The sequence below is a fragment of the Chlorobiota bacterium genome, assembly GCA_016700335.1.
Lineage (GTDB): Bacteria > Bacteroidota > Ignavibacteria > OLB7 > OLB7.
Genome location: CP065014.1, coordinates 1,092,403 through 1,150,073, shown reverse-complemented (window position 1 = coordinate 1,150,073; position 57,671 = coordinate 1,092,403). Strand labels below are relative to the sequence as shown.

Below are 57,671 nucleotides of genomic sequence, written 5' to 3'. Positions count from 1 at the left end.
TTGGAACCCAATTTGGATTAGATTTAATTATGCCATTTTCAAGAATGTTAAGTGGTGGATTATCAATTGGATTGGATAATAGAGCTACTGGTATATTTGAAAATAGTGATAACAATAACACTATTAACAATCAACTTAATTATATTTCTATTTTCCCTTTTCTTAAAATTAGCACTTTAATTATTGGTGTTAATTTTGGCTTACCAAAAAGTGGGAAATTTACTGTAAATAGAACCTCAGCTTCAGAGATTTCAACTGATTATTCAGATGAAGATGTTAAAAGCGTTGATATGATGATTGAACCAAGATTAGGTGCAGTTGCACCACTTTTAGATGAAGAAATTGGTTGGTTAGGATTAACTTTTTCCTTAGGATATTGTATAAATAAAATTTACAAAGAGAACCAAACAGGTGCATTAGTAGCATTAACAAACTTAGATAAAAAATTTGATGGGAATTTAGCCTCTGCTCACTTAGGTCTTACATGGCAATTTAGAATTCCAGGGGTAGAAAGGAGTAGAAAATATTAAACTGATATTATTGGTTACAATTTTAAAAATTAACTTTATATTATTTACTAACAAATTTTTGTAAGTTTATATTGTAAAGTTTTTTTTATGAAGTTAACTTCTATTTTAATTTTATTATTTCTAATATTAAGTAATAAATCATTTTGTCAATTAACATTTCCAAAGTTAAACACTACTAATTATTCAGTTTTAATTGGTATGGATTTTTATGCTAATTTATCTATCTCCTTAGATTTAAAAGATAGTTTGCTAACAGGAGATTTTGGAATTGGAGGATATAAACTTGGATTTTTTACAGCAATACCTTTATCTAAATATAGTAAAGTAAATTCAACAATTTATTTTGGCTTTGAAAATTTAAAAGGTAAATGTTATAGGATATTCTTTCCAGATTCATCAATTGAATTTCAAATCAAATACCTATATATTTACCCTCAAATTAATATTGATAGGTTGATATTAGGAGTTAATTTTAGTTTTCCAATTGAAACATCTTTTAGTTCTAATTTATATAATTTAAATAATATACATTTGGAAAAAATGGCTATTAGAATTGAACCGATTATAGGATCAACTTTATGGAGGATAATCGATAATAATTTGGTTCAAACAAAGTTGAATTTTAACTTTGGATTTCCAATTAACAACTTGTTTTTAAATGATATTAACCTTTCAAATTTTAAATTCAATAGTAAGATATTTAATGCGAACATATCTTTACAAATTGGATTTAAGTTCTGAAGTTTTTGTATTAAATACTATCTTAAAGTAATTTATTAAATCATAAAATTGTTTAACAAATTTAATTTGGTTTTTGTGTTATCTTTGATTACATTTACAAGTACTTTTTCTCAAAGAAGAACTACTCCAGACATGCTTGGTACCTATTATCCTACAATTGGAGTGGATATTTCTGGAGGTGCGTTTATGTCTATGAATAATCCTGATTCATTTTATTTTAATGATGGGTATATAGGTAAATTAAGAATTGGTTTAATTAGCCGATTTCCACTTTATAAAACTAAGAAATTAGCTTTAGGTTTTGGAATTTATTATGATGAAAGAGCAATAGCTTCAATTAAATTTAATAACTTTGATACAATAGCTCAAATAAACCCAAAATACATAACTTTATTCCCTTACATTTCATTAGAAAGATTATTTGTTGGAATTAATATTGGAATCCCAGTTTCATCCAAAATTCATACCTCCTTTACAGATAAAATTCTTGATGTTGATGTAAAAAATATGAACCTTATGATTGAACCAAGGATTGGATCAATAATATCATCAATAATTAATAATAAATTTGGTTGGTTAAACTTGAATTTTTCAATTGGTTGTAGTATAAATGAAGTGTTTAGTCATGATATCCAAATTTGTAATAGTGTTTTTAATGGACAAACTGCATCTGTTCATTTAGGTTTATCTTGGCAATTTGCTATCATTCCTTCTGATTCAACTTCAGATAGTACAAAAATTATTCAATCGGGATCAGGATTAAATGTCAAATAAATTTTCATTAGTAACTGTTTAATTTATTAAATTATTATTTAAAGTAATTTTTCAAAATTCATTTTTATATGTTGGGTTATATTTTTTCTTTTTTATGATCTTGTAAAATTCCCTCTCTTTGATATAAACTTAAACCTTAAATTTGTGAATTAAAATTTAATATTTAATTCCTCTCTAATTTTATTCCCAACTTTTAATTTTATGAATAAATTTTGTTTACTTATTGCACTTGTTGCAGTAACTATTACTTCCTGTACAAAATCTGGAGGTGATTCTCCAACAGAATCTAAGACTATTAAGATAGGTCATTATGCATCATTAACTGGAAAAGAAGCAACTTTTGGAACTGAAGTAGATGCTGGAGTTAAAATGGCAGTTGATGAAATAAATAAATCTGGGGGATTAGTAGGAAAACAAATTGAATTAATTACTGAAGACACTCAATCAAATCCTCAAGGAGCTGGTAATGCGGTTGAGAAATTAATTGGCAATGATAAAGTAATTGCTATAATAGGTGAAGTGGCTTCTGGAAGATCCTTAATTGGTGGTCCAATTTGTCAAAGAAATAAGATTCCAATGGTTTCTCCTGCTTCAACAAATGAAAAAGTAACTCAAACAGGTGATTATGTATTTAGGATTTGTTATATCGATCCTTTCCAAGGAAGTGTTTTAGCAAAATTTGCATTTGATAATCTTCATAAGAAAACAGCAGCTGTATTAAAAGATAATGCAAATGCATATTCTGTTGGTTTAACTGCTAACTTTACAAAGCAATTTAGTTCAATGGGTGGAAATATTGTTGAAGAACAATCTTATCAAGGTGGTGAAAGCGATTTTAAGGCTCAATTAACTGCAATTAAAGCAAAAAATCCAGATGTAATTTTTGTTCCAGGGTATTATACTGAGACAAGCTTGATAGCTGTTCAAGCTAGAGAGTTAGGAATTAAAGCACCTTTATTAGGAGGTGATGGTTGGGATTCTCCTGTACTAACTCAAGGTGCTGCAAAGCAAGCATTAGAAGGTTCTTTCTTTACAAATCATTATTCAGAAGAAGATACATCTACTATAGTTAAGAATTTTATTTCTAAATTTACATCTACTTATAGTGGCAAAACTCCAGGTGCCATGTCCGCATTGGGTTATGATGCAATGATGATTATTGCTAAAACAATTAAAGATGGTGGTTCTGCTACATCTGAGGTGATTAAAAACGGGATCACGAACCTTAAAAATTATCCTGGAATTACTGGAAACATAACAATTGATGCTAACAGGAACGCAAATAAATCTGCTGTAGTTTTAGAGATTAAAAATGGGAAATTCACTTATAGTACAACAGTTGCTCCATAATACTACCAGTTTTTTTAGATTTATAAATCAACTATTTACATAATTTTTTTAATTGTTGATATTAATTACCAATTAGTAATTTATGAATGAATTTTTACAACAGATAATAAATGGAATTTCTTTAGGTGCTATTTATGCACTTATAGCTTTAGGCTATACTTTAGTGTTTGGGGTATTGCGTTTTATTAATTTCGCCCATTCTGATGTTTTTATGGTTGGTGCTTACATAGGTTATTATAGCATTCCAAGAATTACTAATACATTCGGAGAAGGGTCAGTTACATCTATTATAGTTCTAATTATTACAATGATTGCTTGTGGGCTATTAGGGATGTTAATTGAGTATCTTGTATATAGACCATTAAGAGACAGACCTAAATTAACAGTATTAATTACTGCAATTGGGGTTTCACTTTTCTTAGAATATACTGGTCAGTTACCACAAGTATTTGGTGCAGATTATAAAACTTTCCCTACATTGATTCCAAATACTGTACTTTTTAACTTAGGATCAATTCCAATTTCATTACAACAAACAGTTGTAGTATTTGTGTCTGTTGGTTTGATGTATGTGTTAAGAATTATAGTTATGAAAACCAAAGTTGGTACTGCTATGAGAGCCGTTTCTATGAATTTGAATGCTGCATCATTAATGGGTATTAATACTAATAGAATTATAACTTTTACTTTTTTTATTGGATCTTCATTGGCAGGTGCTGGAGCTATTTTATTTGCTTCAACTTATCCAAAAATTAACCCTTTAATGGGTGTTCTTCCAGGTTTAAAAGCCTTTGTAGCAGCTGTTGTGGGTGGCATTGGTAATATTCCAGGAGCAGCATTAGGTGGGTTTTTAATTGGAATTGTTGAAACACTAACTGCTGGTTATATTTCACCTACATTTAAAGACGCTATTGTTTTTTCATTACTTATTATAATATTATTATTTAAACCATCTGGGTTATTAGGAAAAGCAGCATCTGAAAAAGTATAATTTTAGTTCTAATTTTTGTTTGAAATGGATTTTAATCTAATTCAATTTTCTAATTTTTTATATGCGGTACATTTTTTTAATTTTTTCTATTATTGGAATTATAGTTTTATCATTTGGTTTTGATATGCTTGGATCTTATAATGGTAGAATTGTAATATATATAGGTATTTCAATGATATTGGCTGTTTCTTTAAATGTAGTTAATGGATTTACAGGACAGTTTTCCTTGGGACACGCCGGATTTATGTCAATAGGTGCTTATACTTCGGTAGTTTTTTCAACTATGTTATTACCTAAAGTTTTGGGAACTTCACTCGAAGGAGGTTCACAACATTTTGTCTTGCTAATTTCTTTACTTGCAGGTGGAATTGCTGCTGCTATTGCTGGGCTTTTAGTAGGTATTCCATCTTTAAGATTAAAAGGAGATTATCTTGCAATAGTCACCTTAGGGTTTGGAGAAATTATAAGGGTTGTTATACAAAATATTGATTATCTAGGAGGTGCTTTAGGACTTGCAGGATTACCTCGATATACTAATTTTTTATGGATTTTTATCACACTTGCAATTGTTGTTTTTATTATACAAAACTTAATGCGTTCTACTTATGGTAAAGGTTTTTTAGCAGTACGTGATGATGAAATTGCTGCAGAAGCAATGGGAATAAATACTACAAGGTACAAAGTAATAGCTTTTGTTATTGGTGCATTTTTTGCTGGAATTGCTGGTGGATTGTATGGTAATTATAATGGATTAATTTCTCCTGAAGATTTTGGATTTGTTAGAAGTGTAGAAATTGTTGTAATGGTTATAATGGGTGGTATGGGCTCCACTTATGGTGTTATGGCTGCGGCTGCATTGCTTACTTATTTACCTGAATGGCTTAGAGGAATTAAATTTGGTAGTGTAAATTTAGGTGATTTTAGAATGTCTATTTATTCTTTAGCTCTTATTATTTTGATGTTAACCAGACCTCAAGGTATATTTGGAAGTTTTAATTTAATGAAAATATTTTCTAAGAAAAAATCAGATTTTAAAAAAGCATAATAAATGAACCAACAAGATTTAATAATTTCCTTACCTATATTAATTGTTAGCACTTTTGCTGTTATAGTAATGGTATTAGATGCTTTAGTAAAAAATAGTACTAAATTATGTACTTCAGTTTCGGTTATTGGATTATTGTTAACATTAGCATCAGCTTTTATGAATATTAACCTTACTGGAATTGCAATGAATGGTATGGTTAAGACTAGTAGTTATAGTATAATTTTTGATTTTGTTTTTTGTATTGCTGGAATTATTACTATTCTTTCTGCAAAAAACTATTTTGAAAAATTCAATGGTATTCTCGATGAATTCTATACAATTGTTTTAATGTCAATATCTGGTATGCTTATTATATCTCATTCAAACGACTTGATAATGATTTTTATAGGTATTGAAATAATGTCAATTTGTTTTTATGTATTAACAGGAATAATTAAAAAGGACCTTAAGGGAAATGAATCGTCTGTTAAATATTTTTTGTTAGGTGCGTTTGCTACAGGATTTTTAATGTATGGAATTGCATTGTTATATGGCTCTTTTGGTTCTACAAATTTTACCCAAATAAGTGCTAATTTTTTTGAAAAATATTCACTTCTTACAATTTGTGGATTTTCATTAATTATAATAGGTTTTAGTTTTAAAGTAGGTATTTTTCCTTTTCATCAATGGGTACCAGATGTATATGAAGGAGCACCAACAATTGTTACAGGTTTTATGAGTACTGCAGGTAAAGCAGCCGCTTTTAGTGGGTTTGTTGGTGTTATGTCTGTAATTTATCCAAAATTAAATTCAACAGATTTAACTTTAGTAATTGCAATTTTATCTGCCATTACAATGTTATCTGGAAATATTTTAGCTTTAAGTCAAACAAATATTAAAAGAATGTTAGCTTATAGTTCAATTTCCCATGCTGGTTATGCTTTAATGGGAATTGCATCTGGAAATAAAATGGGATATATTGGGGTTCTGTATTATATGTGTTCTTATTTGTTTATGCAACTTGGAGCTTTTGTTTTAATAGGAAATTTAGAAAATATTAAAGGTGAATATATTCAAGTAAAAGACTACATAGGTCTTGGAAAGACTAACCCAGTAATAGCCCTAATCTTATCATTGTTTATGCTTTCTTTATTGGGAATACCACCATTTGCAGGATTTTTCGGTAAGTATTACTTATTCCTTTCAGCAATTGATTCAGGTAGAACGTGGTTAGCTATTGTTAGTGTAATCTCATCTATTATTTCAGCTTGGTTCTATTTAGGTATAATTGTAAATATGTTCTTTAAATCAAATGAATCAAGTTTAGAGCAGGCTAGAGTAATTAATTATTCCAAATTAGTTTTAGGTGTATTAGTTTCTGGTTCATTGGTAATAGGATTTATTCCTGAGTTAATTCTAAGTTGGACTAAATAAATTTTTAATAAAAAGTATTTATACAATTAAAATTCTTAATAAATCTAATATAGTTCGAATTTATTTTACAATACTAATAGTAAATGATTTTTACAAATAATTATAAACTGGAAAGTTAAATATATAACAACTAATAATCAATTTAAAATTCAAAATGGCAACAGTAGCAAAAGTAACAGAAGTAATTTCATCTTCAACTATAAGTTTTGATGATGCAATAAGCGGAGGAATTGAAAGAGCTAACAAAACTCTACATAATATAAGAGGTGCATGGGTTAAAGACCAGAAATTAACTGTTAATGAAGGTAAAATAACAGAATATAGAGTAACACTTAAGATAACCTTTGTTTTAAATTAAACATTTGTAATGTACTAAAATTAATTAAGCGAATAAGTAAAAATCCCTACAATTTTAAATAATTTGTAGGGATTTTTATTAATAAATAATTCTTACAATTTGGAGAGCACTTATTTTTACATTAAGTATATAAAAGTGATCAAATTATTTGCATCATTTGTAAGTTTACTAATTTCTATATTAAAAATTACTTTAACTAAAAATCAATTTTTAACAAGTATATTAAACATTTAATAACTTTAATTAGAATAAATCAACTCTAAAAAAAACAGAGTGCAAACAATAATGCACTCTGCTATATATAAAAACAAGAAAGTTTTAATTTGGTACGTTTGGAGTATCGTTTTTATCTAAATCAATTCCCAATGTAAATCTTAAAGTATTTGCCAAAGGATGTGCAGTTTCTATTGTGTTAATATAACTAAAATCAATGCCATATATATCATACCTTAATCCAGCTCCAAATGTTAAAAATTTTCTGTTTCCACCAGCAGCACTCTCAGTAAAGTAACCAGCACGTAACGCAACTAATTTCTCATACCAATATTCAGCACCTAAAGATAATTCAACACCCTTTCCATTCCCCCAAGAAGTCCATAATGATTTAGGTACAGGATCTACCAAGTCTTTAGAAGGACGATTAACTAAAAGTTTGGTTATATCTGCACCTATGGTCATATCATTAAATTCATCTTGTAATAGATGGAATGCTATTCCTGTTCTCAAAGTCGTTGGTAATGGATCTGCTTGAGCAATATCAATATAGAAAATCTTTGGTCCTATATTTGTAAATGTTGCACCAACTTTCAAAGGTTTTTCTGGAAAACCATCGATTTTTAAATTTGGATTCCAAAGCACACCTAAATCAAAACCAACACTGGCACCACTACCGCTTTGTTTTTCTTGACCAACTCCAATGCTTGATAACATAGAGTTAATAAATCTACCTTGAATTCCTGCTCCAAATTCATCAGAAAGTTTTGTAGCAAAACCAACAGCGAGTGCATATTCAACGGATCTAAATTTTTCTCCTAAAGCACCATTTTCAAAAGTTCTTTGAAATTCACCTAAATCTAAGTATGTAAATTCACCAGACAATGTACCACCTAAACTTGGCATATAAGTACAACCAGTTAAATAACCGTAATGCAAATCTGCATTAAATTGAGGCAACCATTTTGAATAAGAAAGACCAACTTTAGTATGATTTTGGTATGCTAAACCAGCAATATTATAATGTGTAGAATGCTCATCATCGGCTATTGCTGTACCCATTTCGCCCATACCTCCATATCGGGCACTTGGTGCAATTAATAAAAATGGAACTGCTGATCCGCCAGTTGTTTGAGCTTTAATTTCTATATTTGATAAACTAAAAAAAATTAAAGGGATTGTTAAATAATTAACAAACAAATTAAGCTTAAAATTAATATTTTTCATTTTTGATTGAAAAAAAATAGATTTGTAGAAAACTTTAAATTTCCTACAAAAAGTCTAATTAAATGATAAATGTTAGGACAGTGTAAAAATGTAAAATTTAAAGCTATAGTTTATTAAAAATTTAAGTATTAAGAATAATTAATTTTATACTAGCAAATATATAACATTGTAATAAAAAAATAAGTAAAAAATAGTAACTATAAAAAAAATATAAATATTAGTTTTAATTTCAATCTAAAGCCAACCTTCCTTAGTATACCAATTTATAGTTCTTTCAACTCCTTCTTCTACTGTAATTTGTTGTTCATACCCAAAATCGTTCTTTGAGTCTATAACACTACAAATCCAAAAAGGTTGCGTAATATCTTTTCCTTTTTCAAAATCAAAAATTGGTGGTTTCTTTTGGAACCTTCCAATAAAATCACTAATTGCAGCAGCTACATAAACGACTGCATGAGGGGCATGAATGTAACGAGCTCTTTTCCTTCCTAAAACTTTTGCAGTAACTTCTCCTATTTCCTCCCAAGTATAAAACTTATTGGATGATATAAAATAACTTTTACCATTGGTATTATGAGATTCACCAGCTAGAATAATTCCTCTAACTAAATCATCTTGATGAACTAAACTAATTAATTTCTTACCAAATCCAATTATTGGTGCAAAACCCGATTTCTTCATTGTTTGAAAAAACGATAGAACTCCTATGTCTCGTTCTCCATAAACTGCTGGGGGTCTAACTATAGTACATGGAATCAAATTCATAACGTTTAATACTTCTACTTCAGCAGCAAGTTTACTTTCACCGTAAGTTGTAATTGGGTGTGGTTTTGTATTACTATCAACTGGGTGTTTTGAATCAAGTGCAGGACCAATAGCAGCTAAACTTGAAACATGAATAAATTTTTTAATATTTATATTATGTTTTATTACTGCAGATAACATATTTCTAGTTGATACTTGATTGCCGTCAAAAAATTCTTTCCGATTTTTTGCAGCTACAACACCCGCAACATGATAAATATAATCGACATCTTTTACCGCTGCTTCTAAAGAATTAAGATCCATGAAATCACCATAAACATATTCTATTGGCAGATGGTTTATATATTTTAGATTTGAAGTTGAACGACAAAAAACTCTAATATCGTACCCTTTTTTATAAAGTTGTTCAGTTAAATGACTACCTATAAATCCAGTTGCTCCTGTAATTAAAACTTTCATTAATACTTATATTATTTACTAAAATATACTTGGGAAATTAATTTCTTTATGATTTTACTTATAACATTTACGTAATAATTCTCCTAACAAGTCCTTAGAAATATCATTTGGAATTTCTGTTGGAATTAAAGCTAATGTTATAATATCAGTTTCAAATAAATCACCAACAGGTATAAAATCTTTATCATTTGGTGTTCTTACTATTGGATTATTAAAAGGATTTCTTAACCTACCATTATCCTTAAATCCAGTGAATGGATCCTTCCTTTTAATTGGAATATCTGAAAAATCCCCACTGTTTCTGTCTTTTATAACCCCATCTCTACCATTAATTTTTAAAGGTTTGTACAAAAACCACCAAATCTCACTTTCTCCAAGTAAAGTTCTCCCATTAAATGCAGAAATTTTCCAAGCATAATTTGTATTTGGAACTAATTGACGTGCACTTATAGGAAATTGAAAAAATGTTGGAAAAATGTTAGATTGTTCAAGAATTGATGGGTTTGATACCATTGCATCAAGTGGGGTTTGACCTCTAAATAATGTAACTAATTTAAATTTGTATGTAACACTAAATCCAGATGTTATTGGTCTTGGCGCTAACCATGTAAAAATTGGTAATATTTCATTTATTTCAGATCCTTCATTTGGAGTAATTAATATTGGTGGAGAAATATTTTTTACAACTTGATCAAAACAATCAGTTCCTATAATAGTATTTCTATCGGCTAAAATTACTTCTACACAAACCCTATATATTCCATCTGGTACTTTGCCAGTTCTTAGAAAAGGTATCTTATATTTATCTTGGACAGAATTAACTTTAACTGGTTCTACTTCACTTCCTCTGTAAATTTTTAATCCAGGTGGAAGAGTAAATACTTTTGAGTTTGCATCTACAACCAATCCATCAACTGATTCTACAACAGTACCATGTAAAAATACTTGTAAATTGGATCTTGATGGATTATTTATTGTAATCTCCCATAAGTCAGCTAACTTTAACTGATTTGGAGGTGGTCTCTTTAAAGTTATTGTTACATTTTGAGCAAGTAAATTATTTAACGATAAAATTATCGATAATAAAAATACCAAAGTGAAAAAGTAAAAAACATTTAATTTTGATTTCATAATTTCCAAAGGTTTATTTTTGTTAAAAAATATTACTATAACCTAAGCAATGAATTTATATTATGCAATATTAAAATTCAAAATTAAAATAATGGAAATCTGTTAATTATTTTAAAAAATTTATAATTACTTTATATTTTTTATTCAGAGAAGAAATTTCTCTTAATTTTATTAAATATTCCAAATGTAAATCAATAAATTTCAAATTATATTTTTTAATGAGTTTAGAAATTTTCACATCAATTAATGAACAACAAACTATAAAACTTGGAGAGAAGTTTGCAAGTACTTTAGTTAATGGTGATATTGTTTCTTTTTATGGTGAACTAGGTTTTGGCAAAACCAAATTTATACAAGGGATATGCAAAAAATTAAAAGTTAAAGAAATTGTATCAAGCCCTACATACACTCTAATAAACGAGTATAATGGTTTAAATAATCATAAAGATAAAGTGTTAATTTCACACATTGATTTGTATAGAATAAATAATCAGAATGAATTATCTGAAATTGGATTTGAGGATATAATTAACGATTTACAATCTATTAAATTAATTGAATGGGCAGAAAAATCAAGTAATTTATTAGAATTTTCAAATTACATAATAGAGTTTCAAATTGCCGAAGATAAAGAAACAAGAAATATTAAAATTATTAAATTGTAATTGTTATTCTTTAAAATATAGTAATTTTAATTAACTAGTATTCATTAAATAAATTATTCACAATAAATTTTATTAATATAAAAACAAAGCAGGCATGGAGATAGCCCCACGCCTGCTTTTATAATAATGTTCTGCGATCCTTTATTTTACAACCGTTACTGATTTAGTTACGCTTTTTCCCATTGCGTTTAAACTGTAACGATAAACTCCACTTGATAAATCTTGTAAGTTCATTACCACTTCGTGGCTTCCTTCACTTACTTGACCTTCTTCAATTACTTTTACTATCTTTCCTGTTCCATCATATATGTTTATTGTAACTTTTGTTGCTACTGGTACTGTATATGTGAACTTTGCTTTTGTGTTTGCTGGGTTTGGTGTTGCATTGCTTAAATTTAATCTTAAGCCTGCTGTTACCTCTTCCTTCAACTCGATTGTTACTCGTTGTTTTGCATACTCAAATCTTCCATCTATATCTTTTATCTTCAAGCGATATACTAACTTCTCTGCATCTCCTATTAACCAATTTACATCATCGCTGTGATTATATTTATATCCACTTGCTGATGTGCCTCCTTGTGATTGACTCTTTGCATATGTTACAAATTCAAACGGTCCTTCTACTCCGTTTCTTACTATGCTGCGTTCTAAGTCAAACCCTGCATTATTTGTTTCTGATGCTGTTCTCCAATCTAGTTTTGCAATTCCATTGTCTATCAACTCTCCTGTAAATTCTGCTAACTCTACTGGTAATACTACCTCTATTGGACAATCCTCTTTTCCTACCTTCAATACATATTTCTTAGATAAGTCTGCACTTGTACCTATGAATGTGTATGTTAAGATAAATGGTTGTGTTCCGTTTGTTATCATCTGTACTCCTTGTAATGGGGTTGATACTCCATTTACTACTACACAGAATTGATAATTAAACGTTGGATCTATTCCTGTTACTATTCCTGTTAGCGTTATCTCAAGTTCGTTTGCATCTCCACGTGATGTAATACTTGGCACTACTGTTGGTGCATGGCATACTACCCCTGCATCTACATCTAGTTTTGTTTCTCCTCCTACTACACAGAATGTACTTGTCATTCCTGTCATTAAATCTACATCACTATCTATTGCATCATTACTTCCTTGATCCTTGGATGTGAAGTCATATCCTGTTGGTAAGCCAAACTTAACGTAATAACATCCTGGATCTACTTCTGTGAACAAGTAATTTCCATTTGAGTCTGTTGTATCGCATCTTACTATTGTTCCATCTGCTTTATACAAACATACTTTCACATTTGGTACTCCTGGTTCGCCTGGATCTTGTACTCCGTTTTTGTTTTTATCTAACCACAATCTATCTCCTATTACTGCTTTTAGTGGTTGATCTTTTACTATCAAGCCTCCATCCCATGTCATGTCGTTTTCTCCTGCAACTAGTGTTGTTACTATCATATTTCCTGTTAATGGATCCACATCACTATCTTTTGCATCGTTTCCTCCTTGATCTCTTACTGTGTATTCAAACTCATCTGGTTTGCATACTGTTACATAGTAATCTCCTGGTGTTAATCCTGTAAATTGATAGAATCCATTTGCTACTGTATGTGTTACTGATACTATTGAACCATCTGCATTATGTAACACTACTTTTACATCAAATGCTCCTGGTTCTCCTACATCTTGTACTCCATCTTTATTTAAGTCTACCCACACTCTGTCCCCTATTGACGCCACTTCTGGTGTTGATACTAATCCTGCATCTACATCGCGTTTTGCATCTCCTGCATTCAATGTAAATGTTGCTGTTGTTCCTGTTGTGATATTTGGATCACTATCGGTTGCTTCATTCCCTCCTTGATCTTGAATTGTAAATGTAAAGTTATCTGGTAAACAGAATGTTACATAATAATCTCCTGCTTGAAGTCCATCGAACAAGTAATATCCTGTTCCATCTGTATATGTTAGAGCTACAAAATCTCCATTCGATTTGTATAGTCTTACACATACTCCACTTGCTCCTGGTTCTCCTGGATCTTGTATGCCATTCTTATTTGTATCTACCCATACTCTATCTCCTACACTTGCTAAGATCTCTTTTGTTACCAATCCTGCATCCCATGTTGGATCGTTTTCTCCTCCTACCAATGTTGTTACTATCGTTCTGCGTGTTATTGGATCTACATCACTATCCAAGCTGTCATTTGTTCCTTGGTCTTTATTTGTAAATGTAAATTCATTTGGTAAACAGAATTCTACATAATAATCTCCTGGTATTAATCCTGTGAATTCATAATGTCCAGTGCCATCTGTATTCATTGTTCCTACCCATGACCCGTCTGATTTGTACAATTTTACACATACTCCACTTGCTCCTGGTTCTCCTGAATCTTGGATTCCATCTTTATCTGTATCTACCCATATTCTATCTCCTATTGATGCTAGTAGTACTACTTGTTTCGGATGTAATCCTGCGTCCCATGTTGGATCATTTTCTCCCGATGTTAATGTTGTTACTTCTGTACAGCCTGTATTTGGATTTACATCATTATCTAAGCTATCATTTGTTCCTTGATTGCTTGGTGCCCATTCAAAGTTATCTGGTAATCTGAAACATACATAATAGTCGCCTGGCATTAAGTCACAGAAACTATAATATCCAAATGCATCTGTGTACATTGTATCTACTGGTGTACCGTCTGCTTGCTTCAATATTACTTCTACTCCTGATGCACTTGCTTCTCCATATTCTTGGATTCCATTATTGTTTTGATCTACCCATACTCTATCTCCTATACATGCTGGTTTAACATCTTCTACTATCAATCCTGCATCCCATGTTGAATCATACTCACCTGATACTAAATTTGTGACTACTGTTTTTCCTAATGGATCTACGTCACTATCTTTATCTTCATTGCTTCCTTGATCTTTTATTGTAAATCCATCAAAGAATGCTGGTTTGTTAAATACTACATAGTAATCTCCTGGACGTAAGCCTCCAAACTTATACATTCCTCCTGCTACTGAATTCTGTGTTGATACCAAGCTTCCATCTGATTTGTATAATGTTACTCCTACATCAAATGCTCCTGGCTCTCCATTATCCTGTATGCCATCTTTATTTAAATCAACCCATATTCTGTTTCCTATACATGCTGGCTTCCAGATGCCCGCATCCCATGTGCTATCCTTTTCACCTGCTGTTAGTACTGTACTTACTGTTGATCCTGTTATATCTGCATCACTATCTGTACTATCATTTGTTCCTTGATCTTTGTCTGTGAATATATATCCACTTGGTAGATCTTTGAACTTAACTGAATATGTGCCTGGTGATAGTTTCTCGAATAAGTAATTTCCATTTGCATCTGTTGTATCTTGTTTTAATAATGTTGATCCATTATATAAACATACTATTACATCTTTTACTCCTGGTTCGCTTGGATCTTGAATGCCATTTAGGTTGTTGTCATACCATACCTTATCTCCTAATTGTGCATCTAATACCACCTTGATTGTTTCTGGATCTGAATCATCTTCATCCTTTGTTCCATCAAGTTTTCTATCCTCATTTGTTACATCATTCTTTGCTGTTCCATCATTATTTGGATTGTTATCTGGCCATGAATCGATATCTACAAACGGTCCGTATGGTGTGTTTGTTGAATCTATCTCCGATACATTTGTTATATCTCCTCCTGTATAATTTGGATCTATTCTAAATCTGATATTCATCTGATATGATGATCCTGGTGGCAATGTTGCAAAAAACGGTCTTGTTGTTGTGTTGCCTACTGGGATTGTCCATTGATTATCTATTAAAATAAGTCCACTTGGAATATAATCTGTTACCTCTATATAGTTTGCAGGTATTGTTCCTTGGTTTGTTACTTCTATTACATAATTTACTGTATCCCCAGGACTATATGAACTTGGTGATGGTTGTTGAATCTTCTTGGTTAATGCCAAGTCAAATCTATCTACTCTTACAGGTTCAATATCATGATCATCCTCATCATCATTTGGATTGTTCTTTCCATCCTCATCTATCATATCGTTCTTTGCTACTCCATCATTGTTGATGTCGTTGTCTGGATCTGAATCGATATCTACATACGCATTTGGTGTTGCTGGATTATCATCATTATCCGCTTTGCTTATCTCCGAGGTATTTACTATTAAATCTCCTCTGAAGTTCGGATCTATCTTCAATGTTATACTTAACATTTGACTTGTATTTGGCATTATTGGTCCCGCTAATGTCTTCGTTACCTTTCCTCCTCCTACTGATGTCCAACTTCCATCATTTAATGTGAAATTTGATGGTATATAATCTGTTACTTCTACATTATATGCAGCTATATCTCCTTGATTAAATACCTCTATTTGGAATGTTACATCACTTCCTGGTACAAATGGTGATGGTGTTGCTGTGAAGTCTATCTTCTTGCGTAACGCCAAATCAAATCTACAGAACTTTGTTCTAAATGGTCCGTAGTTTAATGAATATACTCCATTTGGACATGTGCTGTTCCATACTTTTATTACGATATTCTTTCCACTTAAGTTTGTTGTTGCAATTATACTCTCATCTATTGTCTCTGTTCCTGTGCCACTAACTATTGTTACTGGTGGTTCTAGTGCTGTATAGTTGCCCCCTTGCTCACAATATATTTGATAACTTACTGGATACAATGCTGTTTGTATTGTTGCATTTACTTCAAATGTTTCTCCTATACATACCGGTTGTGGTGTGATTGAATCTATATTGATTTTTGGACAACAATTGTTTCTTACTGTTAATGGTCCTGCATTTATTGCAAATACTCCAGCTGGACATATTCCATTTGTCCATGCTTTAACTGTGAAGTTCTTTCCGTTAAATGCTGTTGTTGCTACTACATCCCAATTTACTGTTGCTGGGGATGTACCACTTAATACCGTCATTGCTGGGCTTACTGGTGTATAAGTTCCTCCTGTTTCACAGTAGAATTGATAATGTAATGGAAACTCAGGCGTAAATATTGTTGATGCCAAATGTATTGTATCTCCATAACACACGTTGTTTGGTTCTAATGTTATGCTTGGATTTGGACAACAATTATTTCTTACTGTTAATGGTCCTGCATTTACCGCATAAACTCCATTTGGACATTGTGATGTTCTTGCTTGCAATGTGAAGTTCTTTCCATTATGAGATGTTGTTGCTATAAATGAATCTACTACTGATATTGGTGTATTAGTTATACCTGATAACAATGTTCTTGCTGGAGTTACTGCTGTATAAACACCACCTACTTCACAGAAGTATTGATATGTAACTGGGAACTCTTTACTGCTGATTGTTCCATTCAACATTACTTTGTCACCCCAACATACATTTGTTGGATCTATTGTTAATGCTGGTTTTGGACAACATGGACTTGTTACTACTAATGGCTCACTTGTTACTGCCAATGTGCCTGGATAAGGACAAGTTGCTGTTGTTACTCTTAGAGTATATTGTTTTGCATTTATTGCATTTGTTGCTTGAATTACATCACTTGTTATACTTACTGGTGATGTACCACTTAACACTGTTTTAGCTAATCCAACTGGTGTATAAGTTGTTCCATCATAACATAAGAATTGATATGTAAATGGAAACTCTGGTGTAAATACTGTGCCACTAATTCTAAATGTATCATTTACACACTGTGGTAATGGATCTATTACCTCTTCTCTTGGACAACATTTATTACGAATTGATATTGGTCCTTCACCTACAGCGTATACTCCTGTTGGACATGCCAAAGGACTCCATGCTTTTATTGTGAAGTTCTTTCCATTATATGCAGTTGTTGCTATTATTGAATCTGCAATTACTATTGGGAATGTTCCACTCAATGCAGTTTTTGGTAGTGATATTGGTGTATAAACTCCACCTTGTTCACAGAAGAACTGATATGTGATTGGGAAAACTCCACTTGTAATTTCAGCATTCAAATGTATGAAGTCTCCTGGACATCCTCCAACTACTGGCTTCATCTCTGGGGTTGGACAACAGCTGTTACGAACATTCAATGGTCCAACATAATTTGAGAAAACTCCCGCTTGTCCAGTATAGATATTTGTTATCTTCGCTACAAAATTCTTATTATGATAAGCTGATGTGATTAGAATTGTTTGTGAAAGTGCCCATGGAGATGTACCAGTTGTTACTGTCATTGGTACACCTAATGGTGTTAACACTCCTCCTTTTTCACAGAAGAATTGATATGTGAATGGTAATGAATTATCAGAACCTTCAACATGTCCGTTCAAGGTAACATAATCTCCAGGGCAGGCTGATGTTACTTCTAATGGATCTAATATAAAATTAGGTATACAACTTTCTACTATAATTGGATCAGTATTATCACTAATTAAATCTTCACAGTGTGCTTTTGTTACTTTCAAAATGAATGTTTTTCCATTATCAAGTGCTGTTGCTGTGAATGTAACTGACACATTAACTGGTGATGTTCCACTTGTTACTGTTCCAATTGCTCCTACTGGTGTATAACTTCCATTTGTATTTACTCTACAGAATTGATATTGAAATGGTAATGCTCCATTCTCAAATGTTACTGTCCCGTTTAGTGTTACTTCTGAATTTATACATATTGGACCGTTGATATTTGCTATTAATGCACTTGTTGGGCAAGATATAATATAACCAGCATCTAATGTTAAGTTTGTCTCTTTTGGTCCTAAAAATACTGGTGTTGTAGATCCTGTTGTTCCATCTGCATCACTATCTAAACTGTCTGCAACTCCAACTTGATTTGGACTTGTTAGTCTGCATCCATCTGGTAATACTGTTGGGAACTTTACAATATATGTTTTGTTTGGTTCTAGACTATCAAACAAATACTGACCAGATCCATCTGTTACTTCTGTTCCAAGTACATTATTTGCACTGTCACATAATGTTACTGTAACTCCTGGTATTCCTGGTTCTAATGCATCTTGTCTTCCGTTTCTATCATAATCTTTCCAAACAAAATTTCCTAATGCTGCCTTTGGTATTATACAAGTTTTTGTTGGTAACAATACTGTTGTGTCTTTATAACATGTATCATTATATGACCAAATTCTTACTGTATAAGATTGACCAGCAGGAGTGCCAGGATTAGATAAACCTGTGAAACTAACTGCTCCGCCTGTTACTGTTTTGTTTGTTCCTGCTCCATATACCGGACCTCCTAAATAGCTTATTCCTTGTTTGATATCAGCTTTATCTCCATTTGTGATTCCGCTTAAATCTATCATTCCATCACTATTTGGTGCTCCTAATGGATCGCAAGTTACTTGTATAATACTTACTTGACCAACTGTTGGCAATACACAGCAATTTACTTGTGGCAATGTTACTGTTGTATCCTTGTAACATGTTGAATCTAATCCATTATATATACGTATTGTATATTGTAGCCCTGCACTTGTTGTTGGATTTGGCAATGAACCTTTTGTGAATGTTCCACCTGTTATTGCTGTGCTTCCTGCAAATGTACCAGTATATGTTGCTCCAGTATTACAAGAATACTTTGTTCCGTTTACCACAACTACTATACTTGCATCTCCATTATCAATTCCTCTGGTACATGTTGCTGGATTGATTGTTATTGAAGTAAATACTGGTAAAACACAACATGCTACTTGAGGCAATGTTACTGTTGTATCCTGGTAACATGTGCTATCACCATTATACACTCTGAATGTATATTGTTGACCTGCTCCTGTTGTTGGATTTGGTAGTGATCCTTTTGTAAATGTTCCGCCTGTTATTACTGTGCTTCCTGCAAAATCTCCAGTAAATACTGAGCCTGTGTTACATCCATATTTAGTTCCTAATACTGTTACTACTAAGTTTCCATCTGAATTTGCTACTCCGTTTGTACATGTTGCAGGGTTTATTGCGATTCCACTATATACTGGTAATGCACAACATACAACTTGTGGTAATGTTACTGTGGTATCCTTGTAACATGTTGAATCAAGCCCATTATATATACGTATTGTATATTGTTGTCCACCACTTGTTGTTGGATTTGGCAATGAACCTTTTGTGAATGTTCCGCCTGTTATTGCTGTGCTTCCTGCGAATGTACCAGTAAATGTTGCTCCAGTATTGCAATTATATGCTGTTCCTGTTGCTACTACTACTATATTTCCATCACTGTTTGCTACTCCTCCATTACATGTTGCTCTGTTTATTGTAACTGAAGAAATTACTGATATAACACAACAATTTACTTGAGGCAATGTTACTGTTGTATCCTGGTAACATGTGCTATCTCCATTATACACTCTGAATGTATATTGTTGACCTGCTCCTGTTGTTGGATTTGGTAGTGATCCTTTTGTAAATGTTCCGCCTGTTATTACTGTGCTTCCTGCAAAATCTCCAGTAAATACTGAGCCTGTGTTACATCCATATTTAGTTCCTAATACTGTTACTACTAAGTTTCCATCTGAATTTGCTACTCCGTTTGTACATGTTGCAGGGTTTATTACTATTCCACTATATACTGGTAATGCACAACATACAACTTGTGGTAATGTTACTGTGGTATCCTTGTAACATGTTGAATCAAGCCCATTATATATACGTATTGTATATTGTTGCCCTGCACTTGTTGTTGGATTTGGCAATGAACCTTTTGTGAATGTTCCGCCTGTTATTGCTGTGCTTCCTGCGAATGTTCCAGTATATGTTGCTCCAGTATTGCAATTATATGCTGTTCCTGTTGCTACTACTACTATATTTCCATCACTGTTTGCTACTCCATTTGTACATGTAACTTGATTAATTGTTAAACTACTTATTTGGGGAGAAGTACATGTTTGAATTGTAAAGCCTATATCAAATGTGTGATTAGTCTCACCATTTACTCCTGTCGTTAAATTAATTACTCCATTATTCCCTATTAAAGAGGCATCATTATCTCTAACATCAGGTTGACCAGGTCCACCAACATCGGTTGAAGTTAAAACTTTGACTAATAAAATTGATTGTTTATTTGCACCTATAATATCTGGTACTACTAATTTAAAATTCAAACCTGGTTTTAACAAATCTATTCCATAATGAGCAAATAAAGAATTTGTTTTAATTTCATTAGAAAACAAATAATTTCCATTTGTATTAGTAATTACAGTATCTATAGAAGTTCCATCACCTTTTTGAAGAATTACTTTTACACCTGAAATTGGCAATTCATTTGGATCTTGGATACCATTAGAATTAACATCAAACCAAATTCTATTTCCTAGTTCGATTGGTGTATTATTACACAAAATCTCAATGTCACCCATTTGATTACTTTTCATTGCTCTGCTAGTACCAGACAAATTATACCTCGCATGTGCTGTATTACCTGCCAAAACCATTGCTCAAGATACAAAATTTATAGCAGCCAAACCATGCTGAGATCTATGACCAATAGCATCAACTTGGGTTGTCAGAAAAACATCAGAACCCGGGAAAAGTGCTAAAGAGCCTTGTGCCATTTCACCCTCAAAACCATTATCACCCCAAAAATACTCATAACCACCTGGACCACGACTAGTAGATCTTGCCGAGATATTTGCATTCCAAGGATCAATTATAGGTGGAGGTAAAATGGTACTATCTCCATTACATTTTCCATTATTTTCAATTTGCCAAGTAGTAACTGCACCATTAACTGTTCCACATGCATGTAAGATTTCACCACCTATAGTCCATTCAGCATTTACAATTTGGTCAGATAACCTAGAACGAAAACCAAGTTCCATATTGTCTTTATGGAAAATGATATCTGTTAACATTGGAGCAAACCTTGCTCTATCAGTTGCAGTTGCTGAAGTGGTATTATCGTATGATGCAACTGGAGGTGAATCTTCCCAAATTATTGCTTTATGATTTATCTCATTTGCACTATTATTTGTATTATTATTGTCTGGATCATCTGTTCTTGTATAATTCATAGGAATATCAAGCTCTAAGTTAAAACTAATTCCATCATAAGAATACACATAAGCTCTTAATGCACTTGTTGTTGGTCCCCCACAGACCATACCAATATAAACTTTATTTTTATAAGTTTCAATTCCAAAAGGATGAAGTTCTGTTCCAGAACAACTTGTTGGTGAAGGTAGAGTTACTTCAACTTGAGTTCCAGCACTTATTGGGTTATCATTTATTGGTATTAAAATCAGTTTTTTTGAGAACATATTTACTGCAAACAGAGTATTTTGATTTGAAGAAATTGCAATTCCTCCAATTCCTACTTTACCAACTTCAGATACTGATCCTGTGAATGTTCCAACATTAGAAATAGTTGTAAATGTACTAACTACTCCATTTGTAATTTGGTAAATAGCACCTAAACCACTTGGTCCTATTCCATCGCCTGCTCCAAATGAACCATCATTTGCCCTTGCATAAGCAGATGCAAAAATTGTTTTAGTATTACTTCTCCATTTCAAACCGTTAACGTTCCCTACTTGAGCCCTTGTAGCAACTTCAGTACTAGGCATTATTACAGCTGTTGTTGGAAATTCATTTGTTGAGGTAGTTAATCCTGATAAACTATAAAGACGAATACCACTTGGAGATGATAATCCTGATATGAAATTTGAAGTACCTGGTGTAAAAGAAACTGCAATAGGTGGATTCTCTTGGCAATAAAATTCTGTATTTATTATACCAAAATTAGCTACAGTTGTATTACTTGAATAAAATTGGACGCTCGATGCAGAATTCGTAGTTTGAGGTCCAGAAAAATATCCATTTCCAAATGTTGTAAACTCTAACCTTACAGGTAATGTTAAGCCAGTAAATGAATAAGCTCCACTTACAGATGAATTTGCAACTTGGGTTGAACCTGAAATTGGAAATGCTGTAATTGTAATTCCTTGTAAATATGGTTCAACAATTATTATTGAACTATCCCTCACCCCATTTCCATTGTTATCCCTAAATACTTTCCCCGAAATTTGTGCATTCATTGATGTTGTAATTGTTAAAAACAATACAATACTCATTAGTATCAAATTGGAAAATTTTTTAGTAATAATGGAGTTTTAATATCTACTATTCTTAATTGATTAAGTAAGTAGAAAATAGTACCTAATACAGTACTCAATAGAAACGGAATCGTGAGTTTACCGAAATTTATTAGTTGAGTATAATATACCCCAACTAACTTTTTTGTAAAAGTTGTAAATGTGTTGCCCATAATTTAAAATTGTTATGATTAAATACTAATTCTCTCGAAGTATTTTGAAATTCAATTGTGAAGCTATAGGGCTTTTTATAAAAAATTTTGAGAGTTTATTGTAACAAATTGCAACTTTGATTAATTTTTGAATATTATTAACAATTTTTTTAATAATATTTAAATTAAAATGATGCTATTTTTTTGTTTAAAAAACAAGTGAAATTTGATTCATATTCTATTAAAAAAACGTATTATTTTTATAAGATAGTAATTTTTTTATTTCATTATATTCTTCATTTTTAAACCAATTAATATTTTTATTAGATTTAAAAAAAGTAATCTGCCTTTTAGCATATCTCCTAGTTGATTGCTTTGTAAACTCAATCATTTGCTCATGATTTAAATTACTATTTAAGTACATTATTGCCTCTTTATACCCAACTGTTCGCATACCATAATCATTTGGTTTTACACCACTTTTAAGTAAAGTTTCTACTTCATTTAAAAGCCCTTGTTCATACATCAAATCAACTCTATTATTTATCAAATTATAAAGTTTAATTCTATCCAAATCAAGTCCAATATAATTTGGTGTAAATTCATTATTTACATTATTTTTATTCAAAAAAGAGCTATATTTTTCTCCATTTGTATAAAAACAAGATAACCCTCTAATTGTTTTAACATAATTATTTTTATCATGTCTTTTTGCTGAATCTGGATCTATTTTTAGATACTCATTATAAACATTTTCATATCCCTCGTTTTCTATTCTTAACTCAATTTCTTTTACAATATTTGGATCAGATTTAGGGGCATTTAATCCATCAAAAAAAGCATTAATATAAAATCCAGTACCTCCAACTAATAATGGTTTTTTATTTTTTAATAAAATTTCTTTAATAACTTTATTACAATCATTAATAAATTTGCCAGCTGAATACATTTCTTGAGGATGCAAAATATCTATCAAATGGTGCTTTACTTTTTTTAATTCTTCTAAATTTGGTTTTGCTGTTCCAATATCCATACCTATATAAATTTGCCTAGAATCAACATTTATTATCTCAATGTCATTTATTTCTTCAGCAAGTTTTAATGCTAAAGCTGTTTTCCCAACTGCTGTGGGACCAAGTATAACTGGTATTGTTTTGATTAAAATATATTTATTTGTTTCGGTTTACATTACAACTAGAAATTTAAAATTAAAATCTTTTGTTATAAATTTATTGAATGTTTTTTAGTATTAGATATTGATCTATTTTTGTTAAATGAAAAAGTTTGATTTAATATCTCTTGGTGAAGTTCTTGTTGAATTTACTAATACAAATTTAAAGGATTTTCATTTCTCTGTTTCTGGTGATGTATTTAATACTTTATATTATGCAAGCAGATTTGGCTTAAATACAGGAATAATTACTTGCTTTGGTAAAGATTTATTTACCGACAAAATAATTTCCAATCTAAAAAGTGAAAATATCGATTATGATTTAACTTCGATTATTAATGATAAAAATAACGGAATTTATTTTATAGATGAAGACAAAATAAACATAAGAAATTTTCACTATTGGAGGAATTCAAGTGCAGCAAAACAGACTTTAACAGAAATAAACTTTGATGATATTGTTGAATACATTTCAAACTCGAATTACTTTTTAATAACTGGAATCACACTTTCTATAATAAATGATAAATTGTTACTAATTGAACTTTTATCTAAAATTCAAGGAAAAACTATAATTGTATTTGATTCAAATTATAGAAAATCATTATGGAATTGTAACGTTGATTATTTAAATGTTTTTAATCAAATAGTAAAATTTATTGACATTTTTTTACCCTCAGATTCTGATTTATTTGAAATATATAATATTTCGGATTTAAATCAAATTTTACCATTTTTAATTGATTACCACATTGATAAAATTATAATTAAAGAAGGGGCAAAAGGCTGTTGTTATCTAGATCAAAACAAACTTATTCATCTTAATAAAATTGAAACAGAAGTAGTTGATACTACTGGCTCTGGAGATGCATTTAATGCAGGATTAATTACTGGTTTAATTCGGGGTTATACTCTAGAACCTGCTTTATGTTTAGCTCAAATGACTTCTGTTCAAGCTTTAATTGTTAGAGGTGCAATTAATCAAAATTTTCACCCAATGAATTCAAATTTATAAATAAAACTTTAATTTTACATGATAAATTAAAGAATTCTATTTTCAGTTATAATGTAATTTAATGGAATATCAAATTTTTGAATAGGAATATTATCAACAAATTGTTCCTCAAAAGCAACGCCAATTTTTAAGCAATTTTTGTTATTTTTATTTACTAATTCAAAGAATCTATCATAAAATCCTCCTCCATAACCAATCCTGTTTTTATTAATATCAAAAGCTACTAACGGAACAATTATTAATTCTAAAATATCTATATCGAATGGTATCTTTTCTTTTGGTTCATAAATTCCATAATGTGTTTTAAAGAATATTGTATTTTTTGAAATTTCATAATTCTTGATTTCTTTATTAGTATTAATTGACATTATAGCTAATTTTATATTTATATTTATACAAAAATCTATAAATGGTAAAATATCTACTTCAGATTTTATTGGGTAATAAATATGTATAATTTTAATATTTTTTTCGTGAACTATTTGTTTTAAAACATTACAAATTAATTCACTTTTATTGATTCTAATTTGATTTGGTATATCATTACGTTTTTTTAAAACTTCTTTTCTAATTTCTGATTTTGTCAGCATTTTTTTCTAATACATTTTAAATGATAAGATTTTACAATTCACTAACTTTTTTTATTATATTAATATTTTCAAAAGGAATATTATTATCTCAAATTTCTCTAGGAATTGATGTACTTGAACAAGAAAATTTTGCTCCTCTAAAAGGTAAAAACATTGGATTAGTTATTAATCAAGCATCAGTATCAAAAAATTTTACAAGATCAACTTTAGATGTTTTACTATCTACAAAGGAATGTAAAATTGTTGCTTTGTTTGCACCTGAGCATGGTATTGATGCTTCAGCAAATGCTGGAGAAAAAGTCAAAGATAATTCATTTGCTGGAATTAAAGTTTTTTCATTGTACGGAGCAACCAGAAAGCCAACTAAAGAAATGTTTAAAGGCTTGGATATTATAGTTTACGATATTCAAGATATTGGAGTAAGGAGTTATACTTTTATTTCAACTATGATTAACGTTATGGAAGCTTGCTCTGATGAAGGAATAGAATTAATGATTCTTGACAGACCTAACCCAATTGGGGGTGATATAATTGATGGGAATGTGCTCGATATTAATTTCAAATCATTTGTAGGCATTTTACCCATTCCATATATTTATGGATTAACTCCTGGTGAATTAGCTGAAATGGCAAATGATGAAGGATGGTTAAATTCAAAGAGCAAAAAATGTAATTTGAAAATAATTAAAATGAAAAATTGGAATAGAACTATGCAATGGAAAGATACTGGATTGAAATGGATTCCTACTTCACCGCATATCCCTACAATAGATGCAACTTTTGGTTATGCTACAACAGGTACATTGGGTGAAATTGGCATTTGCAACATAGGAGTTGGCTATACACTCCCGTTTGAATTAATTGGTGCCCCATGGATTGATAAAAATCTTCTAATCAAAAAACTTGATTCACTTGATTTAATTGGTTTGTATTTAAGACCTGTTAAATACAAACCATTTTATGCTGCTTACAAAGAAAAAGAATGTTATGGAATACATATAATGCGAAAGGGGGATGATGTACTCCCTTTTACAACAACTATTGCTTTGTTAACCACATTACGAGATATTAAGCCAGGTTTACTAGATAGTATAGATAAATTAAAATGGAATATGTTCGATAAAATTTGCGGAACTGATCAAATTAGAATAGATTTATTGTCAGGAAAATCTTTTGATTATATAACTAAAAAATGGTTAACTAATTTGATAAGTTACTCAATTAAAAGGGAAAAATATCTTCTGTATGATTAAATTCATTTTGAAAAAATAACAAACTTGAACTTGTAATTTTCAGATATAGTACAATTCTGAGTTAAGGTTTTACATAAAAAAAGGTTGAAATAGTTTGAACATTATTGCTATGATCTGAAGCTGAACATTCTAAATTTAAACTTGTTATAGTTGTTATTCCATTAAGTTTAAATTTCTTATCATAAGAAAAATATGAGGTATCAACATGTATCTCATCACTTAAAACTGTTTCGCCTTTAGCATTTGTAATTTTAAACCCAATTTCATGCAATTCAGCGTTATCTCTTGCTGTAAACTTAATGTTTATGCTATCTGAAGTAGTTTTTAAAGTATCATTTGCAAATGGCTTAAGGATTGTTATTGTTGGTTTAAGTGAATCAACATCTTCCGTTGTAGATTCTTTACATGAATTAAGTATTACACTAAAAATTAGAACTGATAGAACAACTGAAAAGTAAAATTTCATGATTAAATTTACTAAAATTTGTAATAAATATTTGTATTAAATCTTGTGATTAATTTAGAAAGACTATTATCAGAAAATTGAGAAAAAGGATATTGAAAGTTGAAACCTATCGTTAATGAATTAAAATACAAATCAAACCCTAAATTTGTTAGAAAAGTATTGCCACCAGAGTTCAAATTCACATTTCCATTTTTAGTAGATTTTCCATAATGTTCATAAACGCAACCAATGATAGGTAATATTGTATTTTCCTCAAATCTAAATAAATAAAATAAATTAATACCTGATGAAAATGAATTTCCAACCGATAACCCGTTTGAGCTTTCATTTGAAAATTTAACATCTGAATTTAAGTTCAATCCATATTTATCATATCGACAATTATATGATGCATTTAAAAGCAAATCAGTACACCCATTTCCAACTTGTAAATTACTATTTAACTCATTATCTAAATTAGAAACATTAAATTTTCCTGTTGGTAATTTTAAACCAGTTGAAATCTTTAAAACTTGTACAAAGTCTTTTATATTTTCTTTACTATTTTGAAGATCATTAATATCATCAAATAAAGTATAACTTCCAATTAATGTTACATCCCCTAAACCAATTAATTTTTCATCATCATGTCCAACCTGAATATTTTTGTTATAAGGGATAAGAAATAAAAAGCTTAATTTATTAGACGCATTCAACTTTCCTCTTAACTCAATAGTCTGCAAGGTTTCTTCTGAAAATTGTGTTGTATTAAATATTGAAGTATGTGTTGAATGAAAAAATCTGTAATAATAATTTATTCCAATATAATTTTTATCAAACTGAGGAAGAATTCCTAAATATGCACCTCCAAAATAACAACTGCATACATCACAAGCATAAGTTGGAATTGCAAGTATAAATAAAAAAATTGTAAATAACTTTAGTTTCAAAATAAAATGAATTAATTAGTTGGCAATTTAAAAAATAAATCACTTAGATTATATGATTAGAATCATAAAATTTGAAATCTGAAAATAATTTTTACAAAAATAAATCAATTTCCTATATTTGCAGTTCCTTTTACAATAGATTTTTAATTAACAAAAAATATAGTACTTAACAATGGCAAAAAGATGTGAATTATCAGGGGTTGGTCCAGTTTATGGAGGAAGTATTTCTCATGCTCACAACCGTACAAACCGCCGATTCATGCCTAACCTTCAATCAAAAAAGATTTGGGATGATGTGAATCATAAATGGATTAGAGTAAAAGCAACTGCAAAAGCATTAAGAACTCTTGACAAAAAAGGTTACGGTGCAATGATGAAAGATTTAAATAAATAATATTTTCTAGTTATTTTTAAAGCCTATGATTACAAAATCATAGGCTTTTTTTATTTCTTTTCTATTCTTTGCTTTGCATTTATTAAATTTTAAATTATGAAGATTATAGCATTCTTTTTTACATTTTGTTTTTTAACTAATTTAATTTATTCTCAAATACCAAACACCTCTACATTATGGTTAAAAGCAGACTCTGGAGTTGTTCAATTAAATAATTTAGTTTCAGATTGGAATGATGTTACTGGTAATAAATTCAAAGCTTATCAAACAAATAATTTAAATCGTCCAACATTTATTTCAAATAGTATTAATGGAAAACCAGGAATTAGATTTGGTACGAGTTTATATATGTTATGTTCAAACGTATTTCCAGTAAACAGTGATTACACTTTAACTGTAGTAATTAAATCTCTAAATACTTCAAATTCAAATATTGTTGGTGGAAATAATAGAACCCTTTGGATGGCAGGAAGTAATCATGCTCAAGTTATTCATAATGGTGATTTTACAAACCAATTAGTTTCTTCTAAAGATATAGGAATTGACCCATCTATTATTACAGTTCAATATTATTCTGCAACTCAAATTGGGATAATTAGAGTAAATGGTGTTTTTATTGATTCTTCTTTTTGCCCAAGGAATAATGATTCAACTATTTATTTATCAACTTATACTTCTGCTGGAGGGAATAATTTTATTGGTGATATAAATGAAGTAATTTTGTATGACAAAGTCATAAATAAAAGAGACTTGGATGAAACTGAAAATTATTTGTTTAAAAAATACAACATTTTAAAACCAATATCACCTTCCCTACCAGATCCAAATATCTTACTTTTTCCAAAATCAAAACAATTTTTTTGTAGGGATTCAAACGATTCATGTTTGGTTCCTGTTAAAGGTAAAATTATAAATACTGGTTTCGATTCAGTTTATTTAGGAATTTATAAAAATGGAAATTTAATTAGTAAAATTTCCAATAAAATTATTTATGAAAATAATAAATCAGTTTATTTATTCTTACCAAAAATTCATTCAGAATTAAGTGAATATAAATTCGTTCTTGGTATTAAATCTAAGTTACAAGACTCTATAATTTTTATTTCAGATTCAATTGTTTGTGGAGATTTTTATATTATTTCTGGTCAATCTAATACAATTTTTGGTGGTAATAATTATTCAAATGAATTCTGTAGAACATTTGGGAAAAATTACTCTTTGAAAAAAAGTGATACCCTTTGGTCTGTTGCTAATGGAAGTGGTTCAGGTGGTGGACCTGATATTGGGGCTTGGGGAATGAGATTATCACAACTAATTTTAGAAAAATATAAAATTCCAATTTGTATTATTAATGGTGGAGTTGGTGGTACTACCATTGAACAAAATCAGAGGAATGATTTGAATCCTTTAGACCCTACAAATATTTATAACTCAATAAATTATAGAGTTGAAAAATCAGGTTTAAGAAAATTTGTAAAAGCAATTTTCTGGTATCAAGGGGAATCAAATTCTTCTACTGGTTACTACTTGGGTATGAAAGCATTATACCAAGATTGGCAAGTTGATTATTCTTCATTAAAAAAAATTTATATAATGCAAATTCATCATGGATGTTCTAGTGATGGTAGCGCAGTTCGTGAAGTTCAACGTACAATTAAAGACTCACTTCCTAATATTGAAGTTCTAAGCCCTCACGGAGTTCCTTTTCACGACGGATGTCATTATGCATTAGCTGGTTATATAATTTTAGCTGATAGAATATTTGGTGTTGTTGAAAGAGATTTTTATAACTCAATTGACACTGTTTCAATTTCATCGCCAAACATAAAAAAAGCATTTTATACAACAGATTCTCACAATGAAATTAAGTTAATCTTTTCACCTCAAAGAAATGGATTGTATTTACAAGCAGATACATTAAATCAAAGCATTAAAGATTATTTTTACTTTGGATTGGAAAAGAGTTATGGGAATGTTGAATCCGTAATAGCTTCTGAAGATACCATAATTCTAAAGTTAAAAACTCCTAGTAATGCTCAATTACTAAGCTACACACCAGATCAATTTTACAACAATACACAAATTACTTTTGAAGGACCATATATTAAAAATAAAAAAGGGATTGGTTCATTAACATTTAATCTTTTTCCAATTGTTGATAAAAATACTACTGATATTCAATATAATGTATTAATTCAAAAATTAAGATTAAGTTCAAAATAAATTTATCTTTTTAATATTATGTATTAACTAAAATTTCAATGTAAAACAAATGCGTAAATATTTCATTCTAATAGTAATTATCATTCTAATAATTACCTCATATTTAATTTTTTTAAATTCAATATTTATAATATTAGGTATAGTAATTTATCCTTTAGCAATTTTAGGTTTGTATGATTATTTTCAAACTAAACATTCTATTACTAGAAACTTCCCAATTATTGGTCATGCAAGATATATACTAGAAAGTTTAGGTCCTGAGATAAGACAATATTTCATTGAGAGTGATACTAATGGTACTCCATTTACAAGGTTACAAAGAAATATTATTTATGGAAGAGCAAAATTAACTAATCAAAATCATCCTTTTGGAACAGAGTTAAATGTTTACCAACCTGACTATGAATGGATGCCCCATAGTATTTACCCAGCAAAATTACTACATAGTTCACCAAGAGTTGAAATTGGAGGTGAAAACTGCTTAAAACCTTATAGTGCTTCATTACTTAATATCTCAGCAATGAGTTATGGAGCATTAAGTAAAAGTGCGGTTCTTGCATTTAGTAAAGGTGCCAAAAAAGGTAATTTTTATCATAATACTGGTGAAGGTGGTGTTTCTCCTTATCACTTGGAAGGTGGTGCAGATATAGTCTATCAAATAGGTACAGGTTACTTTGGTTGTAGATCTGATGATGGTACTTTTAATCTTGAAAAATTTATCAAAACTTCAAGTCATGAGAATATAAAAATGATTGAGATTAAAATTTCTCAAGGAGCGAAACCAGGTCATGGAGGTGTTTTACCAGCTGCAAAAAATACCCCTGAAATAGCCTCTATTAGAGGAGTACCTGTTGGTACTACTATATTATCTCCTCCAGGGCATTCAGCTTTTAGTAATGCATTTGAATTTATAGAATTCATTAAATTACTTAGGTTAAATTGTCATGGTAAGCCAATCGGATTTAAATTCTGTGTAGGTAAAAAACAAGAGTTCATAGATATTTGTAAAGCAATGATATCTGCTAATATATATCCAGATTTTATTACAGTTGATGGAGGAGAAGGAGGAACTGGTGCAGCTCCATTAGAATTTAGTAATAGTGTTGGAATGCCTCTTGAAGATGGATTAGTTTTTGTTATTGATACACTTATTGGTTTTGATTTAAAAAGCAAAATTAAAGTCATTGCAAGTGGTAAAATAGTCTCTGGTTTTGATATGGTAAAATATATGAGTATTGGTGCAGATATATGTAATTCAGCTAGAGGAATGATGATGGCATTGGGTTGCATTCAAGCACTTGAATGCGATAAGAATACATGCCCTACGGGATTAACAACTCATAACCCACATTTAATGGCTGGGTTGGTTGTCGAGGAAAAATATATACGAGTAGCAAATTTTCAGAATGAAACTCTTAAGTGTTTTATGGAATTAATTGCAGCTGCTGGAATATCTGATTTAACAAATTTAAAGAGAAGCTTAATTCATCAGAGAATAGATACTCATAATTTTTTAACATTTGAAGAAATATATCCTAGTGTTGTAAGTAGGAGCTATTTATTTTGAAGGAATAAATAAAAAAGCACCTATTAAAAGAATATTTTATAGGTGCTTAATAAATTTAAAATTATTTAAATTATCCTTTAGGACCAGCATTTTTAATATCTTCACTAGTTCCATCTGCAAATTTTGCAAAATTATCACGGAACAAACTTGCAAGTTTTTTCGCTTGAGTATCGTAGGCATCTTTATCTGCCCATGTAGAGCGAGGATCTAAAACTTCACTCGGGACACCTTCAACTACATTTGGAACAAACAACCCGAATATGGGATCTTCTCTGTAATCAACATTATTTAACTTCCCTTCTAAGGCAGCGTTTATCATTGCACGAGTATATTTAATTTTCATTCTAGATCCAGTACCATATGCTCCTCCAGTCCAACCAGTATTTATTAACCAACAACTTGATTCATGATCATTAATTTTTTTACCAAGAAGTTCAGCATAAACACTAGGATGATGAACCATGAATGGTGCTCCAAAGCAAGTAGAGAATGTTGGTTGTGGTTCAATAACTCCTTTTTCAGTACCAGCAACTTTTGCTGTATAACCTGATAGAAATTGATACATAGCCTGAGGAGTTGTTAACTTTGCAATTGGAGGTAATACACCAAATGCATCAGCAGTAAGCATAACAATGTTTCTTGGGTGCCCAGCACTAGCAGAAGGTACAGCATTGTCTATAAAATCCAACGGATAAGCCCCACGAGTGTTTTCAGTAAACTTAGAAGAATCAAGGTCAAGCTTGCGAGTCTCAATATCCATATCTACATTCTCTAATACTGTTCCAAATTTTGTAGTAGTTGCAAAAATTTGAGGTTCTGCTTCTGCTGATAATTTGATCATCTTTGCGTAACATCCACCTTCGAAATTAAAAACTCCATCGTTACTCCATCCATGTTCATCATCACCAATTAAACCTCTATTTGGGTCTGCAGATAATGTAGTTTTTCCTGTTCCTGAAAGCCCAAAGAACAATGCAACATCATCGCCTTCTCCAACATTTGCAGAACAATGCATAGGCATAATTCCTTTAAGTGGTAAAAGATAATTCATAGTTGTGAATAGAGATTTTTTAATTTCACCAGCATAACTAGTTCCTCCAATTAGAATTAATTTTTGACCTAAATCTAAAATAATAAAAGTTCCACTTCTTGTTCCATCTACATTAGGAATTGCTTCCATATCAGGTACATGTACAACAGTATATTCTGGAGAGAAATTAGTTTCTGGATTTTCAGCTTTATCAATAGGAATAAACATTGTTTGAGCAAATAGATTATGCCATGCATGCATATTAATTACTCTAACACCAACTCTATACCTAGGGTCTGCACCAACATAACAATCTGCAACAATTAAATCTCTACCAGATAAATACTCCTTTGCTTTAGATAATAATGAATTAAATTTCTCTTGTGAAAATTCTTTATTTACTGTACCCCACCAAACATTACCCTTGCTATTAGGTTCTTTAACAACAAATTTATCATTTGGAGAGCGACCTGTATGCTGTCCAGTGTAAGCTAAAAATGCACCGCCAGGAGTTAAGTAGCCTTCATTTCTACTAATTGCTTCTTGAACTAGTACTGGAGTTGTACCATTGTAAATAACACTTTTTGAGTCAATTCCAAAATCCGATAACTGTTTCTTAATATCCATTATCTCGAATTATTTATTTAATTGATTAATTATTCGTTTTATATAAAAATAGAATTGCAAAAATAAGAGTTATATTTCATTTATAAGTTATAGAGTACTTATTTAATACTTATAAAATCTAAATACTATTTTATAAATTTACTTGAACCTCCTTATCTTTGAAACATTCTGATTTAGAAAAGTAGATTACTTTCTTGTGAATAATATAATTTATTTAATATATTTTTAAAAATGTCTGAAGAAATAAACTCTCAAGTTGGAGAACAGAATGTTGCACCACCTTCCCTAGGATATTTTGCTCTAACTAAAACACATACTTATAGTTATCTATTTGTTGTACCTTTAATTATTTTATATGAACTTGGTTCTAGATTTGTTAATCAAGGAGCAATTTATCAGATTAGAGTTGGTGCTGATGTTTGGGTTAAGAAATTTTTAGATGCAGTTGGGTTACATAGTACTTTAGTAACTAGTGTACTTTTAGTTCTTGTTGGTTTAGCAATAATGCTTTACGAGAATAGAATTAAAAAAGTGGTAATAAGACCTTATTATTTCATTTGGATGTTCCTTGAAAGTTCACTATACGCAGCAATTATTGGTCCAACTGTTAATTTGTTTTTACATAAAATTGTTTCATTACAAATTCATGATCCTTCTAGCCCTTTAGATCCAAGACTATCAACTTTACATCAATTAGTTTTATCATTAGGGGCAGGTATTTATGAAGAATTTGTATTTAGATTAATTTTAACAACAATTATTTACAAAATACTTTTTGTTATTCCAGTACCAGTAGGAAAATCAATCAGATTTGTATCAGCAGCAATTTTAAGTGCTCTTGTTTTTAGTGCTGTACATTATGTTGGAGTTATGGGTGACACATTTACAATTCAAAGTTTTACCTTTAGATTTGTTATGGGTTTGGTTCTTAATATCATTTTTTTAACAAGAGGATTTGGAATGGCAGCAATGACTCATGCATTATATGATGTTTTTGTAACTTTAGTTTAACTTTAGTTTCTATAATATTTAAACATAAACAATTAACTTCTTTTCATTTTTTATTTTTTTCAACTTTATATTTTAAGGTTTATTAAAGCTTTATAATGTTTATTATTTTACTTTATGAATAAATTTACTTCACTTTTACTTGTTTTATTAATTGTAATTCCTTCTTTTGCTCAAACTCAAAAAGGGACTTTTGCATTTATTAATGCAAAAATTGAAACAATCACAAGTGGTACTATTAATAATGGGACTTTGGTAATTAGAGATAACAAAATTATTGATTTAGGTACAAATATCACTTTACCTGTTGGTATAGAAACATTAGATTGCAAAGGATTGTCAATTTATCCTGGATTTATTGATTGCGGAACTTCTGTTGGTTTAGTTGAAGTTGGAATGGTTGATGTTACTAACGATAATAATGAACTTGGTGATAATTCTGCACAGATGGATGCATTAACAGCCATCAATCCAAATTCTGAAATGATTCCTGTTACTCGTTTAGGCGGAATAACAACAGTTTTAAGTGTTCCATCTGGAGGTACTTTTCCAGGGTTAGCCTGTTTGATTAATTTACATGGCTACACACCAGACCAAATGAGCGTTAACCAAACTCGTTTGGCTGTTATGAATTTTCCTTCAAGAGGCAAAAATGGTTTTTGGGATAAAAGATCTGATGAAGATATTGATAAAGAAGACAAGAAAAAATTTAATGATTTAGATGCAACAATTAATAAGGCAAGACTTTATTCACATATTGATTCGGTGGCAGACAATAAGCAAAAATTTATTTTAGAATATCAACCAGAAATCAAAACTTTAGCTGATGTTATTAATGGAAAATATACACTTATGATTGAAGTTAACAAATCATCTGATATTGATTCTGCAATTAATTGGGTTAAAATAAATAAATTTAGTAATGTAATATTTACTGGTGTTTCAGAAGGTTGGAGAGTTGCGGATAAATTATCCAATGCTAAAATTCCATGTATTGTTGGTCCTATTTTATCTATGCCAACTAGAGAAACAGATAGATATGATAAAGGTTACAGCAATGCTGGAATTTTATCAAAAGCTGGAGTAAAAGTTTGTATTCGAACAAATGAATATGCTAATTCGAGAAACTTACCTTTTAATGCGGGTTATGCAACTGCATATGGAATGGATAAAGATGAAGCATTAAAAGCAATTACAATTCATGCTGCACAAATATTTGGTGTTGATAAATTATTAGGATCTATTGAGATTGGAAAACAAGCTACTTTTTTTATTGCAAATGGTGATCCGTTTGAACCAAGAACTTTAATCAAATCAGTATTTATTAATGGATATAAAATTCCAATGGAAAGTAGACAAACTAAGCTTTATAAAGAATTTATCAAAAGAAGTCCTGGTTTGGAAAATTAGTTGTATTAAGGTAATTAGAAAATATATTTAAGAGTATTATCCTAATTATAATTCATTGTTCTATTTTTTAAATGAAACTTATTAATTAAATGCCAAGAATTAAAACTAAACCTTTATCAGATAACAAATATTTTGAGTTAAAAAAGTCTTCAATTCAAGGATGGGGTGCATTTGCAATAAAGAAGATACGAAAAGGTACTAAAATTATTGAATATCTTGGAGAACGGATTTCTCAAGATGAAGCTGATGAAAAATATTCAGATTCTGATACCAAACGACATCATACTTTTTTATTTTCAGTAGATAATGATGTTTGTATTGATGGGAGATACAATGGAAATGAAGCAATTTACATTAATCATTCTTGTAAACCAAATTGTGAACCACTAAATGTTGATGATAGAATATTTATTTATTCTTTGAAAACCATTATTATTGGTGAAGAACTTGTGTATGATTATGGTTATGAATTATTTGACTGGCATACAAAAGAAGATATGTTAAGATATAAGTGTTTGTGCGGTTCTGATAATTGTAGAGGTACAATATTAAAATCTTACAAAAAGAAAAAAAAGTTACCTAAGAATGTTTTTTATGAAAGATAATATTAAAATTTAAATAATGAAAGTAGCTTTACATACTCTAGGCTGTAAATTGAACTATGCTGAAACTAGTTCAGTTGCTGATCAATTTAGATCAAACGGATTTACAGTTTCTGATATAAGTAATATAAATGATGTTATTGTAATAAACTCATGTTCGGTTACTGATAATGCAGATAAAGAATGTAGAAGAATAATTAGAAAAGCATTAAAATTGAATCCTAATGCTTTTATTATTGTAACTGGATGTTATGCTCAACTCAAGCCAGAAGAAATTGCCTCCATTGGAGGTGTTGATTTAGTGGTTGGCTCATCAGAAAAATTTAATTTGTTTAATTATGAGAACAAATTCAAAAAACTTAATACTCCTAAAATTCATGTTGGAGATATTTCTATAGAAGATTCCTTTGGTATTGCATTTAGTAGTGAAAATGATGCTCGAACTAGAGCTTTCTTAAAGGTACAAGATGGTTGCGATTATAATTGTAGTTTTTGCACAATACCACTTGCCAGAGGGGGAAGTAGATCTCAATCTATAATAAATGCATTTGAACAAGCTCAAAGCTTAGTAACTAATGGTTATAAAGAATTGGTTATTACTGGTGTAAATGTTGGTGATTTTGGAAAAAATTCTAATGAAAATTTTTATGATTTGTTACTAAAACTGCATGATGTAGAAGGGCTTGAAAGAATTAGGATCTCTTCAATTGAACCAAATTTGTTAAGTGATGATATAATAAAATTAGCTTCTAAATCAGATAGACTATTACCTCATTTTCATCTTCCTTTACAAAGTGGGAGTAATGAAATTTTAGGTAAAATGAAACGAAGATATAAAGTTGAAAATTATTGTGATAGAGTGAATTATATTAAAAATATGATTCCTAATTGTGCAATTGGAGTAGATGTAATTGTTGGATTTCCTTCAGAAACTGAAGTGAATTTTAATGAGACTTTTACTTTTTTAAATGATATTGATGTAAGTTATTTTCATGTTTTTACTTATAGCGAAAGAGAAAACACTCCTGCTGCTTCACTTGGAAACCCAGTACCAGTTAACATTAGAAGAGAAAGAACTTCTAGATTACGAATATTATCCGAAATGAAAAAATTTGATTTTATTAAAAAAAATCTAAATAAAACTTATAAAGTGCTTTTTGAAAATGCAATTCCAAATGAAGAAAACATCATTTATGGATGGTCTGAAAATTATATTAGGGTTGGTGTTCCACTAGACTTAAATTTAGATAATGAAATTGTTGAAACTAAACTTAATTCTTTTAATGGAAGATTTTGTGAAGGAAGTATAGCTAATTTTGAAAGGAATAGTAATAATAAATTATTTTTGCCAGTTTTAAATTTTAGTTAAAATCAGAATTTTTTTATGTTTATACTTAACTCTACATAGTATACTTTTGCAATAAATTAATATTTTTTCAAACTTGTTTTACTTAATAAAATTCAATATGAATTAAAATACTTGATTTCATAACAATAAACATCCATTCAGATGAAAATTTTTCATTCAATTTTATATTTATTAATAGTTATTTTTATTAGTTCTTGTAATACTGATCCAATTGCACCTGGAACAACTTCTAAAATTGAATTTTCAAATCTCCCAAGTTTGGATTCTGGTTATTGTTTTCATTTGTGGTTCAGTTATCCAAAATCTAGAGTTAATGAAATTAAAACTAAATCATCTTTCTTACATGGTGATAATGAATATCTAAGCGTTAGTCGTTTTACAATTAACTCACTTGGCAATTTATTTTATTTGGACTCTAAAACAAACTCAGATGTTAAAGAAGGATACAATCCTAATCTATTTTTTGATGCAATTTTAACAATCGAATCTATTAAAGACTCAATCACAACCCCAACAGTTAGATTGCTATCTGGAAATTTTTTTGGAGATGAAATTACAGGTACAGCTATTTTAAAATTAAGTGGTGATGATTCTTTTGGTAATAAGATTAATAATGATTTAATTGATAGTGTAAATCAATACTTTTTAGATTCACCTACTAGCTTAGATTTAAGTGATTTCGCATCTGGTATTTGGTTTGCAAATTCTGATGGTGACTCAATTAAAAAGGGTTTGTTTCTTACAGAATTACCTTATACAACATCAAATAATAGATGGAAATATGAAGGCTGGGTAATTAAAGAATTTAACAATCAAAAAGAATATTTTTCGTTGGGTAAATTCTCAAAAAACACAGGACCAGATGCAACAGGAGCTGGTCCCTTAGCAGGAGATAACATAGTTTCAGCATATCAATTCCCTGGAGAAGATTTTATTAAACAAGGGTTTAAAAAAATATTAAACGATGGCAATTATTCAGTGGCAATTTCTTTGCAGCCATACGATTATGACTTTAACAAACCATTTGTTATTTTACAAAATTCAGTAAGTGTTATCCCATCAAATTTATCAAGAAAAACTAGTTCTTTTTTAAAGGGAAATAAAAATTTGCCTACTTTTAAAATTTCAATCAATCGCTGGAAAACCAATTAATTTTTAACTGAAAATTATTAACAAATTATTCAAATGAAATGCAAATTTAATTATAATAAATTCATTTTATTATTTATAATTAGTATTCTAAATAATTGTATTTGCCTTACTCAAAATTTAATCAATTCATATTCTGATATTGAAGTAGAGTTTAAAAGTGATAAAATAAATAATCCATTTTCAGGAGGTTTCAACCAATCAAGAATTTCATTAATTGATGTTACTGGAGATACATTACCAGAATTGTTTGTTTTAAATTATACTTCTCCAAATGAACAAATTAAAGTTTATTTAAATAAAGGAAAAGGTAAATTTGTCGAATTTTATAATTCAGAATATAAAAAAATAAAAGCTAAAAGTTGGATTAGATTTATTGATATTGATTTTGATGGAGACATTGATTTTTTTACATCTGGAGAGTTATCTGAGCTACTAGTATATTATAATAATGGAACAACTAAAAATCCAATATTCAATACAAAATCAGACACTTTAAAAGGAATTGATAATTCTACAATTGTAGCTCAACAAATTACTATACCAAATTTTGTTGATATAGATTTTGATGGAGATTATGATCTATTTATTGGAAATCTTGATGGTACAATTACTTATTATCAAAATATTGGAACTAATTTAAAAGCAAATTTTAAATATATCACTTCTCAATATTCTGGTATTCATATAATAAGTAATATTAACTTAGATATAAGAAAAAATAGTTTACAAGATGGACTTCATGGTTCAAGTTGCATTGAGTTTGCTGATATGGATTCGGATGGTGATTATGATTTTTTCTTTAGTGACTTTTTTTTAAGTCACATCCTATATTTTGAAAATAAAGGATCCAAACAAAATGCAAAATTTTCTCCAACAATTATTGATACTGGTAAGTATGTAGATGCTCAAAGTTATACTCAAATTATTTCCTCAGATATTGATAATGATGGTGATAATGATTTGATTTGTTCATCATTATTAAATTCTACTTACCAAACTGAAGTAATTTTTTATAAAAATATCGGATCAAATTTGAACCCAATTTTTCAAGAATATTCATTAAACTCATTAGTAAATTTTCTTGAAGAATTGGATTTTGGTAGCTTTAGCTCACCAACAGTTATTAAAGATAAATTTTATAATGGTCTATTAATTGGTGATGGAAATGGTAGATTATGGCTATTCGATGTAACTCAGAATTTGACTCCAAAACTCACTTTTAAAAATTTGGTAAATGTATCAACAACAAATTATTATGTAACTCCTGCAGTTGGTGATTTAGATAATGATAGTATTTCAGAGGTAGTATTAGGGAATTCTGAAGGTACATTATCATTGTATAATTTTGAAGGGAAATCTTTAAAACAAATCCCTTGGCAATTAGATTCATTTAAAGTAAATCAAAATTCGTCTCCATGTTTAGTTGATTTTGATAATGATGGAGATTTAGATTTGTTTGTTGGTGCTGGGAATGGCAAGGTTGTTTACTTTAATAATACTGGAACAAAAATTAATTATGTATTTCAAAGAATAGATTCTAAAACATTATTAGATACTTTAGATGTAGGATTTGATTCATCACCAAGATTTGGTGATATTGATAATGATGGAGATTTAGATTTAATAATTGGTGGAAGAGGAATTAATTCTAGTTTAAATAAAATCTTAATTTATTTAAATCAAAATCATGCATTTTCTTCAAATGATACTTTACCTACAATAACATCAATAAATAACCCTGTACCGTTAGTATTGAATTTTAAGAATGGAAATTATTTGTTATCTGGTAATTTAAATGGTGGTATAAATGTATTTAAATATTCAAAAGATGTCATAAGCGTTAAAGAGGAATTTGGAATTAATTTTTTTAGATTACTTTTGAAATGAAAATATAAAACTAATTTATTAATTTCTCTAGTTTCACAATTATTTAAATCTAAAAAAACACTCTTATTTTTTTTCTTTTACACTTTTGAGAAGTTCATAAGCTTTTATTATTTCTCTAACTTTATCATTAAGTAAAAGTTGTTGCTCTTCACTTTCGTTTGTAAAATTATCAGGATGATACTTTTTCAACAATTTCCTAAATGAATTTACAATTGTTTCTAATTTATCATCTTTATCAACATCAAGTAATTTATAAGCATTAATAAACTCCAAGTCTTCTTGTTTATCAATAATTTCATCATAAATTTCTTTGTTTTTGTTGTAAGAATTTATATATTCTTCTGCTACTTTTAAATCTTCATCATAACTACTAAAAGATGATTTATATGAGTTGGCTATCCTGTTTATTCTAGAAATTATTTGCGAAAAAGACATTTAATTAAATTTTAGATAATTTTACAAAAGAATAATAAATATTTGATTAAGATTTTATTAAATCATTGTTAAATTTTAGATAATTTTCAGCACTGTATTTACTATTTGAAAATTTCATACAATAAAATGAAAGTAAAATCCATAATGAATTTTTAAAAATTTTCATCCAGCCTATTGGTTCTGGTTTAGCAAAGCAGCCACAATCAATCTCTAAACCGCGAGCCATTGCTATCAAAATTGCTATAGTGAAAACTGAAAGCATTAACGTAGATAAAAAAGAACTTCCTTTTACAAATAAACCTAGTATCAATAATATTCCAACTGTAATTTCTGCCCAAACAAAAGAAAGTGCAAGCACATTATTTAAACTTTCAGGTATTAATTGATAATTACTAATTGAATTGGAAAACGTTTTTAGAGCAACTAATTTTTCAGCTCCAGAAATAAGTAACATTTGACCTAAAACCAATCTAGCAATAAATGAAAGCCAAAGTGTTAATTTATTATTTGACAATTGTGTTAACTTTGATTCAGAATTTAATTCACTCATTTTTTAAATATTATAATGTTGTAAATTAATAAATTATTTATTAATTTTTCATTTTAAACTTATAATAAATTAAATTTAGAAATCAATTCTTGAATGTAAATTTCCATTTAAAAAAATAATTTAGTATTTCTTTGCTAAGATAACAGTTTGCATTTGAGCATTTGAACCTCTTCCATTATCATTATAATATTCAAATCTAATTAAGTAAGCACCAGATTGCAATGCTATAGAATAACTATTTAATCCATCCCAAGAAAATTCTCCTTTTGAAGATGAAATAAAATTGTTAGCAATTGTATTTACTAAATTACCATGCTTGTCATACGCCTTAATCATTATTCTATAATTTCCATTTGGTAAGTTGTAAGTAATTCTCAAAAGATCTTCATGTCCATCACCATCAGGACTAAACGTTTGAGGATAAACTGTGAATAATTGATCAGAAATTTCTTGAGATGAAGAAACAGAATTGATTTTAGAAGGTGTTCCACCAAATAAACTTGATGAGCTAGTCCAATTTGAGACTAAATTTGTTTCATTTAAACTTGAGATTCTTTCTAATGAAATTCCTTTAGTTGAAATGAGGTCTTTTCTATGCCATGATGATTTGTATTGCAAACTATCTATTGTTTTTCCATCACTATTAATTAATACAACATTATCAAATTCTGAGTTTAAACCTAGTGAAGAACTTTTATTAAAATACAAATTATTTGAATCTTTTAGCATTGGAAATTTCTTGTATATTGAAGTATCACTTGCAATAATAAAGTATGATTTTGGTGAAATTGTCAAATCTTTTTTGGTAATTTGAGCAACAATTTTATTCGTTCCATCTTTAATGATGAAGTCTGAAATCAGAACACTTTCATCTGAATTATTTAACAATTCAACATACTCAGCAGTCGCTTTTCCATCTACATATATTGGATCAAACATAATTTCATTTATCAATATTTGAGATGAAGCTTTAAGATTTGTTATTACATAAAAAGTAAAAAAAATAATAAGAAAATTTGAGTAGGTTTTTCTTGAAATAGTTTTCATTTAAATTAGGGTAAAAATATTATGGGGTTAAATTATTATAGTTATCTTACTGTATAGGGTAAATATTTAAATATTAATTGAAACTTAAACTGAACAAATTTAAACAAATAGTAAGAATTTATCTTAAGGTTTTCTTTCTATTTTTAGAATAGTCTTCAAATATATATTCACCTAAACCTTTTAAACTAGTATAAAAAGCTCTTCCCTGATTTATGTCAGTAAATTCTTGGACAAATTGTTGGAGATATGAATCTTGAGCTATCATAAAAGTTGTTACTGGTACTTTTAATCTTCTGCAACTTGCAGCTAAAGCATAACATTTATTTAAAATTTTTCTATCTAAACCCCAACTATTTTGGTAATAACTATTCCCTTCTTTAATACAAGTTGGTTTTCCATCAGTAATCATAAATATCTGTTTATTTGGATTCTTTCTTCTTCTCAGCAAATCCATTGCTAGTTCTAATCCAGCTACTGTATTAGTATAAAATGGTCCAACTTCTAAGAAAGGTAAATCTTTAACTTCAATTTGCCATGCATCATTTCCAAACACAATAATATCTAAAGTATCTTTAGGATATTTAATTTGAATTAACTCAGACAAAGCCATTGCTACTTTTTTGGCAGGGGTTATTCTATCTTCCCCGTAAAGAATCATAGAGTGAGAAATATCAATCATCAGGACGGTGGAGCTTTGTGATTTATGTTCCTTTTCACGAATCTCTAAATCTCTTTCAGTTATATCAAAGTTGTCAATACCTTGGTTTATGAAAGCGTTATTTATTGATTCAGTAATAGCTATTTGCTCATAAGAATCACCAAATTGGAAATTACGAATATCACTGCTTACTTCATCACCAATACCAGTATGGGAGGTTTTATGATTTCCATTTAATGATTTTTTAAGTTTTCCGAATATCTGATCTAATGAACTTTTACGAATAGATTGTTTTGTTTTATCAGTTACTTTAAATTGACCACTAACAATATCATCTTTAATAAAACCTTTCTTTTTCAACTCTTCAACAAAATTTCCAATACCATAATTATTTTCTGTTAATTGATATTTTCTATCTATTTCACTTAATATCTTTAAACCTTCTGCTACATCTCCAGAAGTATGAATTAAAATTTCCTGAAATATTTCAAACAATTTATCGAATTGAGTTTTCCCATCATTTAAAGTTGGTATTAACTTAGTAAATCTAAATTTATTCATAAATATATGTTAACATGATTTGTACAAAATGACAACCAATTCTAAATATTATTTTAACTGAAACGGTTTTACCTTTAAACTGAAACGGTATAAACTTATATTTAATGAATAATTATTTAAACAAATAATTAAAAGAGAGAAAGAAAAGAGACAAGGTTTACCAATTCAATCAACCGAGAACTACGATTCTCAAACTAACAAATTTTTCTTAAAAGAAAACTTAACATCATACTAAAACATCACTAAGGTTTTAGGAAGTTAAAATTAGTAAAGTTAAAAATAATACTAAATGAACAATTTTGAAAAGGAAAGTTTACAAATTTTATTAAAATTAAAATACATTTAATTTAAATAATTTTAATTAAAAAGAAAATGAATTCTTTTTAAATAAATTATAAAATTGATTCGAGGAATTAGTCTATAATTTAATTTTAAAAATTCAAAATATCTTTAGATTTAGTACTTTTTCAAAACTAATCAAAAGCAACCTGAAGTATGGTTGCTTTTTTTTTATTATTAGAATTTACATATTTATCATATTCGTAATTTTGCAAACAATTATTCGTCTTCAATAAAAACAATAGTAACTTAAACAATTCTTATACTATAAATTTAATGGTCAAAACCTCCTTTTCACATCCAGATATCTTTCAAAACAGACACATAGGTCTAAACCAAAAAGAAGTTAATGAGATGTTAGAAATTTGTGGATACGATTCGATTGAAAATCTTATAAATGATACAATACCTCAGAACATAAGATTACCAAGAGAGTTATTGATTGAAGATGCATTAAGCGAACAAGATGCATTAACAAGATTAAAAAATATTTCTGAGAAAAATTTAGTGTTTAATTCATACATAGGTATGGGTTATTACAATACATTTACTCCAGCAGTTATACAAAGAAATATTTTAGAGAATCCAGGTTGGTATACCCAATATACTCCTTATCAAGCTGAAATTGCTCAAGGTAGATTGCAAGCATTATTGAATTTTCAAACTGTAATTATTGATTTAACTGGGCTTCCAATAGCAAATGCTTCTTTATTAGATGAAGCTACTGCAGCTGCCGAAGCAATGAGTATGAGTTATAATCAAAAAGGAAGTAATGTTTCAAATAATTTTTTAGTTTCAGACAAATGTTTTCCTCAAACAATCGATGTTATTAAAACTAGAGCTCAACCTTTAGGTATTAATGTAATAGTTGGTGATATTAATAATTTTGATTTATCCGAAGGCTTATTTGGATCTTTGCTTCAATATCCTGCACATGATGGAAAAGTAGAAGATTATAAAGAGTTTATTCAAAAAGTTCATGATAATAAGGCAATTGTAACTGTTGCAACTGATTTACTTTCACTTGCTTTACTTACTCCACCTGGAGAATTTGGAGCTGACATTGTAGTTGGTAATTCACAAAGATTTGGAGTACCAATGGGATATGGAGGACCACATGCAGCTTTTTTTGCTTCAAAAGATGAGTTTAAAAGAGTAATACCTGGTAGAATTATTGGTGTTTCAACTGATTCACTTGGTAAGCCAGCTTTAAGAATGGCTTTACAAACTAGAGAACAACATATAAGAAGAGAAAAGGCGACATCTAACATTTGCACAGCTCAAGTTTTGTTAGCTGTTATGGCTGGAATGTATGCTGTTTATCATGGACCTGAAGGAATTAAAAAAATTGCAAATAGAGTTCATTCCCATACTTCCCTTTTAAGTAAATGCTTGGAAAAAGCTGGAAATATTATTAACAATTCAGTTTATTTTGATACTCTTAATATTAGCCCAAAAATTGATTCAAAACAAATCGAAAATATTGCTATTTCCAAAAATATAAATTTTAGATACTTTAACAACGGAGATATTGGAATTTCTTTAGATGAAACTGTTGGAATTAATCAAGTTAATGAAATACTTCAATGTTTTAGAATTTATGAAGATGCAACATTATCAATTGAAGAAACCACTTCTTCAATCACTGGTTTTTTTGATCGTAAAAGTGAATATTTAAAACATCCAGTTTTTAATTCTTATCATAGTGAAACTGAAATGTTAAGGTACATTAGAAAACTTGAAAGCCGCGATTTATCATTGACTCATTCAATGATTCCTTTGGGAAGTTGTACAATGAAGCTGAATGCAACTAGTGAAATGTTTCCTGTAACTTGGAGAGAATTTGGTTCAATACATCCTTTTGTTCCTAAAAATCAAGCATTAGGGTATGCTGAATTATTTGATACTTTAGAAAAAGCTCTTGAAGAAATAACTGGTTTTGATAAAGTTTCTTTACAGCCAAATGCTGGCTCTCAAGGAGAATATGCTGGGCTTTTAGCAATTAGAGGATATCATTTATCGAATGGTGATTTCAATAGAAATGTTTGTTTAATTCCACAATCTGCTCATGGTACAAATCCTGCAAGTGCTGTAATGGCTGGTATGAAAGTAGTTGTTACAAAGACTGATGAGAATGGAAATATAGATATTGCTGATCTAAAAGAGAAAGCTGAATTACATGCTTCTAACCTTTCAACTTTAATGATTACCTACCCAAGTACACATGGCGTTTTTGAAGAAGGTATCAGAGAAATATGTGATATCATTCATTCTAATGGTGGGCAAGTATATATGGATGGAGCTAATATGAATGCACAAGTTGGATTATGCAGACCAGGTGATTTTGGAGCAGATGTTTGCCATTTAAATTTACATAAAACATTTTGTATACCACATGGAGGTGGTGGTCCAGGAGTAGGTCCAATTGGTGTAGCATCTCATTTAACACCTTTTTTACCAAATCATATTGTTATTAATAATTCAACTAATGGAACTAATGGAGCTGTTTCAGCTGCCCCTTGGGGAAGTTCTTCTATACTTGTAATTTCTTGGATGTATATTTTTATGATGGGAAGTAAAGGTTTGAGAAATGCCACAGAAATTGCAATTTTAAATGGTAATTATATAGCCAAAAAACTTGAGAATTATTATCCAGTTTTGTATAAAGGTAAAAATGGAAATGTTGCTCATGAATGTATACTTGATTTTAGGCAATTAAAAATAAATTCTGGTATCGAAGTTGAAGACGTTGCAAAAAGATTAATGGACTATAATTTTCATGCTCCTACTGTGAGTTTCCCAGTTGCAGGTACATTGATGATTGAACCAACTGAAAGTGAATCTAAAGCTGAAATTGATAGATTTATTGAAGCTTTAATTTCAATTAGAAGCGAAATTCAAGAAGTTGAACTTGGTATTGTTGATAAGCAAAATAATGTTTTAAAAAATTCACCTCATACATCTGAGGTTGTTTGTGCAGATGAATGGGATAAACCTTACACTCGATCAAAAGCTGCCTTCCCTGTTCCTTATTTAAAGGAAAGAAAATTTTGGGCATCAGTAAGCAGAGTTAATAATGCTTTAGGAGATAGAAATTTAGTATGTTCATGTTTGCCTATTGAGGAATATCAAGATTAATCAACTTTTGTGTTTGATTTAATTAAGCCACTTATATTTATAAGTGGCTTTTTTAATTATATACAGTCTAATATTCTAAAAACTATAAGTCTTGATTTAAAATTTAACGGGAACCATTTTGTTAAAATTATACCTTACTTTTTTTAATTAAATACAAAAAGAAAAGAAGAGCTTTTATAAAAGAAAGTGGGTTATCCTGTTTCTTATTAGGAATGGAGGGTATTCCAAGTTTCATTAATAAAACTTAAATAGCTTTAAAGTTTTCATTACAAAAAAATAAAATTCTTGTTGTAATTTTTCAAAGGGGGGCTATGGATGGATTAATGACTGTTACACCATTTGGGGATGACAATTTGAAATTATTAAGACCTAACCTTTTATTAAATTCACCTTCATTTTCAAATGTGAATTCATTGATTAATTTAAATGATAAATTTGGCATACATCAATGGAGATGTACCAATCCTAAGTTTTGAGAATTTGGAAGATTCAAGAGACTTGCCAGTAACAACCGATTTTAGATCATTATTTTCTAACATTGTTGAAGAACAATTTGGAGTAAATATGAGTTCAAAACTTTTCCCAGATTGGAACGGTAAAAAAACTGATATATTTAAATAAAAATAATCTAAAAACTTAATTGTAAAAAAAAACCGTCTAAAGTAAATTTAAACGGTTTTTAACTATCAATTTCAATTAAAGATTAGCATCACGATTTGCTCTATGTTGCTTTTTAATAGCTCTAAGCCTTGATTGGCGAGAAACTATTGATGGCTTAATAAAAGCAGTTCTTGCTCTGAACTCTCGTAAAATGCCTGAACGATCAAATTTCTTTTTAAACCTCTTTAAAGCTCGGTCAATTGTTTCCGATTCTTGAATTGTAACTCCTATCATTCTTGTTTGTTGAAATTTATATATTTATAAAATTTTTAACTCAAATTTTCAATTAATTTTTTTTCACCTGACTTCATAAACGCAACAACGATTGCAAATTTACCATTTGAAGTCATCTCTTTTGACCTTACCATGCCCATATCATCCCATGCCTGATGATAAATAGCATCTCCAATTTCATATAAAGTTTTTGGAGAATATGGAATACATTCATCAGCAGTAATATCACCTAAACTAGTTTCTTCCTTTGGACCTTCTATTAATTCCATGTCTAACAAAACTGTATGCCTACACTTACTACACTTTGCCCATTTTTTTGTCTCCTCAGAACCAACAACCAAACCAACTAACTGAAACTTTGTTGGTTTAGTGCATATATCGCACATATTAGAAAGTAAAATATATTTTGATTTAGCTCTTTTTCGTGGAGTTTTTTTCTCTACAGTTACCATTATTCTGAATATTGGTTATAAATTACCTGAATACTAGTAACAAAGATACGGAATTAAGCGGTTTTAGGTCAAATATATTTTTATTTTTTCTAAATAATGTAAAACTTTAATTAAGTTAATTTATAATTATAATCCAAATATATGATAAAGACTTCAATTTTCTAGCTTAGTCCAACCGGCTCTACCTTGAGATGATTCAATTATTTTATCAGTAAATTCTAATCCAACAATTTTTTTCACTTTGACAGTATAATTTATCACATCATGAAATTCTTCATCAAAGCTAATTGCATAATTATCAATTATTGGCCTGATATATTTCATATCTTCATATTGAACAAATATTTTATAAATTTCTGTTGGGTAAACTTCTGTTATTTTAGAATTTTCAATTACTAATTTTGCACACTCTGAATATGCACGAACTAAACCCCCAACTCCAAGTTTTAAGCCACCAAAATACCTTGTTACAACAATCAAAGTATTTACAATTTCAGCTTTTTGTAAAATGTATAGTATAGGTTTACCTGCTGATCCACTTGGCTCACCATCATCACTCATTTTACTTTCCAATCCATGTGGAGCAATTCTATATGCATAGCAGTTATGTGTTGAATCCCAATATTTTTTTCTAATTAAATCAAGTTCTAAATTAGCTTTTATCTTAGAATCGACATTTAAAATAGTTCCAATAAACCTTGAACCCCTAACTTTTGATTCAATAGAACTATTTTCCAAAACTGTTTTATAAGGGTTTAAATTATCTGCCATAAATAAACATTTCAATAATTTTAAAATTATTAATTTTCTTCATTTGATATAATATCATCATTAATTAAATCTATATCTAAATTTTCAATTGAAGCTTTTAATCTTTCATCCATAATTTTCTTTGAAGGTAACGTTTTTAATAATTGGATTATAAATTTAGTATTTGAAATTAATTCATTTAATGAACCATTATTTTTTATTACAAAATCGGCATGTTGAATTTTATATTCTTCAGGCAATTGGTTATCATCTCTTTTTGCAATATCCGACATACTTAAATTATCCCTTTTAACAGCACGTTTATATCTTTCAAGTTTATCAGAAGTAACAACAATAATGTAATCAAAATGGCTAGTATGACCAGATTCAAATATCAATGCAGCTTCAGAAGCTACTATATTAAATCCTTGAATAAATAATTGCTCTGCTCTTTTTAATTGTTCATTAATGGTAATTGGGTGAACCAAAGAATTTATAATATCTAATTTTGTTTTGTTATTAAATATAATATTTGCTAAAACTTTTTTATCAATTTCACCTTCATTATATACTTGTTCTCCAAATTGTTTTTTAATTTCAATTATTAAATCTTTATTAGTTGTCATCAATTCTTTTGCTATAATATCTGCAACTAAAACTGGTATACCTTCGTTTGTAAAAATACTCGCCACAGTACTTTTTCCAGATCCTATAGAACCAGTAATTCCAATAAATAATTTTCTCATAATATTATGCAAATTTATGGTTAAATATTTTGATATTAGAAATTTCTATTAATATGTATTACTGATTAACATATTAATTGTATATATCTAAAGATCATCGAAAATAAATTATTTAAAAAAACATTGCTATTAATAAAAAAATATTTACTTTACGATTTGATAATATAGATTTATTGATTTATTAAAATTGTAATTGTATTCCTTCCGATTTTTATGAGATCATTATTGAGATTTTAGATTTGTTCTTTAAATTTTTTTAGAAACTAAATTTTAGAATTATAATTTCTTAACCTTGCTCTTTCTTTCACAAACAATCTCTTTAAAAAATGAGAACTAATTACAAACGGCTTATTTATGCCACTTTACCATCACAAAGATTATTTTTAGCAGTTATGGTAATAATTTTCACAATCTCCAAATCATTATATTCTCAAGGAGGAAATGATGAGCGACACACAATTTCAGGTACAATTACAGATTCTGACACCAAAAAAAGTATGTCTGGGGTTTCAGTATCTATACCAAAAATGAAAATTGGAGCAATCTCTAACTCTAAGGGTGAATATTCTATTAAAGGAGTTCCCCAAGGATCTCATTCTGTTGAAACTCGAATGGTAGGTTACCAAACTTCTATAAAAGTTGTTACAATTGGAACATCAGATTTAGTTCTGAATTATGAGATTAGTTCTCAGGCTTTAAAAGGGCGAGAGATAGTTGTTATGGGTCTTACAGGCGAAGTTAAAAGAGATAAACTTGGGAACTCAATTAGTACAGTTGAAGGAGATAAGATTAATAAAGTTGTATCAACTTCAGCAATAGATGCCTTAGCAGGGAGAGTTACAGGTGCCCAAGTTAGTAAAAGTAGTGGTACTCCTGGAGCTGGTACTTTTGTTACACTTAGAGGTAGAAAATCTATTGCAGGTAGCTCTGAACCTTTATATGTTGTTGATGGAGTTATAATTGATAATAGTTATACTTTTGATCCTAATGGAAGTAAACAATTAGGGAACAGAGCAATTGATATTAATCCTCAAGATATTGAAAGTATTGAAGTTCTCAAAGGAGCTTCAGCAGCAGCAATGTATGGTTCATTAGCTGGAAATGGAGTTATACTTATCACCACTAAAAAAGGAAATATGATGAGCAGTGAAAAGCCTGCAACTATAACATACAGTTCTTCTTACACAATGGATAAACATTCAGGAGAATTTAATTTACAAAACATTTATGGACAGAGAATCCCTTATGCTGCAGGTACAAATGGTGGTGTTGGTAAACCAGGTTCTACAGATTCTTATGGTGCTAAATTAAAAGAAGGAACAACAACATTTAATCATGGTGAAGACGTGTTTAGAACAGGAAATAGTTTTGAACAAAGCCTAAGCGTTAGTGGTGGAAATGGTGATATAAATTATTTAATTTCTGGGACATTATCCAATTTAGAAGGAACTGTAATAAGCTCAGATATGGATAAAAGAAACATAAGATTAAATTTAGGGGTTGGTCTTTTACCAAGACTTTCTTTACAAACTAGCTCAAATTACATTTCTTCAAATACTAACTTACCTCAAGATGGAAGTAATAGATCTGGTACTTTGTTAGGTGGATTAAGAACACCAACAGAGTTTGATAATAGTATAAAATATGAATCTGACGGAACACAAAGAAGATTTGCTGGTTATGATAATCCATTATGGTCACAAGAGAATAATTCTTTTAATCAGAATGTTAACAGATTTATTCATAGTAGTGAGTTAACTTGGAACCCAATTGATTGGATTAAAGCCACTGGGCGAATTGGTTTAGATAGATACGATCAAACTAATGTTGAAAGGTTAGCAGTTGGTGCTAGAGCTTCATTAAATTCATTAGGTTTGATTGATGTTAATAGATCTTCAGTTTCTAATTATAATTTAGATTTAACATTATCTGCCTCACATAATTTTAGTGACAATTTTTCTTTAAATGGAATTATTGGTCAACAAGTAATTTGGCAAGAAAGCAATAGTTCTGATGTTGAAGCTACAAGCACCCTCCCTTTTTATGATCAAATTTCAGCCGGTTCTACAAAAGATGGTGCTTCTGCTAATGGAAAAACAAAAACAGTTGGTTTGTTTGCTTCTGCTACTGCTACAATTTTCCAAAATTTAAATTTAACTGCATCAATTAGAAGAGACGGAAGCTCAACTTTTGGAAAGGACAATCAATTTCATAATTATCCAAAATTTGGAATTTCATATACTTTATCTGATGAATCTTTCATGAAAGATATGAAAGGTACAATTGATAATCTTCGAATAAGAGGAGCATATGGCGAAGCAGGATCACCAAGTTTGCCAGGAGCTTATGCAACTACATCTTTATATGGAACATATGGATTTTTTGATCCTTGGGGAAGAGATACTAAAGCATCAAGAAATGGGTTTATAGGTATTAGACAGGGAGAACTTAGTGGTGATAATTATATTGTTGGAGGAAATGAAAACATTCAACCAGAATTAAATATAGAAAGAGAAATAGGAATTGATTTGGGCTTATTCAACAATAAAATAAAGTTTGAAGCAAATTATAGTTCAAATAATGTTGAAGATATGATTCTATTATTAGATATTCCAGCATCTACTGGATATGACAAATATTACAAAAATGCAGCAGCAATGTATAACAGAACTATTGAACTTAATTTAGGAATAAATCCTGTAAATATAGAAGGCTTTACTTGGAATACTAATTTTGGGTTTACTAAAACAACTAACATGGTTACTAAGTTAGAAGGTTCTTCAACTTATGGCATTAATGGTGCATTTACTGGAGTTACTAATATTGCTACTCCAGGTCAGCCTTTGGGAGTTTTTTATGGTCGTGGTTGGCTTAGAGATTCAACAACTGGTAAAATAATTTATTCTACAGGTGCCGCTGACGATGATTATGGAAATGCTTACAAAGGAGCTCCAAAATTAAGCACAGAATTATTAATATTAGGTTCATCAGAACCAGATTTTACAGCTTCTTGGGAAAATACTTTTAGTTTAATGAATGACATAACTTTTTCATTCTTATTCGATATAAAGCAAGGTGGTAAAGTTTGGAATGGTACTGAAGGTGCATTGTATAACTTTGGTACTCATGGAGATACAAAAGATCGAGATGAACCATGGATCAATGAAGATGGTCAACCTGTTATGGATGTAACTGATCCAAATAAACCAGTTGCTGTAACAAAACAAGAATATTATCAAACTTATGCAAATGGATTTAATGATAGTAATGAACCTCATATTAAAGATGGTTCTTATATTAAACTAAGAGATATTTCTTTAGGTTATAACTATCATGGTTTAAGTGAATATGGTATTGAGACATTAAATTTATCTTTATCAGCAAGAAATTTGATGACAATTTCTAAATATAATGGATTTGATCCAGAGGTAAATACATTTGGAAATTCTGAAGGTAGAGGTATGGATTATTTTACTTTACCTCAAAGTAAATCATTAAGAATATCATTATCATTAACTTATTAATAATTCATCTATTAAATATTTCTAACAATGAAAAATAAATATATATCTATCAGTTTTATCTGTTTGATTAGTTCAGTTTCATTACTTTTTTTAAGTAGCTGTTCTATTGACCCAGCAATTAATAATTCCCCAAATGGAATCAGTATTGCATCTCTGAAAACTCAAGAAGGTCAGTTTGGTTTAGTTGTTGCACTTCAAACTGGAACAGGTGAATTTTATTGTGGTGATCGCTCTAGAATGTCATCAATTTTTACTTGGCAAATGTCTGCTGTAAAAGGTTTAGGAAGACCACAACCAATTACATGGAATTCCTATGATTTATCTTTAGATGGTCCTGTCAGTGACATGTGGTTAGTTGGTTTTAAAACTGTCAGGATAGCAAATGATATTTTAAAATATTCTGTAGAAACAGATTTTGGAGCAAGTAATATAGGCATTAGAGCAACTTTGAAAGGAATGGCAGAAACTTACAAAGCGATTGTTTTGGGTGAACTTGCTGCTTATTATGGTTCAATTCCAATTACTCAAGATGGATTTAATACTAATCCTTTTGTTTCCCAAACTGATGCTTATGCAGAAGTTCAAAGATTATTAGATGATGCAATTATTCAATTTGGCAATTCAGCTCCAATCAAACAAGATTTAAATTATGGTGGAGATAAAGCAAAATGGATTTCTACTTGTAACTCTCTAAAAGCTCGTTATTTTCTTCATTTAAAAAATTATTCTTCTGCTTTGAGCTCTGCCAAGAATGGAATAACTGATAGTAAAATGAGCTTGAATGCAATGTTCACAGATGCAGCTGGTGAGCAGGGACCATGGGCACATTGGGCTAAAGATGAAAGTGGAGAACCAATTAGAGGTGAAAAAACTTTCGTAGATTTGTTACAAAAAGAGGCTGGTGACAAAAGATTATCTGAATATTTTACACCAAATTTTAATACTACATTTTTTGGGAATCCTGCACACAAACAAGTTGTTACTGATACTAATGCAACTAAAGGTACAAACATTGTTTCTCTAAAAAAATATGCAGAGTATGCCGATGATATTCCATTAATTTCTGGTAATGAGAATACACTTATTATAGCAGAATGCGAAGCAAGAGTTGGAGCATTACCAAATGCTGTTAAAGCTGTAAATTCTATAAGAGTAAATGCTGGATTAAATGATATGAATAGTGGAGATGTTTCTGATAAAAATAAAGTTATCACTGAAATTTTAACTCAAAAACATTTAAGTCTATTTTTAGAAGGTCAAACTTATACTGATATGAGAAGAACAGGAACATTGCCTGAACTAGCTGTTCCTAAGCGTTTTTTATATCCGTTAGTTGAAACAAATTCTAACAAAACTACTTGCCCTAAAGATAATGATGCATTAGTAAGTGCAATTTTACCTTAGTTTTTTTCATAATTTAAAGCTCTATCTTTCAAATGGATAGAGCTTTTTTTTTTACTTTATATTTAGATAAATATAAACTAAAGGAGAAACAAATAATAAACTATCAAATCTATCTAATACTCCTCCATGACCAGGAAGTATTTGAGATGAATCTTTAATTCTTGCAGATCTTTTTAACATAGACTCAGATAAATCACCCAACTGTCCAAATATTCCTGCAATTAAACCAATTACTATTGAGTCAAATATTGACAGATCAACTAACCAAAATCTTTGAACAAGTAACATTGAAACAACTGATCCGATGGCACCAGCTATAGTCCCTTCCCAAGATTTTTTTGGAGAAATTCTTTCGAACAATTTATGTTTACCAAATTTTCTTCCAACAAAATATGCAAATGAGTCACAAACCCAAATAGAAATTAATATCGCAAATACAATTCCAATATCTAAATTATTTGTGTGAAATATTGTTGAGTCTAAATTATCATTAAAGTAATATCTAATTTCAGTAAAACATGCCATAGATAATGAAATATACATTACACCAGCTAAAGTAGATGCAACATTTAATATTGAATTGTTTTTATTTCTAAATAATTCAACACTCATTGTAACAACAAACAAAGGTATCAATACAAATGTAATTTTATCCACTGAATGAACTGAGAAAATGTATTGTAAAACTAATGATGCTATTACACCAAGAAATATATTAGGGTACAACTCTTTAGATTCACAAAGCCAATAAAATTCTATTAAGGCTATTGATGAAATAATCATCATAAAAGTTAAGAACCAATAACCTCCAAGTGAGACACACAACAATACAATTGGAATTGCAATAACTGCAAATAATATTCTTGTGATGTTATTCCCATATTTTAGCTCAAATTTTGTTGGACCAAATGGGTATTTGTTTGATTGTTGCATTAAATTAAATTTATAAAAATGTTTAACAAATTTAGATGTAAATATCCTTATTTTTAATTTTATTTTTGTTAGATTTTTTGCTAAAAACAAAAATGTAAATTCTTAGAATATCTTTTAATCTCCATTTTATATTTACTTTCTTCAAATATATTATAATGAATAAGAATCTTAAATTTTTTCTCTTACTGCTTATAGTCCTATTTTTTGGAATACAAGCCCTTTTTTCTCAAACTCCAAAAGCTCTTTGTCCTGCGGTTTACAGAAAGTTCATACCAGTAGATAACAAAATATCAAAACTAAAAACTTTAGGTAATTCAATAGTTTATAGCCATGGTGAACCTACTGATGAAGAACAATTAATGCTCGAATATATCAATAGGGCTCGTGCAAATCCGAAAGCAGAAGGAGAAAGAATTGCAGCAACTCAAGATCCAGATATATTAAGTTCGGTAAGTTATTTTAAAATTAATTTATCTCAAATTAAAAGTGAATTTGCTGGATACCCAGTTCGTCCTCCTATTGCAATGAATGAGCAACTAATTAATGCTGCTCGTAAACATTGCGAAGATATGAGTGCTAATGATTTTCAAGATCATACAGGAAGTGATGGATCAAGTCCATTTCAAAGAATGAACAAAGCTGGTTATCCAGGAGGTG

The 57,671-nt window shown here is 29.5% G+C and carries 45 protein-coding genes (2 of these 45 only partly in view); 26 read left to right on the top strand and 19 right to left on the bottom strand.

The genetic code is table 11. The features are described from left to right. The 8 genes from IPP08_04630 to IPP08_04595 all read left to right on the top strand — a co-directional run. Positions 1–530 carry the 3' portion of a hypothetical protein gene (locus IPP08_04630; protein QQS67456.1) on the top strand. 178 nt of this gene lie to the left of the window's left edge, so the window shows 530 of its 708 coding nt (coding positions 179–708); its start codon lies beyond the left edge, outside the window; it ends in the stop codon at positions 528–530. Positions 531–617: 87 nt separating this feature from the next. Further along, positions 618–1,271, top strand: coding sequence for a hypothetical protein (locus IPP08_04625; protein QQS67455.1), 654 nt, complete (start codon positions 618–620; stop codon positions 1,269–1,271). Positions 1,272–1,319: 48 nt separating this feature from the next. After that, positions 1,320–2,045, top strand: coding sequence for a hypothetical protein (locus tag IPP08_04620; protein ID QQS67454.1), 726 nt, complete (start codon positions 1,320–1,322; stop codon positions 2,043–2,045). 201 nt (positions 2,046–2,246) lie between these two features. Then, positions 2,247–3,395 (top strand): ABC transporter substrate-binding protein, encoded by a 1,149-nt coding sequence (locus IPP08_04615; protein QQS67453.1) that lies wholly within the window; start codon positions 2,247–2,249, stop codon positions 3,393–3,395. An 82-nt stretch (positions 3,396–3,477) separates the two neighbouring features. After that, positions 3,478–4,386 (top strand): branched-chain amino acid ABC transporter permease, encoded by a 909-nt coding sequence (locus tag IPP08_04610; protein QQS67452.1) that lies wholly within the window; start codon positions 3,478–3,480, stop codon positions 4,384–4,386. Between the two features lie 61 nt (positions 4,387–4,447). After that, positions 4,448–5,431 (top strand): branched-chain amino acid ABC transporter permease, encoded by a 984-nt coding sequence (locus IPP08_04605; GenBank protein QQS67451.1) that lies wholly within the window; start codon positions 4,448–4,450, stop codon positions 5,429–5,431. Between the two features lie 3 nt (positions 5,432–5,434). After that, a complete protein-coding gene (locus IPP08_04600; GenBank protein ID QQS67450.1) occupies positions 5,435–6,847 on the top strand; it encodes an NADH-quinone oxidoreductase subunit N in 1,413 nt (470 codons plus the stop codon). A 154-nt stretch (positions 6,848–7,001) separates the two neighbouring features. Beyond that, complete coding sequence (locus IPP08_04595) at positions 7,002–7,205, top strand: dodecin domain-containing protein (GenBank protein ID QQS67449.1); 204 nt, start codon at positions 7,002–7,004, stop codon at positions 7,203–7,205. A 318-nt stretch (positions 7,206–7,523) separates the two neighbouring features. On the opposite strand, the gene porV is transcribed toward IPP08_04595, so the two are convergent. The 3 genes from porV to IPP08_04580 all read right to left on the bottom strand — a co-directional run bounded on the left by porV (position 7,524) and on the right by IPP08_04580 (position 11,000). After that, positions 7,524–8,645, bottom strand: a complete 1,122-nt coding sequence (porV, locus tag IPP08_04590) for a type IX secretion system outer membrane channel protein PorV (GenBank protein ID QQS67448.1) — start codon at positions 8,643–8,645, stop codon at positions 7,524–7,526. A 234-nt stretch (positions 8,646–8,879) separates the two neighbouring features. Continuing rightward, positions 8,880–9,869 carry an NAD-dependent epimerase/dehydratase family protein gene (locus IPP08_04585; protein QQS67447.1) on the bottom strand — a complete coding sequence of 330 codons (990 nt, stop codon included), beginning with the start codon at positions 9,867–9,869 and terminating at the stop codon, positions 8,880–8,882. A gap of 54 nt (positions 9,870–9,923) precedes the next feature. Continuing rightward, positions 9,924–11,000, bottom strand: coding sequence for a hypothetical protein (locus tag IPP08_04580; protein QQS67446.1), 1,077 nt, complete (start codon positions 10,998–11,000; stop codon positions 9,924–9,926). Between the two features lie 218 nt (positions 11,001–11,218). Between IPP08_04580 and tsaE the strand changes: the two genes are divergently transcribed. Next, positions 11,219–11,665 (top strand): tRNA (adenosine(37)-N6)-threonylcarbamoyltransferase complex ATPase subunit type 1 TsaE, encoded by a 447-nt coding sequence (gene tsaE / locus IPP08_04575; protein ID QQS67445.1) that lies wholly within the window; start codon positions 11,219–11,221, stop codon positions 11,663–11,665. Positions 11,666–11,806: 141 nt separating this feature from the next. Here the strand turns inward: tsaE and IPP08_04570 are convergent, their stop codons facing one another. The 3 genes from IPP08_04570 to miaA form a co-directional block, all read right to left on the bottom strand. After that, positions 11,807–21,073 carry a DUF11 domain-containing protein gene (locus tag IPP08_04570; GenBank protein QQS67444.1) on the bottom strand — a complete coding sequence of 3,089 codons (9,267 nt, stop codon included), beginning with the start codon at positions 21,071–21,073 and terminating at the stop codon, positions 11,807–11,809. Between the two features lie 9 nt (positions 21,074–21,082). Beyond that, a complete protein-coding gene (locus IPP08_04565) occupies positions 21,083–22,717 on the bottom strand; it encodes a hypothetical protein (GenBank protein ID QQS67443.1) in 1,635 nt (544 codons plus the stop codon). 414 nt (positions 22,718–23,131) lie between these two features. Continuing rightward, positions 23,132–24,055, bottom strand: coding sequence for a tRNA (adenosine(37)-N6)-dimethylallyltransferase MiaA (miaA, locus tag IPP08_04560; protein ID QQS67834.1), 924 nt, complete (start codon positions 24,053–24,055; stop codon positions 23,132–23,134). A gap of 109 nt (positions 24,056–24,164) precedes the next feature. Here miaA and IPP08_04555 point away from each other — a divergent pair, with 109 nt between their 5' ends. Further along, on the top strand, positions 24,165–25,076 hold the full coding sequence (locus tag IPP08_04555) for a sugar kinase (GenBank protein QQS67442.1): 912 nt from the start codon (positions 24,165–24,167) through the stop codon (positions 25,074–25,076). 26 nt (positions 25,077–25,102) lie between these two features. Here the strand turns inward: IPP08_04555 and IPP08_04550 are convergent, their stop codons facing one another. Beyond that, the gene (locus IPP08_04550) at positions 25,103–25,666 is read right to left on the bottom strand and encodes a 5-formyltetrahydrofolate cyclo-ligase (GenBank protein QQS67441.1); all 564 of its coding nucleotides are present in this window, start codon (positions 25,664–25,666) and stop codon (positions 25,103–25,105) included. Between the two features lie 20 nt (positions 25,667–25,686). On the opposite strand from IPP08_04550, the gene IPP08_04545 reads away from it, so the two are divergent. Beyond that, positions 25,687–26,919 (top strand): DUF1343 domain-containing protein, encoded by a 1,233-nt coding sequence (locus IPP08_04545; GenBank protein ID QQS67440.1) that lies wholly within the window; start codon positions 25,687–25,689, stop codon positions 26,917–26,919. Between the two features lie 61 nt (positions 26,920–26,980). Here the strand turns inward: IPP08_04545 and IPP08_04540 are convergent, their stop codons facing one another. Next, positions 26,981–27,385, bottom strand: coding sequence for a hypothetical protein (locus IPP08_04540; protein QQS67439.1), 405 nt, complete (start codon positions 27,383–27,385; stop codon positions 26,981–26,983). A gap of 11 nt (positions 27,386–27,396) precedes the next feature. Next, positions 27,397–28,314 carry a hypothetical protein gene (locus IPP08_04535; protein QQS67438.1) on the bottom strand — a complete coding sequence of 306 codons (918 nt, stop codon included), beginning with the start codon at positions 28,312–28,314 and terminating at the stop codon, positions 27,397–27,399. Positions 28,315–28,486: 172 nt separating this feature from the next. On the opposite strand from IPP08_04535, the gene rpmB reads away from it, so the two are divergent. From rpmB to IPP08_04520, 3 genes are all read left to right on the top strand, one after another. Continuing rightward, on the top strand, positions 28,487–28,708 hold the full coding sequence (gene rpmB / locus IPP08_04530) for a 50S ribosomal protein L28 (GenBank protein QQS67437.1): 222 nt from the start codon (positions 28,487–28,489) through the stop codon (positions 28,706–28,708). A 96-nt stretch (positions 28,709–28,804) separates the two neighbouring features. Beyond that, positions 28,805–30,931 (top strand): hypothetical protein, encoded by a 2,127-nt coding sequence (locus IPP08_04525; GenBank protein ID QQS67436.1) that lies wholly within the window; start codon positions 28,805–28,807, stop codon positions 30,929–30,931. Between the two features lie 49 nt (positions 30,932–30,980). Next, the gene (locus IPP08_04520; protein ID QQS67435.1) at positions 30,981–32,498 is read left to right on the top strand and encodes an FMN-binding glutamate synthase family protein; all 1,518 of its coding nucleotides are present in this window, start codon (positions 30,981–30,983) and stop codon (positions 32,496–32,498) included. 70 nt (positions 32,499–32,568) lie between these two features. Here the strand turns inward: IPP08_04520 and pckA are convergent, their stop codons facing one another. Continuing rightward, on the bottom strand, positions 32,569–34,155 hold the full coding sequence (pckA, locus tag IPP08_04515) for a phosphoenolpyruvate carboxykinase (ATP) (protein ID QQS67434.1): 1,587 nt from the start codon (positions 34,153–34,155) through the stop codon (positions 32,569–32,571). Between the two features lie 231 nt (positions 34,156–34,386). Here pckA and IPP08_04510 point away from each other — a divergent pair, with 231 nt between their 5' ends. The 6 genes from IPP08_04510 to IPP08_04485 all read left to right on the top strand — a co-directional run bounded on the left by IPP08_04510 (position 34,387) and on the right by IPP08_04485 (position 41,583). Next, positions 34,387–35,166 carry a CPBP family intramembrane metalloprotease gene (locus IPP08_04510; GenBank protein ID QQS67433.1) on the top strand — a complete coding sequence of 260 codons (780 nt, stop codon included), beginning with the start codon at positions 34,387–34,389 and terminating at the stop codon, positions 35,164–35,166. 114 nt (positions 35,167–35,280) lie between these two features. Continuing rightward, positions 35,281–36,573 (top strand): amidohydrolase family protein, encoded by a 1,293-nt coding sequence (locus IPP08_04505; GenBank protein ID QQS67432.1) that lies wholly within the window; start codon positions 35,281–35,283, stop codon positions 36,571–36,573. An 89-nt stretch (positions 36,574–36,662) separates the two neighbouring features. Further along, entirely contained in the window at positions 36,663–37,178 is a 516-nt protein-coding gene (locus IPP08_04500) for an SET domain-containing protein-lysine N-methyltransferase (protein QQS67431.1), read from the top strand. A gap of 16 nt (positions 37,179–37,194) precedes the next feature. Further along, positions 37,195–38,544 carry a tRNA (N(6)-L-threonylcarbamoyladenosine(37)-C(2))-methylthiotransferase MtaB gene (gene mtaB / locus IPP08_04495; GenBank protein ID QQS67430.1) on the top strand — a complete coding sequence of 450 codons (1,350 nt, stop codon included), beginning with the start codon at positions 37,195–37,197 and terminating at the stop codon, positions 38,542–38,544. 141 nt (positions 38,545–38,685) lie between these two features. Continuing rightward, complete coding sequence (locus IPP08_04490) at positions 38,686–39,696, top strand: hypothetical protein (protein QQS67429.1); 1,011 nt, start codon at positions 38,686–38,688, stop codon at positions 39,694–39,696. Between the two features lie 33 nt (positions 39,697–39,729). Continuing rightward, on the top strand, positions 39,730–41,583 hold the full coding sequence (locus tag IPP08_04485) for a VCBS repeat-containing protein (protein ID QQS67428.1): 1,854 nt from the start codon (positions 39,730–39,732) through the stop codon (positions 41,581–41,583). A 63-nt stretch (positions 41,584–41,646) separates the two neighbouring features. Here IPP08_04485 and IPP08_04480 read toward each other — a convergent pair whose 3' ends face one another. The 4 genes from IPP08_04480 to IPP08_04465 form a co-directional block, all read right to left on the bottom strand. Next, a complete protein-coding gene (locus IPP08_04480; protein ID QQS67427.1) occupies positions 41,647–42,018 on the bottom strand; it encodes a DnaJ domain-containing protein in 372 nt (123 codons plus the stop codon). A gap of 46 nt (positions 42,019–42,064) precedes the next feature. Continuing rightward, positions 42,065–42,568, bottom strand: a complete 504-nt coding sequence (locus IPP08_04475; GenBank protein QQS67426.1) for a DoxX family membrane protein — start codon at positions 42,566–42,568, stop codon at positions 42,065–42,067. A gap of 120 nt (positions 42,569–42,688) precedes the next feature. Next, complete coding sequence (locus IPP08_04470; protein QQS67425.1) at positions 42,689–43,615, bottom strand: lamin tail domain-containing protein; 927 nt, start codon at positions 43,613–43,615, stop codon at positions 42,689–42,691. A 118-nt stretch (positions 43,616–43,733) separates the two neighbouring features. Beyond that, a complete protein-coding gene (locus IPP08_04465) occupies positions 43,734–44,834 on the bottom strand; it encodes a VWA domain-containing protein (protein QQS67424.1) in 1,101 nt (366 codons plus the stop codon). A 615-nt stretch (positions 44,835–45,449) separates the two neighbouring features. Here IPP08_04465 and gcvP point away from each other — a divergent pair. From gcvP to IPP08_04450, 3 genes are all read left to right on the top strand, one after another. Then, a complete protein-coding gene (gene gcvP, locus IPP08_04460; GenBank protein QQS67423.1) occupies positions 45,450–48,311 on the top strand; it encodes an aminomethyl-transferring glycine dehydrogenase in 2,862 nt (953 codons plus the stop codon). Positions 48,312–48,622: 311 nt separating this feature from the next. Next, complete coding sequence (locus IPP08_04455; protein QQS67422.1) at positions 48,623–48,787, top strand: hypothetical protein; 165 nt, start codon at positions 48,623–48,625, stop codon at positions 48,785–48,787. Further along, positions 48,747–48,932 carry a hypothetical protein gene (locus tag IPP08_04450; protein ID QQS67421.1) on the top strand — a complete coding sequence of 62 codons (186 nt, stop codon included), beginning with the start codon at positions 48,747–48,749 and terminating at the stop codon, positions 48,930–48,932. The genes IPP08_04455 and IPP08_04450 overlap by 41 nt, the downstream gene beginning before the upstream one ends. 75 nt (positions 48,933–49,007) lie before the next feature. Here IPP08_04450 and rpsU read toward each other — a convergent pair whose 3' ends face one another. The 4 genes from rpsU to IPP08_04430 all read right to left on the bottom strand — a co-directional run bounded on the left by rpsU (position 49,008) and on the right by IPP08_04430 (position 51,153). Continuing rightward, positions 49,008–49,205, bottom strand: a complete 198-nt coding sequence (gene rpsU, locus IPP08_04445; GenBank protein QQS67420.1) for a 30S ribosomal protein S21 — start codon at positions 49,203–49,205, stop codon at positions 49,008–49,010. A gap of 35 nt (positions 49,206–49,240) precedes the next feature. Continuing rightward, positions 49,241–49,657, bottom strand: coding sequence for a hypothetical protein (locus IPP08_04440; GenBank protein ID QQS67419.1), 417 nt, complete (start codon positions 49,655–49,657; stop codon positions 49,241–49,243). Positions 49,658–49,810: 153 nt separating this feature from the next. Next, the gene (locus tag IPP08_04435) at positions 49,811–50,428 is read right to left on the bottom strand and encodes a YigZ family protein (protein QQS67418.1); all 618 of its coding nucleotides are present in this window, start codon (positions 50,426–50,428) and stop codon (positions 49,811–49,813) included. Positions 50,429–50,457: 29 nt separating this feature from the next. After that, complete coding sequence (locus IPP08_04430; GenBank protein QQS67417.1) at positions 50,458–51,153, bottom strand: dephospho-CoA kinase; 696 nt, start codon at positions 51,151–51,153, stop codon at positions 50,458–50,460. A 326-nt stretch (positions 51,154–51,479) separates the two neighbouring features. On the opposite strand from IPP08_04430, the gene IPP08_04425 reads away from it, so the two are divergent. Further along, entirely contained in the window at positions 51,480–54,677 is a 3,198-nt protein-coding gene (locus IPP08_04425) for a SusC/RagA family TonB-linked outer membrane protein (GenBank protein ID QQS67416.1), read from the top strand. Between the two features lie 27 nt (positions 54,678–54,704). Continuing rightward, positions 54,705–56,081, top strand: a complete 1,377-nt coding sequence (locus tag IPP08_04420) for a SusD/RagB family nutrient-binding outer membrane lipoprotein (protein ID QQS67415.1) — start codon at positions 54,705–54,707, stop codon at positions 56,079–56,081. A 51-nt stretch (positions 56,082–56,132) separates the two neighbouring features. Here IPP08_04420 and IPP08_04415 read toward each other — a convergent pair whose 3' ends face one another. Next, positions 56,133–57,014, bottom strand: coding sequence for a phosphatidate cytidylyltransferase (locus IPP08_04415; GenBank protein QQS67414.1), 882 nt, complete (start codon positions 57,012–57,014; stop codon positions 56,133–56,135). Between the two features lie 155 nt (positions 57,015–57,169). On the opposite strand from IPP08_04415, the gene IPP08_04410 reads away from it, so the two are divergent. After that, positions 57,170–57,671 carry the start of a hypothetical protein gene (locus tag IPP08_04410; GenBank protein QQS67413.1) on the top strand. 1,949 nt of this gene lie beyond the right edge of the window, so only the first 502 of its 2,451 coding nucleotides appear in the window; its start codon is at positions 57,170–57,172; its stop codon lies beyond the right edge, outside the window.

Bases quoted from the DNA above. Each gene is read 5' to 3' on its own strand.
- IPP08_04625 (QQS67455.1), top strand. From the start codon at position 618: ATGAAGTTAACTTCTATTTTAATTTTATTATTTCTAATATTAAGTAAT.
- IPP08_04615 (QQS67453.1), top strand. From the start codon at position 2,247: ATGAATAAATTTTGTTTACTTATTGCACTTGTTGCAGTAACTATTACT.
- IPP08_04610 (QQS67452.1), top strand. From the start codon at position 3,478: ATGAATGAATTTTTACAACAGATAATAAATGGAATTTCTTTAGGTGCT.
- IPP08_04605 (QQS67451.1), top strand. From the start codon at position 4,448: ATGCGGTACATTTTTTTAATTTTTTCTATTATTGGAATTATAGTTTTA.
- IPP08_04600 (QQS67450.1), top strand. From the start codon at position 5,435: ATGAACCAACAAGATTTAATAATTTCCTTACCTATATTAATTGTTAGC.
- IPP08_04595 (QQS67449.1), top strand. From the start codon at position 7,002: ATGGCAACAGTAGCAAAAGTAACAGAAGTAATTTCATCTTCAACTATA.
- porV (QQS67448.1), bottom strand. From the start codon at position 8,645: ATGAAAAATATTAATTTTAAGCTTAATTTGTTTGTTAATTATTTAACA.
- IPP08_04585 (QQS67447.1), bottom strand. From the start codon at position 9,869: ATGAAAGTTTTAATTACAGGAGCAACTGGATTTATAGGTAGTCATTTA.
- IPP08_04580 (QQS67446.1), bottom strand. From the start codon at position 11,000: ATGAAATCAAAATTAAATGTTTTTTACTTTTTCACTTTGGTATTTTTA.
- tsaE (QQS67445.1), top strand. From the start codon at position 11,219: ATGAGTTTAGAAATTTTCACATCAATTAATGAACAACAAACTATAAAA.
- IPP08_04565 (QQS67443.1), bottom strand. From the start codon at position 22,717: ATGAGTATTGTATTGTTTTTAACAATTACAACATCAATGAATGCACAA.
- IPP08_04555 (QQS67442.1), top strand. From the start codon at position 24,165: ATGAAAAAGTTTGATTTAATATCTCTTGGTGAAGTTCTTGTTGAATTT.
- IPP08_04550 (QQS67441.1), bottom strand. From the start codon at position 25,666: ATGCTGACAAAATCAGAAATTAGAAAAGAAGTTTTAAAAAAACGTAAT.
- IPP08_04545 (QQS67440.1), top strand. From the start codon at position 25,687: ATGATAAGATTTTACAATTCACTAACTTTTTTTATTATATTAATATTT.
- IPP08_04540 (QQS67439.1), bottom strand. From the start codon at position 27,385: ATGAAATTTTACTTTTCAGTTGTTCTATCAGTTCTAATTTTTAGTGTA.
- rpmB (QQS67437.1), top strand. From the start codon at position 28,487: ATGGCAAAAAGATGTGAATTATCAGGGGTTGGTCCAGTTTATGGAGGA.
- IPP08_04525 (QQS67436.1), top strand. From the start codon at position 28,805: ATGAAGATTATAGCATTCTTTTTTACATTTTGTTTTTTAACTAATTTA.
- IPP08_04520 (QQS67435.1), top strand. From the start codon at position 30,981: ATGCGTAAATATTTCATTCTAATAGTAATTATCATTCTAATAATTACC.
- pckA (QQS67434.1), bottom strand. From the start codon at position 34,155: ATGGATATTAAGAAACAGTTATCGGATTTTGGAATTGACTCAAAAAGT.
- IPP08_04510 (QQS67433.1), top strand. From the start codon at position 34,387: ATGTCTGAAGAAATAAACTCTCAAGTTGGAGAACAGAATGTTGCACCA.
- IPP08_04505 (QQS67432.1), top strand. From the start codon at position 35,281: ATGAATAAATTTACTTCACTTTTACTTGTTTTATTAATTGTAATTCCT.
- IPP08_04500 (QQS67431.1), top strand. From the start codon at position 36,663: ATGCCAAGAATTAAAACTAAACCTTTATCAGATAACAAATATTTTGAG.
- mtaB (QQS67430.1), top strand. From the start codon at position 37,195: ATGAAAGTAGCTTTACATACTCTAGGCTGTAAATTGAACTATGCTGAA.
- IPP08_04490 (QQS67429.1), top strand. From the start codon at position 38,686: ATGAAAATTTTTCATTCAATTTTATATTTATTAATAGTTATTTTTATT.
- IPP08_04485 (QQS67428.1), top strand. From the start codon at position 39,730: ATGAAATGCAAATTTAATTATAATAAATTCATTTTATTATTTATAATT.
- IPP08_04480 (QQS67427.1), bottom strand. From the start codon at position 42,018: ATGTCTTTTTCGCAAATAATTTCTAGAATAAACAGGATAGCCAACTCA.
- IPP08_04475 (QQS67426.1), bottom strand. From the start codon at position 42,568: ATGAGTGAATTAAATTCTGAATCAAAGTTAACACAATTGTCAAATAAT.
- IPP08_04470 (QQS67425.1), bottom strand. From the start codon at position 43,615: ATGAAAACTATTTCAAGAAAAACCTACTCAAATTTTCTTATTATTTTT.
- IPP08_04465 (QQS67424.1), bottom strand. From the start codon at position 44,834: ATGAATAAATTTAGATTTACTAAGTTAATACCAACTTTAAATGATGGG.
- gcvP (QQS67423.1), top strand. From the start codon at position 45,450: ATGGTCAAAACCTCCTTTTCACATCCAGATATCTTTCAAAACAGACAC.
- IPP08_04455 (QQS67422.1), top strand. From the start codon at position 48,623: ATGGATGGATTAATGACTGTTACACCATTTGGGGATGACAATTTGAAA.
- rpsU (QQS67420.1), bottom strand. From the start codon at position 49,205: ATGATAGGAGTTACAATTCAAGAATCGGAAACAATTGACCGAGCTTTA.
- IPP08_04440 (QQS67419.1), bottom strand. From the start codon at position 49,657: ATGGTAACTGTAGAGAAAAAAACTCCACGAAAAAGAGCTAAATCAAAA.
- IPP08_04435 (QQS67418.1), bottom strand. From the start codon at position 50,428: ATGGCAGATAATTTAAACCCTTATAAAACAGTTTTGGAAAATAGTTCT.
- IPP08_04430 (QQS67417.1), bottom strand. From the start codon at position 51,153: ATGAGAAAATTATTTATTGGAATTACTGGTTCTATAGGATCTGGAAAA.
- IPP08_04425 (QQS67416.1), top strand. From the start codon at position 51,480: ATGAGAACTAATTACAAACGGCTTATTTATGCCACTTTACCATCACAA.
- IPP08_04420 (QQS67415.1), top strand. From the start codon at position 54,705: ATGAAAAATAAATATATATCTATCAGTTTTATCTGTTTGATTAGTTCA.
- IPP08_04415 (QQS67414.1), bottom strand. From the start codon at position 57,014: ATGCAACAATCAAACAAATACCCATTTGGTCCAACAAAATTTGAGCTA.